The 57671-nt window shown below is 49.1% G+C and carries 40 protein-coding genes, 8 tRNA genes, 1 rRNA gene and 1 riboswitch (1 of these 50 running past the window's edge); of the genes, 43 read left to right on the plus strand and 6 right to left on the minus strand.

Features of this window, described 5'->3' with window-relative positions; translation table 11 throughout:
* The 8 genes from SOW26_RS00630 to SOW26_RS00665 form a co-directional block, all read left to right on the plus strand.
* Positions 1-140: ribosomal RNA gene (locus SOW26_RS00630) — 23S ribosomal RNA — on the plus strand; the annotation flags it as partial.
* 83 nt (positions 141-223) lie between these two features.
* Positions 224-297: transfer RNA gene (locus tag SOW26_RS00635), tRNA-Asp, on the plus strand.
* Positions 298-304: 7 nt separating this feature from the next.
* A tRNA-Val gene (locus SOW26_RS00640) sits at positions 305-377 on the plus strand.
* Positions 378-390: 13 nt separating this feature from the next.
* A tRNA-Tyr gene (locus SOW26_RS00645) sits at positions 391-472 on the plus strand.
* Between the two features lie 20 nt (positions 473-492).
* Positions 493-565: transfer RNA gene (locus tag SOW26_RS00650), tRNA-Thr, on the plus strand.
* Positions 566-596: 31 nt separating this feature from the next.
* A tRNA-Met gene (locus tag SOW26_RS00655) sits at positions 597-670 on the plus strand.
* Between the two features lie 18 nt (positions 671-688).
* Positions 689-761 (plus strand) — tRNA-Phe (locus SOW26_RS00660).
* 32 nt (positions 762-793) lie between these two features.
* Positions 794-866, plus strand: a tRNA-Lys gene (locus SOW26_RS00665).
* A gap of 123 nt (positions 867-989) precedes the next feature.
* Here the strand turns inward: SOW26_RS00665 and SOW26_RS00670 are convergent.
* Positions 990-1760 (minus strand): formate/nitrite transporter family protein, encoded by a 771-nt coding sequence (locus tag SOW26_RS00670; protein ID WP_320651702.1) that lies wholly within the window; start codon positions 1758-1760, stop codon positions 990-992.
* A 977-nt stretch (positions 1761-2737) separates the two neighbouring features.
* Between SOW26_RS00670 and ileS the strand changes: the two genes are divergently transcribed.
* From ileS to SOW26_RS00695, 5 genes are read left to right on the plus strand one after another with little or no spacing between them, the layout of a single operon-like run.
* Complete coding sequence (ileS, locus tag SOW26_RS00675) at positions 2738-5896, plus strand: isoleucine--tRNA ligase (RefSeq protein WP_276958856.1); 3159 nt, start codon at positions 2738-2740, stop codon at positions 5894-5896.
* A 4-nt stretch (positions 5897-5900) separates the two neighbouring features.
* Entirely contained in the window at positions 5901-8360 is a 2460-nt protein-coding gene (locus tag SOW26_RS00680; protein ID WP_276958859.1) for a glycogen/starch/alpha-glucan phosphorylase, read from the plus strand.
* Positions 8361-8363: 3 nt separating this feature from the next.
* Positions 8364-9194 (plus strand): hypothetical protein, encoded by an 831-nt coding sequence (locus SOW26_RS00685; protein WP_276958862.1) that lies wholly within the window; start codon positions 8364-8366, stop codon positions 9192-9194.
* 1 nt (position 9195) lies between these two features.
* On the plus strand, positions 9196-9450 hold the full coding sequence (locus SOW26_RS00690) for a GIY-YIG nuclease family protein (RefSeq protein WP_276958866.1): 255 nt from the start codon (positions 9196-9198) through the stop codon (positions 9448-9450).
* A 20-nt stretch (positions 9451-9470) separates the two neighbouring features.
* Positions 9471-9653, plus strand: coding sequence for a hypothetical protein (locus tag SOW26_RS00695; RefSeq protein WP_276958869.1), 183 nt, complete (start codon positions 9471-9473; stop codon positions 9651-9653).
* A 21-nt stretch (positions 9654-9674) separates the two neighbouring features.
* Here the strand turns inward: SOW26_RS00695 and rbr are convergent, their stop codons facing one another.
* From rbr to SOW26_RS00710, 3 genes are all read right to left on the minus strand, one after another.
* Positions 9675-10211, minus strand: coding sequence for a rubrerythrin (gene rbr / locus SOW26_RS00700; protein ID WP_154477082.1), 537 nt, complete (start codon positions 10209-10211; stop codon positions 9675-9677).
* Positions 10212-10346: 135 nt separating this feature from the next.
* Positions 10347-10889, minus strand: a complete 543-nt coding sequence (locus SOW26_RS00705) for an NADH peroxidase (RefSeq protein WP_154477080.1) — start codon at positions 10887-10889, stop codon at positions 10347-10349.
* A 163-nt stretch (positions 10890-11052) separates the two neighbouring features.
* Positions 11053-11448 carry a Fur family transcriptional regulator gene (locus SOW26_RS00710; protein WP_276958872.1) on the minus strand — a complete coding sequence of 132 codons (396 nt, stop codon included), beginning with the start codon at positions 11446-11448 and terminating at the stop codon, positions 11053-11055.
* 528 nt (positions 11449-11976) lie between these two features.
* Between SOW26_RS00710 and SOW26_RS00715 the strand changes: the two genes are divergently transcribed.
* The gene (locus SOW26_RS00715; RefSeq protein ID WP_154477077.1) at positions 11977-12177 is read left to right on the plus strand and encodes a DUF1858 domain-containing protein; all 201 of its coding nucleotides are present in this window, start codon (positions 11977-11979) and stop codon (positions 12175-12177) included.
* A 173-nt stretch (positions 12178-12350) separates the two neighbouring features.
* Here the strand turns inward: SOW26_RS00715 and SOW26_RS00720 are convergent, their stop codons facing one another.
* Positions 12351-13073 (minus strand): adaptor protein MecA, encoded by a 723-nt coding sequence (locus tag SOW26_RS00720; protein ID WP_154477075.1) that lies wholly within the window; start codon positions 13071-13073, stop codon positions 12351-12353.
* 187 nt (positions 13074-13260) lie between these two features.
* On the opposite strand from SOW26_RS00720, the gene metG reads away from it, so the two are divergent.
* The 27 genes from metG to SOW26_RS00855 all read left to right on the plus strand — a co-directional run bounded on the left by metG (position 13261) and on the right by SOW26_RS00855 (position 53200).
* Complete coding sequence (metG, locus tag SOW26_RS00725; RefSeq protein WP_154477073.1) at positions 13261-15171, plus strand: methionine--tRNA ligase; 1911 nt, start codon at positions 13261-13263, stop codon at positions 15169-15171.
* Between the two features lie 117 nt (positions 15172-15288).
* Entirely contained in the window at positions 15289-16068 is a 780-nt protein-coding gene (locus SOW26_RS00730; RefSeq protein ID WP_320651703.1) for a TatD family hydrolase, read from the plus strand.
* Positions 16069-16099: 31 nt separating this feature from the next.
* Positions 16100-16987, plus strand: coding sequence for a 16S rRNA (adenine(1518)-N(6)/adenine(1519)-N(6))-dimethyltransferase RsmA (gene rsmA, locus SOW26_RS00735; protein WP_154477070.1), 888 nt, complete (start codon positions 16100-16102; stop codon positions 16985-16987).
* A 59-nt stretch (positions 16988-17046) separates the two neighbouring features.
* The gene (locus SOW26_RS00740) at positions 17047-18420 is read left to right on the plus strand and encodes a citrate/2-methylcitrate synthase (RefSeq protein WP_276958879.1); all 1374 of its coding nucleotides are present in this window, start codon (positions 17047-17049) and stop codon (positions 18418-18420) included.
* A gap of 575 nt (positions 18421-18995) precedes the next feature.
* Complete coding sequence (locus SOW26_RS00745) at positions 18996-23342, plus strand: SpaA isopeptide-forming pilin-related protein (RefSeq protein WP_276958883.1); 4347 nt, start codon at positions 18996-18998, stop codon at positions 23340-23342.
* 52 nt (positions 23343-23394) lie between these two features.
* Positions 23395-24240, plus strand: coding sequence for a class C sortase (locus SOW26_RS00750; protein WP_320651704.1), 846 nt, complete (start codon positions 23395-23397; stop codon positions 24238-24240).
* Positions 24237-25121 carry a class C sortase gene (locus SOW26_RS00755; protein ID WP_276958888.1) on the plus strand — a complete coding sequence of 295 codons (885 nt, stop codon included), beginning with the start codon at positions 24237-24239 and terminating at the stop codon, positions 25119-25121. The genes SOW26_RS00750 and SOW26_RS00755 overlap by 4 nt, the downstream gene beginning before the upstream one ends.
* Positions 25118-25876, plus strand: a complete 759-nt coding sequence (locus SOW26_RS00760) for an isopeptide-forming domain-containing protein (protein WP_276958891.1) — start codon at positions 25118-25120, stop codon at positions 25874-25876. Before SOW26_RS00755 ends, SOW26_RS00760 begins: the two co-directional genes overlap by 4 nt.
* A 327-nt stretch (positions 25877-26203) precedes the next feature.
* A complete protein-coding gene (locus SOW26_RS00765; protein ID WP_320651705.1) occupies positions 26204-30586 on the plus strand; it encodes a Cna B-type domain-containing protein in 4383 nt (1460 codons plus the stop codon).
* Positions 30587-31059: 473 nt separating this feature from the next.
* Positions 31060-31132, plus strand: a tRNA-Lys gene (locus tag SOW26_RS00770).
* Between the two features lie 149 nt (positions 31133-31281).
* Complete coding sequence (locus tag SOW26_RS00775) at positions 31282-31896, plus strand: recombinase family protein (RefSeq protein ID WP_276959268.1); 615 nt, start codon at positions 31282-31284, stop codon at positions 31894-31896.
* A gap of 116 nt (positions 31897-32012) precedes the next feature.
* Positions 32013-32105: riboswitch (glycine riboswitch) on the plus strand.
* Between the two features lie 113 nt (positions 32106-32218).
* Complete coding sequence (gene gcvT / locus SOW26_RS00780) at positions 32219-33304, plus strand: glycine cleavage system aminomethyltransferase GcvT (RefSeq protein ID WP_276959266.1); 1086 nt, start codon at positions 32219-32221, stop codon at positions 33302-33304.
* Between the two features lie 100 nt (positions 33305-33404).
* Entirely contained in the window at positions 33405-33782 is a 378-nt protein-coding gene (gcvH, locus tag SOW26_RS00785) for a glycine cleavage system protein GcvH (protein ID WP_154477058.1), read from the plus strand.
* A gap of 55 nt (positions 33783-33837) precedes the next feature.
* Entirely contained in the window at positions 33838-35148 is a 1311-nt protein-coding gene (gene gcvPA / locus SOW26_RS00790) for an aminomethyl-transferring glycine dehydrogenase subunit GcvPA (protein ID WP_320651706.1), read from the plus strand.
* Between the two features lie 3 nt (positions 35149-35151).
* The gene (gene gcvPB, locus SOW26_RS00795) at positions 35152-36585 is read left to right on the plus strand and encodes an aminomethyl-transferring glycine dehydrogenase subunit GcvPB (protein ID WP_276959262.1); all 1434 of its coding nucleotides are present in this window, start codon (positions 35152-35154) and stop codon (positions 36583-36585) included.
* Between the two features lie 75 nt (positions 36586-36660).
* Positions 36661-38070, plus strand: a complete 1410-nt coding sequence (gene lpdA / locus SOW26_RS00800) for a dihydrolipoyl dehydrogenase (protein WP_276959260.1) — start codon at positions 36661-36663, stop codon at positions 38068-38070.
* Positions 38071-38127: 57 nt separating this feature from the next.
* Positions 38128-39807 (plus strand): formate--tetrahydrofolate ligase, encoded by a 1680-nt coding sequence (locus tag SOW26_RS00805; RefSeq protein ID WP_276959258.1) that lies wholly within the window; start codon positions 38128-38130, stop codon positions 39805-39807.
* Between the two features lie 16 nt (positions 39808-39823).
* Positions 39824-40447 (plus strand): cyclodeaminase/cyclohydrolase family protein, encoded by a 624-nt coding sequence (locus tag SOW26_RS00810; RefSeq protein WP_276959272.1) that lies wholly within the window; start codon positions 39824-39826, stop codon positions 40445-40447.
* Positions 40448-40456: 9 nt separating this feature from the next.
* Positions 40457-41314 (plus strand): bifunctional 5,10-methylenetetrahydrofolate dehydrogenase/5,10-methenyltetrahydrofolate cyclohydrolase, encoded by an 858-nt coding sequence (locus SOW26_RS00815; protein WP_276959256.1) that lies wholly within the window; start codon positions 40457-40459, stop codon positions 41312-41314.
* A gap of 108 nt (positions 41315-41422) precedes the next feature.
* Entirely contained in the window at positions 41423-43015 is a 1593-nt protein-coding gene (locus tag SOW26_RS00820) for a response regulator transcription factor (protein WP_235899274.1), read from the plus strand.
* Positions 43012-44781 carry a sensor histidine kinase gene (locus SOW26_RS00825; protein ID WP_276959254.1) on the plus strand — a complete coding sequence of 590 codons (1770 nt, stop codon included), beginning with the start codon at positions 43012-43014 and terminating at the stop codon, positions 44779-44781. The genes SOW26_RS00820 and SOW26_RS00825 overlap by 4 nt, the downstream gene beginning before the upstream one ends.
* A complete protein-coding gene (locus SOW26_RS00830) occupies positions 44717-46081 on the plus strand; it encodes an ABC transporter substrate-binding protein (protein ID WP_276959252.1) in 1365 nt (454 codons plus the stop codon). Before SOW26_RS00825 ends, SOW26_RS00830 begins: the two co-directional genes overlap by 65 nt.
* Before the next feature lie 169 nt (positions 46082-46250).
* Positions 46251-47588 (plus strand): ABC transporter substrate-binding protein, encoded by a 1338-nt coding sequence (locus SOW26_RS00835; protein WP_276959250.1) that lies wholly within the window; start codon positions 46251-46253, stop codon positions 47586-47588.
* Positions 47589-47685: 97 nt separating this feature from the next.
* The gene (locus SOW26_RS00840) at positions 47686-48528 is read left to right on the plus strand and encodes a carbohydrate ABC transporter permease (RefSeq protein WP_154477038.1); all 843 of its coding nucleotides are present in this window, start codon (positions 47686-47688) and stop codon (positions 48526-48528) included.
* Entirely contained in the window at positions 48528-49397 is an 870-nt protein-coding gene (locus tag SOW26_RS00845) for a carbohydrate ABC transporter permease (protein ID WP_320651707.1), read from the plus strand. The genes SOW26_RS00840 and SOW26_RS00845 overlap by 1 nt, the downstream gene beginning before the upstream one ends.
* Before the next feature lie 22 nt (positions 49398-49419).
* Positions 49420-50901 carry a 4-alpha-glucanotransferase gene (gene malQ / locus SOW26_RS00850; RefSeq protein WP_320651708.1) on the plus strand — a complete coding sequence of 494 codons (1482 nt, stop codon included), beginning with the start codon at positions 49420-49422 and terminating at the stop codon, positions 50899-50901.
* Between the two features lie 46 nt (positions 50902-50947).
* Positions 50948-53200 carry a glycogen/starch/alpha-glucan phosphorylase gene (locus SOW26_RS00855; protein ID WP_276960174.1) on the plus strand — a complete coding sequence of 751 codons (2253 nt, stop codon included), beginning with the start codon at positions 50948-50950 and terminating at the stop codon, positions 53198-53200.
* Positions 53201-53373: 173 nt separating this feature from the next.
* On the opposite strand, the gene SOW26_RS00860 is transcribed toward SOW26_RS00855, so the two are convergent.
* On the minus strand, positions 53374-54387 hold the full coding sequence (locus SOW26_RS00860; protein WP_276960173.1) for a helix-turn-helix domain-containing protein: 1014 nt from the start codon (positions 54385-54387) through the stop codon (positions 53374-53376).
* 215 nt (positions 54388-54602) lie between these two features.
* On the opposite strand from SOW26_RS00860, the gene SOW26_RS00865 reads away from it, so the two are divergent.
* On the plus strand, positions 54603-56360 hold the full coding sequence (locus SOW26_RS00865; protein ID WP_276960172.1) for an ABC transporter ATP-binding protein: 1758 nt from the start codon (positions 54603-54605) through the stop codon (positions 56358-56360).
* Positions 56344-57671, plus strand: the 5' portion of a protein-coding gene (locus tag SOW26_RS00870) for an ABC transporter ATP-binding protein (RefSeq protein WP_320651709.1). It continues 394 nt past the right edge of the window; the window shows 1328 of its 1722 coding nt (coding positions 1-1328); its start codon is at positions 56344-56346; the stop codon falls past the right edge of the window. Before SOW26_RS00865 ends, SOW26_RS00870 begins: the two co-directional genes overlap by 17 nt.

Here is a 57671-nt window from a genome sequence, read left to right on the forward strand (position 1 = left end):
AAGCGTGAAGCCCCCCTCAAGATGAGATATCCCTACGAAAGTAGTAAGACCCCTTGAAGACGACGAGGTAGATAGGGCAGAGGTGGAAGTGCAGTAATGTATGGAGCTGACTGCTACTAATCGGTCGAGGGCATGACCGAAGGGGAATCGGTAGGAGACGGATGCTTAACTTGTATGTGGTTTTGAAGGTACATGGAAGCTGTACTGATGAAATATCATATTTGGCCCAGTGGCTCAGTTGGTTAGAGCGCCGCCCTGTCACGGCGGAGGTCGAGAGTTCGAGTCTCTTCTGGGTCGTTTAAATGGGATCATAGCTCAGCTGGGAGAGCATCTGCCTTACAAGCAGAGGGTCATAGGTTCGAGCCCTATTGGTCCCACTTAAACTTATATGGATGGATTCCCGAGTGGCCAAAGGGGGCAGACTGTAAATCTGTTGGCAACGCCTTCGAAGGTTCGAATCCTTCTCCATCCATTAGCCATAAGAATGGCTGTGCCGATATGGCTCAATTGGCAGAGCAGCTGATTTGTAATCAGCAGGTTATCGGTTCGAGTCCGATTATCGGCTTTTGTTTCTTCGGAAACATTTAATTGAATAGCGCGGGGTGGAGCAGTCTGGAAGCTCGTCGGGCTCATAACCCGAAGGTCGTAGGTTCAAATCCTGCCCCCGCAATTTGCACAATGTGCATATGCCCAGATAGCTCAGTCGGTAGAGCAGAGGACTGAAAATCCTCGTGTCGCTGGTTCGATTCCGGCTCTGGGCATTTTATTTACTTCTATTAAATAAAACGAATAGGGGCGTGTAGCTCAGTCGGTAGAGCACTTGACTTTTAATCAAGTTGTCCGGGGTTCGAATCCCCGCACGCTCACGTCACAGAAAAAGACAGAATCCTACAATCGGGACTCTGTCTTTTTTTAGAGTTATAGGACAAAATGTGTTGGTCTAACCCGCCTCAACTCCTTTATTTTTTAAGGAATGGTATTAGAATCCCCTATTTCTCAGTCTTTAACGCAAAGGTGCTTAATCCTACCAGCACGATCCCGCCTACCATGTTTCCCAGCGTAGCAACCAGCAGGCTGATAAGGGCCGCGGGAAGGGAAACAGAGGTAATGGAAGGCTCCAGAATTACAATGGAAAATACGGTCATGTTTGCAATGCTGTGTTCAAATCCGGAGATGATAAAGGAAAAGAGACATAAGACGATAAGAAGAATTTTAGCAGCGTCATTTTTTGTGCGATTGCTTACCACGATGGCAAGGCAGACTAAAAAATTACAGAGGACAGCCCGGAAAAACAACTGTGGGAGGGGCATATAGGCTTTGACAGCTGCGATTTTTGAAAAAAATTCCATGGTGGATCCGGAGGAAACGGCGCCTGTCCCTACATAGAGAACGGATAGAAAAATGGCTCCCAGAAAATTTCCGATCCAGCTAAACAGCCAGACAGCAGCGGCGTCACGTCCCCTTGTGGCCTTATTGAGCCAGCCGATAGTCATGACATAGTTGTTGCCGGTAAACAGCTCGGTGCCGGTAAAAACCACCAGAGTCAATGCAATGCAAAAGGTAACGGCCATTATCAGACGTGTCCAGGCAGAGTCGGTAGCATCCAAAAGAGAGGCGGAAGTAAAAGAGGTAATTCCGCCGATACCAATGAAAGAACCGGCAAGCATGGAGGAGATCAGATAACTTTTTTTGTGATGCTTCCATAGATGGGCTTTGGCAGCTGCAGTGGATGAAATACTGTCAATGGTTTCCTGAAACATAAGACCTCCTTATTAAACACAGTGAAAAAACTTAGTGGAACTCCCGGCGACAAACTTCTCAATAGACAGTAGAAGGAAAGAAAATTTGATTTGCTTCTTAGAGTACGGAGTAAAGGAAAATTCCGGCCCTGTCTCTTGGAGCGTGGAGCAAAGGAAAATTCCGGCTCTGCCTCTTGGAGCGTGGAGCAAAGGAAAATTCCGGCTCTGCTTCTTGGAGCGTGGGGAAAAGGAAAATCCCGGCCCTGTCTCTTGGAGCGTGGAGCAAAGGAAAATCCCGGCTCTGCCTCTCAGAGCGTGGAGCAAAGAAAAATCCTGACCTTGCCTCTTGGAGCAGGGAGTAAAGGAAGAAGCTCTGACTTGATTTTTCGTACCTGATACGAAAAAAGAGAGTTTCGTCTGCCTGTTTAGAGGGATTATAACACAGTCTGAAAAAAAGAAGAATCTCTAATTTCTTTGGAAGAACAGAATTTTTAAAAGAGAAAGGATGGGAGAAGAACAAGAGAAAATCATATTTGTCGGGGAAAGAACCGGAAAAAGGCGGGGAAAATGGCACGAAAAATGGCAGGAAAGTGGAAAATCCCTTGACGTTTTGGAAAGTCTTTGAGATAATAACCCGAGATACAAAAGCGAAGACGAAGACAGTAGAGTGCAGAGGAACGCCACAGAGAGCCGGCGGGGCTGAGAGCCGGTGCAAGTAGGCTGCATTTGAACATCACTTCAGAGCTTCAGACGTCGAAAGGAGAATTCCCGGTAGAGTCTGACGGAGATTCCCACGTTATAGGGAAGACATATGCTGGTATGTTTAGGTGGTAGAAAGAAAGCGTAGCTTCTGTCCTATTCGGACAGGAGTTTTTTATTTCACAGGAACTGGCATCTTATGAAATAAAAAGCCTCCGGCAAGACGATGAAAGACGGCAGAAAAATAAAGCATACAACAGGCACAAAACCAAAAGGAAAGGATAGAAAGGAAGAGAAGCATGTACAAAAAAGTATCGACAGACCTGGATTTTGTTGCAAGAGAAAAGGCAACGGAGAAATTTTGGAAGGATCATCAGATTTTTGAAAAGAGCATGAAAGGAAGAGAAGGAAAAGACATGTATATGTTTTATGACGGACCTCCGACAGCCAACGGAAGACCGCATATCGGACATGTTCTCACAAGAGTGATCAAAGATATGATCCCCAGATACCGCACCATGAAAGGCTATGAGGTGCCCAGGAAGGCAGGATGGGATACCCACGGACTGCCGGTGGAGCTGGAGGTGGAAAAAGCTCTGGGACTGGACGGAAAAGATCAGATCGAAGAGTACGGATTAGAGCCGTTTATTCAGCAATGTAAGGAAAGCGTCTGGAAATATAAAGGAATGTGGGAGGACTTTTCCGGAACGGTAGGTTTCTGGGCAGATATGGACAATCCTTATGTCACCTACCACAATGATTTCATTGAATCAGAGTGGTGGGCCCTGAAAAAGATTTGGGACAAGGATCTTTTGTATAAAGGATTTAAGATCGTACCCTATTGCCCGCGCTGCGGGACGCCGCTTTCTGCGCAGGAAGTAGCGCAGGGATACAAGGATGTAAAAGAACGCTCCGCCATCGTACGGTTTAAAGTAAAGGAAGAAGATGCCTATTTTCTTGCATGGACGACGACGCCCTGGACGCTGCCGTCCAACGTGGCGCTCTGCGTAAATCCCACAGAAACCTATGCCAGGGTGAAGGCAGCGGACGGAAATGTCTATTACATGGCGGAGGCGCTTCTGGATACCGTGCTGGGAGGTCTGGGAACAGACGAGGAAGCGGCTTATGAGATCCTGGAAACCTACACAGGAAAGGATCTGGAATACAAAGAATATGAACCGCTGTATCAGTGTGCGGCTGATGTGGCAGACAAGCAGAAGAAAAAAGGATTCTATGTGGCCTGCGACAGCTACGTTACCCTGACAGACGGAACGGGAGTCGTACATAATGCGCCGGCGTTTGGTGAAGACGACGCAAAGGTGGGACGCAAATACGATATGCCATTTGTACAGCTGGTAGATGATAAGGGAGAAATGAGCCCCTCTACTCCGTTTGCAGGCCTGTTTGTAAAAAAAGCAGATCCAAAGGTTTTGGAGGATCTGGAAGAACGGGGTCTTTTGTTCACAGCGCCGGTATTTGAACATAGCTATCCACACTGCTGGAGATGTGATACGCCGCTGATCTACTACGCAAGAGAATCCTGGTTTATCAAGATGACGGCAGTCAAGGAAGACCTGATCGCCAACAACAATACCATTCACTGGATCCCGGAAAGCATCGGAAAGGGAAGATTCGGAGACTGGCTGGAAAATGTTCAGGACTGGGGGATCAGCCGTAACAGATACTGGGGTACTCCGCTGAATATCTGGGAGTGTGAATGCGGACACCAGCATTCGATCGGAAGCATTGAAGAATTGAAAAACATGTCCCCCAACTGTCCGGAGGAGATCGAGCTGCACCGCCCATATATCGATGAAGTCACCATTACGTGTCCGGAATGCGGGAAGCAGATGAAGCGGGTGCCGGAAGTGATCGACTGCTGGTTCGATTCCGGAGCAATGCCGTTTGCACAACACCATTACCCCTTTGAAAATCAGGAGCTGTTTGAAAAACAGTTCCCGGCAGACTTCATTTCGGAGGCGGTGGATCAGACCAGAGGATGGTTCTATTCCCTGCTGGCGATCTCTACTCTGATCTTTAATAAAGCGCCCTATAAAAATGTAATCGTGCTGGGGCATGTGCAGGATGAAAAAGGCCAGAAAATGAGCAAGTCCAAGGGAAATGCCGTAGATCCCTTTGATGCTCTGGAAACCTACGGAGCAGATGCGATCCGCTGGTATTTCTATGTTAACAGCGCCCCCTGGCTGCCAAACCGTTTCCACGGAGGAGCTGTGACGGAAGGACAAAGAAAGTTTATGGGAACGCTGTGGAATACCTATGCTTTCTTTGTACTCTATGCAAATATTGATGAATTTGACGCCACCAAATACTGTCTGGACTACGAAAAGCTGTCGGTTATGGACAAATGGCTGCTTTCCAAGCTGAATACCGTGATCAAAGAGGTGGACGACAACCTGGAGCATTACCGTATCCCGGAATCTGCACGGGCTTTACAGGAATTTGTAGAGGATATGAGTAATTGGTATGTCAGACGCAGCAGAGAGCGTTTCTGGGCAAAGGGCATGGAACAGGACAAGATCAATGCCTACATGACTCTTTACACGGCGCTTGTGGAGGTATGTAAGGCGGCAGCTCCGCTGGTTCCGTTTATGACGGAAGAGATCTACCAGAATCTGGTAAGGAGCATTGACCAGGAGGCGCCGGAGAGCATCCATCTGTGTGAGTTCCCAAAAGTGGACGAATCCAGGATCGATAAAGAGCTGGAGTCTCATATGGAGCAGGTGCTGAAGCTGGTGGTGATGGGACGTGCCTGCAGAAACAGCGCCAACATCAAAAACCGTCAGCCGGTGGGAACAATGTACGTAAAGGCAGAATTTGATCTTCCGGTATTCTACCAGGAGATCGTAAGAGAAGAGCTGAATGTAAAAGAGCTGAAATTTACAAAGGAAGTACGGGAATTTACTTCCTACCAGTTTAAACCGCAGCTGAAAACGGTAGGCCCCAAGTATGGGAAACTGCTGGGACAGATCAAAGAAGCGCTGAACAGCATAGACGGTAATGGAGCCATGGATGAACTGAATCAGACAGATGCGTTGAAGCTGGAGATTCAGGGGCAGACGGTGACGCTGTTCAGGGAAGACCTGTTGATCGAATCGGCTCAGATGGAAGGCTATGTGTCAGAAAATGATGGAGCAGTAACGGTGGTGCTGGATACGCACTTATCAGAAGAACTGCTGGAAGAAGGGTTCGTCAGAGAAATCATCAGCAAGATCCAGACGATGAGAAAAGAAGCGGACTTTGAAGTAACAGACAAGATCCGGATCTCCTATGAGGGAACGGAGAAGGCGAACCGGATCTTTGAGGCGAACGCCGGAGAGATCCAGGAGGAGACGCTGGGAGTTTCCATGGAAAAGAAAGAGCCGGAAGGCTTCTGTAAAACATGGAAGATCAACGGAGAAGAAGTACGGTTAGGCGTGGCGAAAAGAGAGGAAAAATAGATAGATGTACAACCCTAGATTTGAAAAGGAACGATTTAAAAAAGAGGTGGAAACAGAGGTAAAAACTCTGTTTCGCCGTTCCGTTCAGGAGGCGACGCCGCAGCAGCTTTTCCAGGCGGTGTCCTATGCGGTAAAAGAAGTCATGATCGACGACTGGATCGCGACCCAGAAAACATATGAGGAGCAGGATCCCAAGATCGTATATTACATGTCCATGGAATTTTTGATGGGAAGAGCCCTGGGAAACAACCTGATCAACATGACGGCGTACACGGAAGTAAAAGAAGCGCTGGAAGAAATGGGGATCGATCTGAACGCCATAGAAGACGAAGAGCCGGATCCCGCACTGGGAAACGGCGGACTGGGAAGGCTGGCAGCCTGCTTCCTGGACTCCCTGGCCACGCTAGGATATGCGGCGTATGGCTGCGGGATCCGTTATCGCTATGGAATGTTCAAACAGAAGATTAAAAATGGCTACCAAGTAGAAACGCCGGACAACTGGCTCAAGGACGGCAACCCCTTTGAGCTGAGACGGCCGGAATATGCCAAAGAGGTCCGCTTTGGAGGAAATATCCGAACGGAATATGATGCGGAGGGCAAAGTACACTTTGTACAGGAAAACTTTGAGTCTGTCAAAGCGATCCCTTATGATTATCCCATTGTGGGGTATGGAAACCATGTGGTCAATACCTTACGTATCTGGGACGCAGAGCCCATCGTGGACTTTCAACTGGACTCTTTTGACAGGGGCGATTACCGCAAGGCTGTGGAGCAGGAAAATCTGGCGAGAAATATCGTGGAGGTGCTATATCCCAACGACAATCACTATGCGGGGAAGGAGCTGCGCCTGAAGCAGCAGTATTTCTTTATCTCTGCCAGCATCCAGACGGCGATCGACCGATACAAGAAAAGCCATGAACAGATCGAGAGACTGCATGAAAAGGTAACCTTCCAGATGAACGATACCCATCCGACAGTAGCGGTAGCAGAGCTGATGCGGATCCTGCTGGACGAAGAGGGGCTTGGATGGAATGAGGCATGGGAGGTGACGACGAAAACCTGTGCCTATACCAATCACACGATCATGGCGGAGGCTCTGGAAAAATGGCCCATTGATCTGTTTTCGCGTCTGCTTCCCAGGGTATATCAGATCATCCAGGAGATTGACAGGAGATTTGTGGAGCAGATCCGAAGCCAATATCCGGGAGAAGAGGAGAAAGTAAGGAAGATGGCCATCCTTCGGGACGGACAGGTAAAAATGGCGCACCTTGCCATTGTGGCAGGATATTCCGTAAACGGAGTGGCAAGGCTGCATACGGAGATCCTGAAGCAGCAGGAGCTGAAAGAATTTTATCAGATGATGCCGGAAAAATTTAATAACAAAACCAATGGGATCACCCAGAGGCGATTCTTGATGCATGGCAATTACCGGCTGGCAGACTGGGTGACAGGAAAGCTGGGAACAAAGAAGTGGATCACAGACCTGTCCAAAATGGAGAAGCTGAAGGAGCTGACGGATGATCCGAAGGCGCTGGAAGAATTTATGGCGATCAAAAGACAGAACAAGGAACGCCTGGCCGCCTATATTCTGGAACACAACCAAATAGAAGTGGATCCCCGATCCATTTTTGATGTGCAGGTAAAGCGGCTTCATGAATATAAGCGTCAGCTTTTGAACATCTTGCATATTATGTACCTTTATAATAAAATAAAAGCACATCCGGAGCAGAGCTTTTATCCAAGAACCTTTATCTTTGGAGCGAAAGCCTCTGCCGGATATGTAAGAGCGAAGCAGATCATCAAGCTGATCAATTCCGTGGCAGAGGTGATCAACAATGACAGAAGCATCCATGGCAAGCTCAAGGTAGTGTTCATTGAGGATTACAAGGTGTCTAATGCAGAGTGGATCTTTGCGGCGGCAGATGTCAGTGAGCAAATCTCTACGGCATCCAAGGAAGCCAGCGGTACGGGAAATATGAAGTTTATGCTCAATGGAGCCGTGACGCTGGGAACCATGGACGGAGCCAATGTGGAGATCGTGGAGGAAGTGGGGCAGGAAAACGCTTTTATTTTCGGACTGACTTCGGACGAAGTGATTTCCTATGAAAACAACGGCGGCTATTGCCCGATGGATGTGTTAAAGGAAGATCCGGATCTGAAGCAGGTGGTGGATCAACTGATAGATGGAACCTATGCCAATGGAGACACACAGATGTACAGGGATCTGTACGACAGCCTGACACAGGAAAGTCAGGGTGGAAGGGCAGACATGTACTTTATTTTAAAAGACTTCGACTCTTACGCAAAGGCACAGGAAAAAGTGGAGGAGGCTTACAGAGACACCAGACGGTGGGCGAAGATGGCATTGCTGAATACGGCAAGCTGCGGTAAGTTTTCTTCAGACCGGACCATTCAGGAATATGTGGATGAAATCTGGCATCTGAACAGATTAGAAAGGAGTTAAGGTATGTACTATGGAGAGGAAATGATCTTAAGGCAGATCATTATGATTTATCTGATCGTGCTTGCAGTTGTGCTGCTGGTAGGGCTGACCAGTTATATCCTAAAGGGAATAGGACTGTACACGCTGGGCAAAAGGAGAGGATTGGCAAATGCATGGCTGGCATTTATTCCTTATGGAAGGATGTATTTTCAGGGGGAATTGTGCGGAGAACAGAAAATTGGAAAAGGAACGATTAAGAATGTCGGACTCTGGATCCTGCTGGGAAATATTGCACTGGGAGTGGTGTCGGGACTGGTTCTTTTCTTTTTCTATGCAGTCAGCTTTATGAAGCTTCTGGGATCACAGGAATATTATTATGAACTGGGAGATTCGCCGCTGGTGCTGTTCCGTTTTCTGGGAGCTGTTTTGGTAGGATATTTTCTGATCATTGTGATCAACCTGGTAGGAGGAGGGCTGATCAGCGGGCTGCGCAGCCTGATGAATATCAGGATCTATGAGAGATATACCGACAGGAATTTTGCAGTGATACATGCAGTGGCCGGTCTTTTCATTCCGCTTTACGAAGCGATCTATCTGTTTTTGATCCGCAATCGTGAAGACAGGATGGGAGGAAACTTCCGGCAGGCAGGACCGGCTCCGGGAATGCAGCAGGGATTTATGCAGGGACAGTCGGCCTCCAAAACGATGCCGCAGAGCGTTGTACAGACAGGTACGGCAGCAGGAGCACCTGTTCAGGAGGGCAGACAGGAAAATTCACCGGCAGAAAGCAAGGCGGTAGAAACGGCTCCGCAGGAAGTCGAAGGACAGGCGCCACAGGAAAACCGGGGAGAGTAGTGTGAATTATACATACATGGTAAGATGCGCAGACGATACGCTGTATATTGGATGGACCAACCGTCTGGAGCAGCGGATCCAGATGCATAATGCGGGAAAAGGCGCAAAGTACACAAAAGGACGTCGCCCGGTTACATTGGTATATTATGAGATGTTTTCTTCCAGGCAGGAAGCCATGCGAGCAGAAGCGGCATGGAAAAAGCTGTCACGCAGGGAAAAAGAAGACCTGATAGGCAACGGATCTTCCGGCAGATAAGCAGGCACGAAAGACTCTTTTTGTGTGAGCAGGACGGAAAATACGAAATGGCAGACGGCGGAGTCGGAATTACGGCAGCGACCGTTACGATAACAGGGGCAGATATGGCTGATAGAAGCCGTATCTGCCCCTGTTTGGAGAAGGAATCGGTGGAAATGTCCGGGTTGCCATTGAAAAGGACCCGCCCAAACGGCAGGTCCTAAAATACTGAAACTCGTTTCTGTTTAGTAGTTTTCTACTTTTCTTTCAAAATGTGCTCTGGGGTGGTCACAGACGGGGCAGACCTGAGGCGCTTCCTCTCCCACATGGATGTATCCGCAATTGTTGCATTTCCATCCAAGAGGAGCCTCTCCTTTGAAGGTGGCGCCGTTTTCATAGCTTTCCAGAAGCTTCAAATAACGTCTTTCGTGAGCAGCCTCTACCTCTGCAACTCCCTCAAATTTCTTTGCCAGCTCTTCGAAGCCTTCTTCACGGGCTTCCTCAGCCATTTTCTTGTACATATCTGTCCACTCATAATTTTCACCGGCAGCCGCATCCTTCAGATTTTCTGCAACATCTCCGATCCCGTGAAATTCCTTGAACCACATTTTTGCATGCTCTTTTTCCTGATTTGCAGTTTCCTCGAAGATGTTTGCCATCTGAACAAATCCAGCTTTTTTAGCAGCGGAAGCATAGTAGGTATACTTGTTGCGTGCCTGGGATTCTCCTGCAAAAGCAGTCATTAAGTTTTGTTCTGTTTTAGTTCCGGTATATTTAGACATAATTTTGTTTCCTCCTATAATTTAAATGTATGATTTAGACGCATGGAATGGTAAAAGCGAAAGAACGAGCCGGCAGGCAGGTTCCACGCTGGTAAGAAAAGGGTTGCAAATAGCATGCAACCCCTTTTGGTGATCTTATCCAAAGTATCTCTTCAGCAGTCCCTCAAATGCTTTTCCGTGACGTGCCTCATCTCTTGCCATTTCATGAACCGTGTCGTGGATCGCATCCAGATTCGCAGCTTTTGCACGCTTAGCGAGATCAAATTTACCTGCTGTTGCACCATTTTCAGCATCTACACGCATTTCCAGGTTCTTCTTGGTGCTGTCTGTGAGAACTTCGCCCAGAAGCTCCGCAAATTTTGCAGCATGCTCTGCTTCTTCCCAGGCAGCTTTTTCCCAGTACAGTCCGATTTCCGGATAGCCTTCTCTATGAGCTACACGAGACATTGCCAGGTACATACCAACCTCGGAACACTCTCCTTCAAAGTTTGCTCTCAGGTCAGCCAGAATATCTTCGCTTACACCTTTTGCCACGCCTACCACGTGCTCTGCCGCCCATTCTCTGTCGCCCGTCTGCTCTTTAAACTTCTCAGCAGGCACTCCACAGACTGGACATTTCTCCGGTGCAGAATCTCCGGTGTGTACAAATCCACATACAGTACAGACAAATTTTTTCATAGTAGTTCTCTCCTTTTCTATTTGATTTGTTTTATAGCAATATCAGTAACTATTACTGATATTATACTATCATAAGAGTATCTTCCTGTCAACCAGGAACTTTCAGATTTTGAATGTGTCGTGAGAACAGTCCATAAAAGGAAACGCTCCCCAAAGAGAAGCGCTATTTTCCTTTTTTACAGTGCTCACAGATCCCATAAAAGAGTGTGTCATGAGAAACGATGTCTCCATCGAAGCAGACGTCGGCTGATTCGTTGATATGACGGATGGACTCTTCCGGTAACATAATATCATAAACCTTGCCACAAGAGCTACATACTACGTGATAATGGGGAGTCAGATTGGCGTCAAACCGATCTCCTCCGTCGGGAGTAGAAAGCTTTCGGATCTCTCCCATATCAGCCAGCAGGTTCAGGTTTCTATAAACAGTCCCCAGACTGATGCTGGGAAATTGCTTTTTTACCTTCATATAGACCATATCGGCAGTAGGATGTTCTACGGTGCCGTCCAGATATTCTTTAATGGAAGCACGCTGTCTACTATATTTTAGAGTGGGCATAAGGACCTCCTTTCAATAATGAGAATAATTATTAAGTTTAGCCTATCTCTTTTTTCAGAAAAAGTCAATACAAATTTGAAAGAGAAAGGGCAGGAAGAAAAGAAATCCCGGAAGAAAATTTGCGAGAAAAACACCGCCTATACAAAGTGTACAAAATTGTAAAAAAAGAAAAGAAATTTCAAGAAAAGGCAGGTAAAGTTTTCCACAGATGAAAAATGGAAAAATGGCTAAAAACGGAAGTTTCCACAGACTTATCCACATTATCCACAGAAAATGAGGGGGATTTGGTGGATTACTCAAGGCAAATAAAAGAACAAGCGTTTTGTGAAGAAATAATGAAAATGATATTTTTAACAAGAAAACGGAAAAAAATATTGACAATCAAGAAATCAAATATTGGGAATAAAACAGGAGAAAATGTTTACACAATGAGAAAAAGCGATTATAATGAATACGCCCAACACATATTGTTGAAGGAAACAGGATACAGAAGAGATCCGAATCATATGAATAGAAGGAGGAATCGCTATGGCACAGGTATCAAAGGATATGACGATTGGAGAAATCCTCAGCGTAAATTACGACATCGCTCCCATCTTGATGGAGGTAGGAATGCACTGTCTGGGCTGTCCCGCATCACAGGCAGAGACGCTGGAAGAAGCAGCTATGGTGCACGGATTGGATGCAGATCTGCTGCTGGAAAAGATCAATGCGTTTTTAAATGCGTAATCGCAGATCAGCGGAAAGGAAGCTCCATACAACGGAATTTCAAAGACAGATGAAAAAAGAACCTTTTCTCCTGTGGGAGGGAAGGTTCTTTTTGTGGCGATGCCGGTATGATATTTGCAGAGATCCCGCAACAGGACCAGACGGTACAGAAAACGTTGAAGAATCGTACAAACTTACAGAGCAGACAAGGTTTTCAGTGCGTCCTTCTCCAGCATCGGTGAAAAATGTTCTGTCAAAAAAGCAAAGATAGCGCCGTTGGCACGTTCCTGGGAGCCGTATTCTGAAAGCATGTTGCAGATGCGGCTAAAATCCTGATCGGAATGGGGCGCTCTGGTAAGGGAGAGAAGGTAAACACCTTCTGCTTCGTCTTTGTATAAGGTACTACTGCCGCGGTGCATCTGTCCGATGACCTTGGAGGCTGCAACCAGTGTCTCCATGTTGCCAAAAGAAAACAGGCGGGCGGGAAAAGAGGAAAGATCTGTTTTTTCCTCTGCTGTTACAGGCGCTTCCCCCGGATGCTTTGCAGGCGTTTCCTCTTTTTCCAGAAAACTGCTTCCATTTAGCTTGGAAAGGAAAGGAGCAGGAACTCCGTCGCCCTCCCCTCCGGGGGAAGGAGCAAATTTGGAAAACCGGGTATCCAGTTCCTCCGGATCATCCACTTTTGTAATGATCAGCACAATGGAATCTGAATTGATGGGAACTGCTTCTATCATCAAAGGGGTGTTATCGGCCTCAAAGCCAAACTCTGCGGCTGCCCGCTGCATCATGTCATGGAAAAGAGAACGTGCCTTCTCGCTTCCGTAAGCCAGTTCGCTTAAATGTAGCTGCCGGTCTGCAAGATCTGCACGGGTCAGGGTGCAGCGTATCTGATTTTCACTTAATTTTTCTATCTTCATATTCATCACTTCCTTTCGGCAAGTATAGCATAAGAAAGAAGCGGGATTCAATAAAATAAGTATAAAAAATTCGGCGGGCATTGGACTTCTGGGGTGTTTCTTGCTATAATAGGAAAAATCAGGACTCCTGTAAGCGGTGGGAAACACCGGAAAACAGGGAAAAGGAAAGTGGGAGAAGGAGAGGACTATGGCAGAGAAGTATTATATGACGACAGCGATCGCTTATACATCCGGAAAACCGCATATCGGAAATACTTACGAGATCGTGCTGGCCGATGCCATCGCGCGATATAAAAGAAGCCAGGGGTATGAGGTGTTTTTCCAGACGGGAACAGATGAGCACGGACAGAAGATAGAGCTGAAGGCGCAGGAGGCAGGGGTTACGCCCAAGGCCTACGTGGATAAAGTGGCGGAAGAAGTAAGAGCAGTGTGGGATATGATGAACACGTCCTACGACAAATTTATCCGGACAACAGACGAAGAGCATGAAAAACAGGTGCAGAAGATCTTCAAAAAACTGTACGAGCAGGGAGATATCTACAAGGGCCATTATGAGGGCATGTACTGTACGCCCTGTGAGTCCTTTTTTACGGAAGCCCAGCTGAAGGACGGAAAATGTCCGGATTGTGGCGGAGAGGTGCATCCGGCAAAGGAGGAAGCGTACTTCTTCCGTATGAGTAAGTATGCGGACCGGCTGATCCACCACATAGAGACACACCCGGAATTTATCCAGCCGGTGTCCCGCAAAAATGAGATGATGAATAATTTTCTGCTGCCGGGCCTGCAGGATCTTTGTGTTTCCAGAACTTCCTTCCAGTGGGGGATCCCGGTGGACTTTGCGCCGGGGCACGTGGTGTATGTATGGCTGGATGCCCTGACCAACTATATTACCGGGATCGGCTATGATGCAGACGGAGATCATACCCAACAGTTCCGGAGGGACTGGCCGGCAGACCTGCATCTGATCGGAAAGGATATCATTCGTTTCCATACTATTTACTGGCCGATCTTCCTCATGGCGCTGGATCTGCCGCTGCCAAAGCAGGTATTCGGACATCCCTGGCTGCTGCAGGGAGACGGGAAGATGAGTAAATCCAAGGGAAATGTATTATATGCGGACCAGCTGGTAGAAGCCTTTGGCGTAGACGCTGTCCGGTATTTTGTTCTGCATGAGATGCCGTTTGATAACGATGGAGTGATCTCCTGGGAGCTGATGATCGAAAGAATCAATGCAGACCTTGCAAATACGCTGGGAAATCTGGTGAACCGAACGATCTCCATGACAAACAAGTATTTTGACGGAGTCGTGAAGGATAAACAGGCGACCGATCCGGTGGATGAAGAACTGAAGGCTGTGATTTCGGAGGCAAAGAAGAAGGTGGGAGAAAAAATGGAGGAGCTGCGGGTGGCAGACGCCATCACGGAAATTTTCCAGATTTTCAAACGCTGTAATAAATATATTGATGAGACGATGCCCTGGGTTTTGGCCAAAGAAGAGGCAAGCAGGGACAGGCTGGAAACCGTTTTGTATCGTCTGGCAGAAGGGATCAAGGAAGGAGCCGCTCTTTTGGAGCCGTTTATGCCGGAGACTTCCGAAAAGATCCGGAAGCAGATGGGGACAGACAAGGTTACAGAGCAGCCGGAGATCCTTTTTGCCAGGATCGATGCGGAAGCTTTTCTAAAGGAGCTGGAAGAAAAAGAAGCACAGCTTGCAAAAGAAAAGAAGGAGAGTGACCGGGCAGAGGAGGATGTGATCCATCAGGAGATGAAAGAAGAGATCACCTACGATCTGTTTGAGAAGCTGCAATTTCAGGTGGGAGAAGTGGTTGCCTGCGAGGAAGTGAAAAAGTCCAGAAAGCTGCTCTGTCTTCAGGTGAAAACGGGAGACCGGATCAGGCAGATCGTTTCCGGAATCAAATCTTGCTATCAACCGGAAGAGATGGTAGGAAAAAAAGTAATGGTGCTGGTCAATCTGAAACCGGCGAAGCTGGCAGGGCTTTTGTCAGAAGGGATGATCCTGTCGGCAGAAGACGCTAATGGAAGACTGGCCGTGATGGTTCCGGACGAAGAGATGCCGGCAGGAGCTTCCATCTGCTAGATGCATTTGTGACAAAATAGAAAGAAGGGCGAGCCGGGTACGACTCGTCCTTTTTGGACAGAAAAGCGACTGAAACCAGGACGGCAGGATCCGGCATGTTTCAGGGAGGGAGAAACGATGATCATAGATACACATGCACATTATGATGACGAGCAATTTGACCCGGACAGGAAAGAATTGCTCTTGTCCATGGAAGCACAGGGAGTGGAAGCAATCATTAATATCGGATCGGATTATCGCTCACTGGAGCGGATCCTGAGATTAACGGAGGAATTTCCCTTTCTTTATGGAGCCATGGGAGTGCATCCGGATGCGGTAGGAGAGCTGACAGAGGAGAGATTTGCAAGGCTGGAGGCTTATGTACAGCATCCCAAGGTAGTGGCTGTGGGAGAGATCGGTCTGGATTATCACTGGAATGTAGAAGGGAAGGAAACGCAGAAGCATTGGATGATCCGGCAGTTGGAACTGGCAAGGCGACAGCAGCTTCCGGTGGTGATTCACAGCAGGGATGCGGCAGCCGATACCATGGAGATCATGAAGCGGCATGGGCAGGGAATGAAAGCAGTCATCCATTGCTATTCCTACGGAAGAGAGCAGGCCGAAGAGTATGTCAGGATGGGATATCAGATCGGTATAGGAGGCGTCCTGACCTTTAAGAATGCCAGGAAACTAAAGGAAACGGCAGCAGTGATCCCTTTGGAGAGGATCTTGCTGGAAACAGATGCGCCTTACCTGGCGCCAGAGCCGTTTCGAGGAAAAAGAAACAATTCTCTTTATATTTATTATGTGGCAGAGGCGCTTGCACAGATAAAGGGGATCTCAGCAGAAGCGGTGTTGAGGCAGACCAGGGAAAATGCCAGACAATTTTATGGAAAAATTCCCGGAAATCAGATATAATAAGTGGAAATAACAGGACAGGAGCGAAGGGATGGCAGAGCCAAGTTTAGGGAATCCGCAGAACACAATTGAAATACTGAAGAAGCACAGACTGTCGTTTAAAAAACGATACGGACAGAATTTTCTCATCGATCCACACGTACTGGATAAGATCGTAGCGGCGGCAGAGATTACGAAAGAAGATATGGTTTTGGAGATCGGTCCCGGCATCGGGACACTGACACAGTACCTGGCAAAGGCGGCCCGCAAGGTGGTGGCGGTGGAGATCGACGCCAGCCTGATCCCGGTGCTGGCAGATACCTTGCAGGAATATCCAAATGTAAAGGTGATCCATCAGGACGTGCTGAAGCTGGATCTGAAAGAACTGGTGGAGAAAGAAAATGAAGGAAGACCGGTAAAGGTAGTGGCAAATCTTCCTTATTATATTACGACTCCTATCATTATGGGTCTGTTTGAAAAAGAAGTGCCGATGGAAAGCATGACTGTGATGGTGCAAAAAGAGGTGGCAGACCGGATGAAGACGGGACCGGGAAGCAAGGAGTATGGAGCACTTTCTCTGGCAGTACAATATTATGCAAAACCGTACCTGGCAGCCAATGTACCGCCCAACTGCTTCATGCCCCGGCCAAATGTGGGATCTGCAGTAATACGGCTGACCAGACATACAGAGCCGCCGGTGGAGGTAGAGGATGAAACTCTTTTGTTTCAGATCATCCGGGCATCCTTCCATCAAAGAAGAAAGACGCTGGCAAACGGATTGAAGACGCTGAGAGAATCGGGATTTACCAAAGAGGAAATAGAAGAAGCCATTGAGAAGCTGGGAAGAGGCAGCAGCGTCAGAGGAGAAGCGCTGACACTGGAAGAATTTGCGGTTCTGGCCAATGAATTGAGCAGAAAGCAGGAAACAAGGAGGATGTAGGATAGAGACAGGCAAGCAGAAAATGCAGACGGAGCAGTACACAGACAAGGAGGTGCCCTATGGGAAATCGAGAGAATTACGCAGTATTTGAAGTGACACCGGAAATCGAAGCATATGCAAAGCTTTGTGAGGAAAACAATGCCATCGATAAAGAACTTTACACCCGCTATGAGGTAAAGAGAGGACTGCGAGACCTGAACGGGAAGGGAGTCCTGGCAGGACTGACCAATATTTCCGACGTCTGTGCCAAAAAGATCATTGACGGAGAGGAAGTTCCCTGCGAGGGAAATCTGTATTACCGGGGATATAACATCAAGGATCTGGTAAAAGGATTTCTGGAGGCAGATCATTTTGGGTTTGAAGAAACGGCATACTTGCTTTTGTTTGGGGAGCTGCCCGGTAGCAGTCAGTTAAAAGCCTTTGAAGAGGTACTGGCAGAGCGCAGGACGCTGCCGCCCACCTTTGTACGGGATGTGATCATGAAGGCGCCCAGCAGAGATATGATGAACAGTCTGTCCCGGTCCATTTTGAATTTATACAGCTACGATTCCAAGGCGGACGATACCTCGATCCCTAATGTGCTGCGGCAGTGTCTGAATCTGATCAGTCAATTTCCCATGCTGATGCTGTACGGATATCATGCCTATAATTACAGAAGAGGGGAAGACCTTTTTATCTATGCACCTTCAAAAGAGCTTTCCACAGCGGAGAATATCCTGATGATGCTTCGGGAAAACCGGACCTATTCCAAGCTGGAGGCAAGGATCCTGGATATGGCACTGGTCCTGCATATGGATCACGGCGGCGGAAACAACTCCACCTTCACGACTCATGTGGTTACTTCTTCGGGGACAGATACCTATTCCACCATGGCGGCAGCCATGGCATCGTTAAAAGGTCCCAAGCATGGCGGCGCCAATATTAAGGTGACCCAGATGTTTGAGGATATGAAAAACAGCCTGAAGGACTGGACGGACAAAGAGGCAGTGGAAAACTATCTGGAGAATCTGTTGGACAAAAAAGCATTTGATCAGAAAGGGCTGATCTATGGAATGGGGCACGCCGTTTATTCTGTGTCCGACCCAAGAGCGGAGATCTTTAAGCAGTTTGTCAAGCAGCTGGCAACAGAAAAGGGATATGAGAAGGAATATGCACTCTATGAGATGGTGGAACACATGGCGCCGGAGGTGATCGCAAGAAAGAGAAAGATCTATAAAGGCGTAAATGCCAATGTGGACTTTTACAGCGGGCTGGTGTATGGCATGTTGGATCTTCCGGCATCCCTTTACACACCGATTTTTGCGACGGCAAGGATCGTAGGCTGGAGCGCCCACAGGCTGGAAGAGCTGAAAAATGTGGATAAGATCATACGTCCGGCATATAAGCCTCTGACGCCGTATAAGGCATATATCCCCATGGGAGACAGAGGATAGAAAACAGAAAAGCCCACAGGTATTTGGAAGCTGTGAGGACTGACGGCAGACAGAAGGGCTTGCTAAAAAATAGAACAGAGAGAAAAGCAACGACACTGCTTCTTTTCACGACAGGATTGTCCAAAGTGAAAAGAAGCAGTGTTTTGCTGTCTTACAGGAACAGGAGGCGGGTAGATAGTGGAAACAGTGGAACTTTTGTGGGGAAAATCCTGCAAAACGATACGAAATGCAAGACGCAAACGAAGATATTCCTATCTTTGAGATAGGAAATTGCACAAAAGTAGAAAAAATTTATATGATCGAGGAAAATCCCCGGAAATTGCAAGAAGGAATGAAATTATTCTTGCAATTTCCGGGGGGGGGGGGGGGGGGTATAATTGGAGCACGAAAGAGGGAGAGTAGAACAAACAGACAGATATAAAAAGAAGTTTATTCTGAAAATAGAAAAAAGGGGGGTGAGAAAAAGGATGAAAAAAATCAGGCGGATAGGAACACTAGCGCTGGTTTTGCTGATTTGTTTGCTGCAGGTATTCCTGTCATTTGCGGAAGAATCGCCACAAACAGCGGAAAAGCAAATGGAAACGACTGAGGATGGAGGAATATCGCGAGAGGACGAAGAAGCGGGGAAGATAGAGGAGAATTTGGATATAGAATGGAACGCCCGGGCATTTTCCATAGAAGAGGAAGGTGTGGCAGTTATGCTCCGAGCAGGGGCAGGCAGTCAGGTCACCCCTCCGACCACTGTGGCGGCGTCTGATATCGCACCGGCCAATTATTTGCAGATCATCGAAAACATGCCGGGCGCCAGGGCACAGATCATTGGAACAGGAAGCTCTGTTTCCGATCGGGCCTCGCTGGCCGCCTCTGCAGCAAGTGACGGAGGAGCCTTGTGGAACGGAGACTGGAGCGTTGCCTCCCGAAACAGATTTTCCAATATGGCGGCGGGAGGAAGAGTGGAAGCAGTCCGGTTTCAGGGTTCTCATACAGTATACACCTACAATCATAGTACAGATTCACAGGCCGGATGGAACTCGGCAGATAAGTCCTTAAGCACCACGCAGATGTGGGTGGATGTGAAGTATACAAACGCGGCCTACTATAACGGAGAAGTGGTAGATGCTGTTGCCAGGATCAAGGTGACACCTATGAAAAACAGGACGCCGGGAGCCAGCTGGAATATGCGTGATTATGGCAACAATACCTACTACCCTATTCTTCAGATCAGCCATAGCCTATATCATGGCTGGTGCTGGCAGAATGTGCTGGAGATCAATGTAGACCTGAAGTTTTACAGTAAATCGGGAAGCCAGATCCAGTTTCCCAGCGGAGTATTCGGAGATGAGACAGCAGCCTATTACACCATCAATTCTCTGAATGAAGCGAGGATACAAGACGATGAGCAGCCTTATCCTGCGGCATATGGACCGGAGTATGTATTTCCACAGCCGGGAACAGTGTCGGGCGTTTACAAGGTCCCAAACAGCCATATAGAAACGTATTATGACGGCGATACCTCGACTGGCAGACAATATGCGTATAACGGAGGCTCTGTTTACTGGGACGGGGACAATCCGACACATCCGAACTGGTCGCTGAATTCTGTGATGTTTACGACTGCGCAGACAGATCATCTAAACTTTACCATGGGAAATCTCTCCAGAAACCCGGCGGGATCTTCTGCGGTAAAACGAACCAATTTTGTATGGACCTCTATCAGCACACAGTCGTTTAGCAACTATTCGGTCATGTACAAGGATTTTCAGGTAAACAAAACCTGGAGTGATCCTTCGGAGGAGCATGAGGAGCTCATCGTCGATTTGTATCGGAGGTATAAAGTAAACGGTGCGCAGAAAGAAGAGCTGGTAAGAACCATCCACATCGATGGAGAAAGCGGATGGAGCGGTGGATTTTACAGAGTTCCTGATGAACTGTCCATGCGAAAACTTTTGGCGAAACGTCTGGGGGTTTCAGAATCCTCCATTACGGGAGTGGAATACCGGATCAAGGAAAGGGAAGTGCCGGGCTATGAGGCTTCTGTCAGCAAGCAGGGAACCACCTTTTCTATCCACAACAGAAAAGTCAAAACGGGGCTTCGGATCGTAAAGAAATGGTACCGGGCGGATCAGACGGTTTTTCAGCCCACATTCCAGCAGCCGGTCAAAGTGACGCTAAAACGAAAGCGATCTGATCAGACAGTCGATATCGGCTTTTCCCGGGAAATATTCCTCAGAGCGGGAGAGGGGTGGCAGAAGGATGTGTCAGACCTAGAGATCCGGGATTCAAACGGAGGAGCATATACCTACCTGATAGAGGAGGATGTGGGCAGCCTGTTGCAGGGATATGTGCTGAAGGAATATGAAAAAAATAATATTCAGCTTGCCGATGACCCGGAGCAAAATCAGTTGGTGGTTGCAAATAAGGAAGTTCGGATGGATCTTCCGGTAACGAAAATCTGGCAGGACGGCGCAGAGAATCATACCGCAGACCAGGTCACGATAAAACTGAAGAAAAATGGAACGCTTACCGGTCAGACCGTTCTGCTCCACGCGGGAAACAACTGGAGCAGCCGATTTACAGGGCTTCCGAGAACGGACGACACCGGCACTCCGATTTCCTACACGGTGGAAGAGGTACAGATCGCAGGATATATTTCCAAGGTCGAGCAGCTCCAGCAGGGAGGGCAGACTGCCTTTCGGATTACCAACACGCCCAAGACCTATCCCCTGGTGCTGAAGAAGACGGATCAGACAGATCCGGGGAAAAAGCTGCAGGGTGCCGTGTTTTCCCTGTACCAGAACGGACAGATCATTCCGGTGTATAAGGAACCGGACCTGTCGGGGAACCCGCAGGAGACCGTTACGACAGGAGAAAACGGAAGCGTCACGGCCTATGGAATCCGCCCGGGGCGCTATACCCTAAAGGAAGTAACGGCCCCTTCCGGTTATTATCTGTTGACAGATGTGTTTCAGATAGAAGTCACAGAGGAAGGAAAGATAGGACTTGTGGGCCAGACAGCAACCCATCCGTTCATTGAACTCATTACAGATACGCCGGGAGCTGGAGTGGGAGTAGCCGTAAAAAACAGTCCGCTGTATGAGTTGCCCAGCTCGGGGGGAATCGGGACGATGTACTTTACGGGAGCAGGAGGTCTGCTGATGGGGATGGCAGCCCTATGGATGTGGATCCGAAAGAAAAAAGAAAAAGAAGATAAAACAGAGAGGTACAAAGAAAGGAGAGAAAAGATGAAGGTGGTTAAAAAAGTCATTTCCATGATGATGGCCATTGTACTGGTGGGAGGAATGCTGTTTTCAGGCAAAGCCCAGGCAGCAGAGCCGACAGACAAGGCGAACCTGGAGGTACAGGGATTGACGGGCAATCCAAAGGTTACGTTTTATCAGATCGCAAGCGGAGTATACAGCGGAGGCTCCTTTGTAAAATGGGAGTTTGCGGACAATGCCACGATTGCAGATCTGACGAAACCCAAATCTCAGGAAATCGTAAACATTGCCCAGAAGATCGGGGACGGAACCATCACGCCGAAGGCAACCAAGGTAGTGCAGGCAACGTCTGCTACCGTAACGCAGGAGGTGGAAGGCGCCGGGATCTGGATCGCGCTGATTACAGGAGCGGAAGACGGAACGGTATACAATCCTATCCTTCTGGCAGCCTCCTATAACGGAGAAGGCGTTTTACAAAACGGAAGCTATGACGCTACCCAGAATTATCTGTATGGACAGACGGGAGTAGCAAAGTCATCGAAACCTACAATTGACAAAAAGGCTTCCGGCGGAGTCGAAGATGATGGAAAGCAGACCGGATCCATCGGAAAAGAGCTGACATACACGTTGACGCCTACTCTGCCCAGCTATCCGGAGAACGCAAAAAACAAGACCTTTTTTGTGGCGGACCGCTTGAGTAAAGGCCTGACCTTTGACTATGAAAGTCTGACGATTACCTGGAAGGGAGAAACGATCACCAACCAGAACGGTACTTTTACCAACCAGGCGGGCGTTGTGATCGCGAAAGCAGCGCAAAAGACAGAGACAGACGGAAGAACAGGATTCAACCTGAACTTTGATTATGACAAGCTGATGGGAGCGGCGCCGGTGATCACCTACAAGGCAGTGATCAATAAGGATGCTGTGGTGGGATCTACAGGAAATACCAACACGGTGGAGCTGATCTACGCAAATGATCCCACAAAGGGACAGACTCACGATACGCCGGAGGATAAACCCGGCACAGATGAGGCCAGTGGAAACACGAAAAAAGACAAGGAAGAAAAAGTTTACACCTATCAGCTGGCATTTAAAAAGACAGACGACAGCACACAGGCAAAGCCTCTGAAGGATGCAGTCTTTGGTATTTATCTGGATAACAAGGCAACCAAGCTGGTAGATATCGTGAAAACGAACGAAAAGGGAATTGCCCTTTCTACCCATGTAGGAAAGGGAACCTACTACATCAAGGAGATCACGGCACCTACGGGATATTCTCTGAATGAGACGATTTATGAAGTAGAAGCAAGCTGGGCAACGGCAACGACTACCAGCTCCGTTCAATCCACCAAGGTGGATTACACCACCAATTCCGGCGAAGCAATGGATAAGACACAGGTCGGCTGGATCAAGGCAGGCGTCTTTTATGAGATAAGTCAGTTTACAGAGGAGACGGCAGCGACAGCAGGAGCCAAGGCGGCGTATGTAAAAGCCTCTACTACCACAGAAAACAGTGTAGCTCTGACAGAGAGCAATCCGGCAGGATCCGGAACAGTGCTTTTGGCAGAAACCATTAAAAACACCAAGCTGAATGCGCTCCCGTCTACCGGAGGGATGGGAACCTATCTCTTTACCGCGCTGGGCGTGATCGTAATGACTCTGGCAGCCATCCTGTTTTTCAAAAGACAGAAAAAGAATGGATAGAGTATGTATGGAACCGGCTTTTGCCGGTTTCCTGCAATAGTGGGAGTGTCCTATGAGGAAGAAGACAAATCTACCATTGCTGCTGATATTCCTGATAGGATTGGGAATTCTTCTGTATCCGACAGTCAGTGACCGGTGGAACAGCTATCGTGCAAAAAAACTGGAGCAGACATATCGGAAGGCGGTCCAAAAGGAAGCAAAAGAAGATACTGCCCGTATGCTGCAGGCAGCAGAGGCCTATAACGGGCAGCTTCAAAAAGAAAAAGTTCCGGATGCCTTTTCTGTCAGGGAGGGGATCCGGGATGAAGCGTATGAAGCCCTGCTGAACCTTACGGGAGACGGGATCATGGGATTTGTGGAGATCCCGGATATTTCCATCAGCATCCCTATTTATCATTACACCACCAAAGAGGTTTTGGAAAAAGGCGCCGGTCATCTGTTTGGGAGCTCGCTTCCCGTGGGAGGCAGCAGCACTCATACTGTGATCTCGGCGCACCGGGGACTGCCCAGTGCCAAATTGTTTACGGATCTGCCCTTACTGAAAACAGGGGATGTGTTTTACTTTCATATATTGGACAGAACACTGGCTTACAAAATCGACCAGATCCAAACGGTGGCTCCGGAACAGGTAAGTTCTCTGAGAATACAGGAAGGGGAAGATCTGGCAACTCTGGTGACCTGTACGCCTTACGGAGTGAACACCCGGCGATTGTTGGTGAGAGGACACCGGGTTCCGTTCCGGGAAAAGGAATACGAGAGCGATCGGGCAAAAGAAGGCCGGAAAGATCCGAATCTGCTGTTGGGTCAGATTCTTAGTGCTCTGGGAGGACTACTTTTGGCCGGCATCCTGGTGGGAGGCTGGAATTATAGAAAACAGCGGAAGCAGAAAAAGAAATGATGAAAAAAAGAAAAGATGATCCGGGAGGGAAAAGAAAACGGTTTGGTGTGGTGGAAGCGGGAATCCTGCTGCTATTTCTCGTCGGACTGGGAATCCTTACCTATCCGGTCATCAGCGACCAGTGGAACCGCTACAGAAATAGCAGACTGATCGATACCTATTCCCGGAAAATAGAGGCGCAGCCAAGGCGGGTCTTGGAAGACAGCTGGCAGGAGGCGGTGGAATACAATCGACAGCACAAGCAGAATGTAGTCTACGATGTCTTTGAAAAAGACACGGAAGAATACATTAAAAGCCACCCTTACGATGAACTTCTGAATCCTCTGAAAAACGGGGTGATGGGATATCTGGTCATCCCTAAAATCAACCTGCGTCTGGCCATCTATCATGGCACAGGAAAGGAGGCGCTGGATCAGGGCTGCGGGCATATCCGCGGAACCAGTCTTCCGGTGGGAGGAAAGGGAAGTCATACGGTATTATCGGCGCACCGGGGACTGCCCAGCGCCAAGCTGTTTACCGATCTGGATCAGATGAAAAAGAAGGATGTTTTTTATATCCATACCCTGGATCGGGTGCTGGCTTATCAGGTGGATCAGATTCAGGTAGTCCTGCCGGAAGAAACCGAGGCCTTAAAATTACAGGAAAAGGAAGATCGGGCAACGCTTCTTACCTGTACACCTTATAGTATCAATACACACCGATTACTGGTACAGGGACATCGGATTCCCTATAAAGAACCAGAAAAAGAAGAAGCCCTGTCGATTTTACATGATAGAAAGCTGTTCCTGCTGGCCGGAGGGTTGGGAGTGTTTCTGCTTCTGGCGGCGGGACTGGGGAAAAGGAAAAAACACCGTGACAGCAGAAAGGAAACGGGATCATGAGGAAAGAAAGAACCTGCTGGAGAAAACGAATCCGGTATGCAATGCTGGCGGCCTGTATAGGAGCCGCCCTGTTCCAGATACAAGGAACGGCGGAAGAGGGAAGAGAAAAGGACAGGGTGCCACCACTGGAACAAGGGGCAGAGTGTTCCCTTCGGATCCAGTTGCATTATCAGGACAGGACGGGGCAAACGCTGCCGATCCCGGGAGCCAGGATCCATCTGTATCAGGTGGCTGATCTGACAGTGGAAGGAGGAAGTGCGGTGTACTCCCTGACGCCTTCTTTTCAAGACAGTCAGGTAGTATTTGCCGGTATGACAACGGAAGAATCCATAGAATCGGCAAAGCGTTTGGAACGGAGCGCACAGAAAAATCAGGCAGGGTTGCAGGCAGGGATTAGCGATGAAGCCGGACAGGTTTTGTTCCGACAGCTAAAGCCGGGCATGTATCTGGCGGTGCAGGAGCAGACGGTAGACGTGGGAGAAGACCGTGTTCGGATGGGCGCCAGCCTGTGGTCGGTTCCGCTGGCGGAGTATCAGGAGGAAGCAGGAAAGAATCAGTGGAAGATGGATGTGGTAACGCAGCCCAAGGTCACAGAGACAACTCCGGCGCCTAAGCCGGAGAAGCCCAAAGGAAAGAGGCAGCCAAAAACAGGAGACAAAGCTGACGGTTGGATCTGGGTCGGAACAGGAAGCCTGGCGGCGGGGGTATGGTGCCTAAGGAAACGCATGGAAAAGAGACGGAGGCTGCAAGGCTAAGAAGGAACCGAACGAGGGAAGAAAAAACAAAATATAAGAAAAAAGAGACGGATATTTTTCCCGGCAGACCAGAAGCTTTCGGAAAATCGTCCGTCTCTTTTTGCGCTGCTTTCTTCGTAAGCCCTTTGTGAGTTTTTTGTGACGGAGTTTCTCTGCTTTTTTTTGGCTTTTTTGCACAGAATAAAAAATATCCAGAAAAAATAGTTTGAGAGAAAAACTAATTAAAATACATCAAAAACAAACCCATTTATTAGATAGCCTTTTGGAGAAGTATAAGATATAATAGAATCGGAGAATTATCACAATAAAAAAAGGAGAATTTAGGGGATGAAAAAAGGTTTTCAACTAGGGTTGATGCTGCTTCTGCTCCTGCTTCCCGCACAGGCGGTGCAGGCAGGGAATGTAAGCAGTGAAAGTGAACTGCGGGCAGAATTGGGGAACAATCCCGTGGTTACAACAAACATCACTATTACGCAGCCTCTCATTTTCGAGAGCGGGAGTACGGTGATCGATTTGAAGGGGCACACCCTGACGCTGGGAAACAACATAGAAGAGATGTTCCAGATACGGGGAGAGAATGTGTCGGTGATTATCCGGAACGGCACGCTGGACGGAGCGGAAAAAGGACGGCTACTTAAGATCCTGGGAGCAGAGGTGAGTCTGGAGCAGGTGACCGTCAAAAACGGTTCGACGGACACTTTCCAGAAAAAACTGGATGAATCGGGAGTCAACAGGCAAAGCTATCAGGGCGGGGCTATCTATCTGGAGCAGGAAGGAAAGCTGTCCCTGCTGGACACGGTTTTCCGTGACAATTATGCGAAAAAAGCGACGCCTGTAGTGGAGCATCCCAACGATCCGGCGCTCGCCGCCCACGGCGGAGCTATCTACTGCGGAGGCAAATCGATCATTTCGATGAGAGGCGGAGCATTTTACGACAATTACAGTGGGACAACGGAGACAAAGAGAGGGACTACGGGAGAGGGCGGTGCCATCAAGTTGGAAGGAGGTTCTCTGCTGTACATCAACTCCGACGGGGCAGAAGACCGGACCATCTTTGATGGCAATCACAATTATGTTACAGCCTCCAACGTAGGCGGATACCAGGGCGGCGCCATCGAGGCAACGGACAGTATCATAAGAGCTTACAATGTGGACTTTGTAGTAAAGGGCGGCTTTGATACCGGCGGCGCTATCAAATTTGAAAAGTCCGGACAGAAACTGGATCATAACGTCATAAAAGATTCTACCTTCAAGCTGGTGGGAGGACAGCTTCCTACGAAGCCGGAAGCGTCAACATACTTCGGAACGTCGGGCGGCGCCATCATGTCGGAGAACTCCTACCTGACGGTGACAAATACAACGTTTACCATGGAGAAAACGGCAGGGGGATCGTATCCCACAGTTGCCTTTGCAGGCGGATTTATCGATGTGGTAGGCGGCGGAGAACTGAATCTGTATGATTCCAGCCTGACAGGAAACGGAGCATCCTGGAATGCAGCCGGTACATATAAATCAGCCAAGTACGGCGGAGCGATCGCATTTGAAAACGGGGCTTCGGCAAAGGCACATATCAAAGGGACGACTCTGAAAAATTTCATGGTGGATCACACGGGAGGAATCATCTCCGTAGGACACAGAAACGGAGCGACCAAGGAATATGGAAACACGACGGTAGATCTTCGGATAGAGAAATCTACCCTGCAGAATGCCCATGCATATACATGGAACGCAGAATCGGCAGGCGCCGGGCTCTATATCGCTCCGGGTTCTAACGTGGTAGTGGCAGACGGGACGATCGAGTACATGACTGCCAACTATGGAGCGGCCGTTTACAATAAGGGAAATCTTACGTTCGAGGATCATGCGCAGGTAAAAAACAACACCACCACCCAGATGGGGGCAGGAGTGATGAACGACGGATACCTGAACGTTCACAGCGCTGTGTTTGAGAACAACGTAAAGAACAAATACTTTAATAGCGGCAACCATCAATTTAAGGCAGAACACAGCGGAGACAATATCTACGCCAAGCAGGATGTGATCGTGGGAACGGATGCTTCCTTTGATGGCAACGACGTGAGGGTGTTTGACAAGACATCCGCCATCCTATTAAGCGGACCCAGAAATTCCGTGATCAATGTTTCCATCAGCGAAGCGCCAAATGCAGCGAATGATCAGGTGTTTCAGGAGGACTTTGCGGAAACCGCCAACCGATATGTAGGCTATCTGGTAGGAAAAGGGGTGACGGACGCAGACCTGAAGGCAGCCTATAAGCCGGCGGGAACCGCAGCGGGCTACACGCCGACACCGGAGGACGCCAAAAAGCTTCATTATGTATCCCGGACGGTAGAGGCAAGTAAGATCGCAACGGTAGAGGACCATACAAGCCCGGCGCTGTGGGACTATGTGTATGATCCGGAGGCTTCCACCATCGTGCTGGGGCAGAGGGCCAAAATGATCTACCACAGCAACCATTCCTCGGCGACGATGGAAGGGGGAATGGCAGATACAGAACCGGCAGGACAGAAGCTGGAGCAGCTGTACACCTTTTACAGATCCGGCGACGGAGCGCCGAAGGTATCCATGAATCACGCAGCGGCGACAGAGCTGACTGCAACGGAGGTGATCCCGTCCCTTACTGTGGCAAATGAAAGCTATGGATTCCGTGGATGGTACAAAGGGGCATGGAAAGAGAAGCCGATTTACAATGAGGAACAAAAGACACCGCAGGACAGTGAGAAGTACGACTTTGCAAAGGCTACCTTTACCGGTACCTGGCACAAGGATACAAATACACAGATCACAGATATCCTGAGCGTGGAAGAAAAGAATACCCTTCATACCTACGCTGTCTATCAGCAGGGGCGGATCGCCGTGCGGGTAAAAAAGGTATGGAACGCTTCTGATAAAGAGGATGTGACCTTTGTTCTGAAAGGTGGAGAAAAAGAAATAGAGAAGACCCTTCCAAAAGATTCAGCCGTAGATTACGTGGAATTCCAGGATCTGAAAATGGTAGATCAGGAAGGGAATCCACTGTTTGACAAATATACTGTTGAAGAAAAGGGAACGAAAGACGGAAAAGTAACACTGGGAAATCATACTTATGCAGTCGCAGTGGCTTACGAAAATGATACGATGGCGGAGGCAGAGAAAGAGCCTCAGACGAAGTATTATACGGTTACCAACACACAGCTGACAGATGTGCAGGTAACAAAAGAATGGCAAGGCGGTGTGACCCAGCCAACAGAAAAAGTGGAGGCGGAGCTGTACAAGAGCGTGGGAGGCGGACAGCCGACGCTGGTAAAAACAGAAGAGCTGACGGCCGCCGGAGGCTGGAAAAAGGTGTTTGCAGACCTGCCGGTAACAGAAGAAGTTGGCGGACAAACCAAGCCCATCGCCTACTCGGTGAAAGAAAAAGGAATGACGGACAATGGGACGGTCCAGTTGGAAGGAAAGAAGTATCAGGTAACCATCAGCGGAAGCCAGGAGAACGGATTTACCATTGCCAATCGACAGTATACGGATATGGGAATGCTGACACCGGGGACGACGCAGTTGAAGGTGTCCAAGACCTGGGTCGGAGAAGTGGCAGAGGCAGAGATACAGGTACAGCTGTATAAAAACGGGGAGCCGGAAGGAAGCACCGTTGCCTTGCATGAGGGAAATGGCTGGACCCATACCTTTGAACAGCTTCCGGTGGTAGACACCATCCAGCAGGCACAGGGAAATGTGTATGAGATAAAAGAAGTAGGGGAAGCAGACGGTGTTATTACCCTGAATGGACACAGCTATTCGGTAAAGATGACACAGCCTTCCGCTAAAGAAGTAGTCATTACCAATACCTATATGCCTAAAAAGCAGATAAAAGTCACAAAAGAGTGGGCAGGAGAAAAGACCATACCGGCGGCTGCCGTCTATGTGCAGCTTTACCGGACGGTGGATGGCACAGAAAGCCAGGTAGAAAATGGAATGAAAGAACTGACGGCGGCAGATGGCTGGACCTATACCTTTGAGAATCTTCCGGGGGTACAGAAAGAGGGAGATACCTTAAAGCCCATCACCTATTCCGTGCGGGAAGTGCAGGAAAAAGACGGAAGGATCCAGCTGGACGGCAGAAAGTATGAGGTTCGTGTAACCGGCGACGAAGCCAATGGCTTTGTGATAACCAATAAACAGTACACCGATATGGGCACATTGACTCCGGGAATCACCACCATGAAGGTTTCCAAGATCTGGAAAGGAACTGCCGGGGCAAAAGAGATTACTGTGCAGCTTCTGAAAAATGGAGAGGCATTTGGGAAGGCCGTGGCCCTAAACGAAACAGGAAACTGGAGTCACACCTTTACGGATCTTCCGGTGGTAGACAAGATCGACCAAAAGGAGCCAAATCGATATACCGTGCAGGAAGTGGGAGAGAAGGACGGTATGCTGGTGATAAATGACCGCAAGTATACCGTAAGCTATGACGCAAAAGAGACGGAAACGGTGATCACGAACACGGAGATCCGGGAAGAACCACCGAAGCCGGATCATGTAACGCCTGGAGATAACGGAACACCTGAAAGCAAAAAGGGGCAGACCGTACAGGAAAGCAGGAAGAAAGCACCAAAAACCGCAGACGCAGGATCGCTGGCGGGATATACGTTGGCACTGCTCCTGTCAGCAGGCGGAATTCTGCAGGTGACAAAAAAGAGAACGGAAAAGAGATAAACCAGAAAGAGCTCTCTCGGAAGCATCTGTGAGAGCTCGAAAAAGAATAGAAGCAGACAGCGAAAACCCGTTAACCTTTCGGCTAACGGGTTTCGTTGTCGTTATAGTTATCTAAAGGAATGAGAGTAAATTGTTCCACTGGGTGTGTTGTCCAATGGACAATTTGTGTGAGGGGGAGATAGTTGATGTCGTATCAACTATCTGAATTCATTATAGGAAACAAATGTGTCCAAACTATGTTTCTTTTCTAAAAGAAAAGGAAAGTTTCTTAAGAGAAGTTAAGAAAACAAAAAAGGAGCGACATATGCGAAAATAGGGGTGTAGATGGAAGGGTCATGCAGGTATGTGGGAAAGGCGGTGCAAAGAGAAGAAAAATATGTGGCGGATAGGCTAACAAAGCGTTAAAAAAGTATTGCAATTTCAATATGAGTATTGTATAATAGCACTTGCGTTGAAGAAATCTATAAAGATATGCGCGATTAGCTCAGTTGGTAGAGCACCTGACTCTTAATCAGGGTGTCCAGGGTTCGAGCCCCTGATCGCGCAGTATAAATCGCTGTTTTTGCAGAACTTGAAGGCTGTGGGGACGGTGATTTTTTTGTGCCGAAAATGGCGGATTTGCATGGTTTTCCCTATAAAATAGTCGTATGCAACTTTTAAACAGTACAGACTTTATTTTATGGGAGTGAATGAGCATGAAGTACGGATACGCAAGAGTTTCCACCAGGGAACAAAACATTGACAGGCAGCTGAGCGCCATATTAAAGGAAGGAATTGCACAGGACAGGATCTACGTTGATAAGGCCAGCGGGAAAGATTTTAATCGCAGGAAGTACAAAAGAATGATCAGAAAACTAAAAGAAGGCGACGAACTGTATATTAAGTCCATCGACAGGCTGGGGAGAAATTATGATGAGATCATAAAAGAATGGAATCGGATCACAAAAGAAAAAAAGACGGAGATCATTGTACTGGATTTTCCGCTTCTGGATACAAGGAGCAAAGCAAAGGATCTGACGGGAAAGTTTATGGCAGATATCGTGCTTCAGATTCTGTCTTATGTGGCGCAGATAGAAAGAGAAAACATCCGCCAAAGACAGAGAGAGGGGATCGTGGAGGCGAAGAAGCGGGGAATCAAATTCGGACGGCCCAGAAGGCAGATGCCCGACAATTTTCAAGAGGTACTGGCTTTATGGAAAGAAGGGAGGATCAGTCTCAGAAAGGGAGCCGATTTGCTGAATGTCAGCCATACTATGTTCTCAAAATGGATTAAGGCCTATCAAGGAGGAGAAAAACACAGAGAATTGTGAAAACAGCAACGAAATAATGAAAAATATAACAAAGTTTTTGTGAAAAACAGACAAATACAATATTGACAAGAAGAAGTGTTGTCAGTATAATGTAGTCAAATTCAAGAAAGAATTGGTTGAAGGATCAGAGAGAGATTCCGATAGAGTGCGGGACGCCGAAGGGGCAAGAGGATATTTGAAACTCTCAGGCAAAAGCTCTGATCCGGACAATGCTCTGAAGAGTACACGACAGGGGAGGTTTGTCATTCGATATTCCGAATGCGAAGCTCCCTTTTTGATACGGCTTGACAGAGTTTTCACCAGGATGAAAGGAGGAGTTACAATGGAACGGAAAACACCGTTATATGAAGCGCATGTAGAAGCAGGAGGGAAGATGGTGCCGTTTGCAGGATACCTGCTGCCGGTTCAGTATGAATCCGGAGTGATCAAGGAGCACATGGCGGTACGTACCCAGGCGGGACTGTTTGACGTCTCTCACATGGGGGAGATCCTCTGCGAGGGGAAGGACGCTCTGGCAAATCTGCAGATGCTTCTGACCAACAGCTTTGAAAATATGGTGGACGGACAGGCCAGATACAGTCCTATGTGCAACGAACAGGGAGGGACGATAGACGACCTTATTGTATACAAGAAAAATGAGGGGCAGTACTTCATTGTAGTAAATGCAGCCAACCGGGAGAAGGATTATCGCTGGATGAAAGAGCACCAGTTCGGCGACGCGGTATTTACAGACGTGTCGGATGCGTATGCACAGCTGGCGCTGCAGGGACCGGAAGCTATGAAGATCCTGAAAAAGCTGACCGAGGAGGAATCTGTTCCAAAGAAATATTATCACGCAGTCTTTGATGGGAACGTAGCGGGAATCCCTTGTATCGTATCCAAGACAGGCTACACAGGCGAAGACGGTGTAGAGCTCTATGTGGACAGCAAGGAAGCGAAACGGCTGTGGGATATTTTGCTGGAAGCGGGAAAAGAGGAAGGCCTGATTCCCTGTGGTCTGGGAGCCAGGGATACGCTCCGGATGGAAGCGGCAATGCCTCTTTACGGACATGAAATGGACGACGGAGTATCTCCGCTGGAGACCGGCCTCGGATTTGCGGTAAAAATGTCCAAGGAAGCATTTATCGGGAAGGAAGCCCTGTCAGCCAATCCGCCGGCGAGAAAAAGGATCGGACTGAAAGTGACGGGACGAGGGATCATCCGCGAGCACCAGGAGGTTTCCAAGGATGGAAAACAGATCGGGCAGACGACGTCGGGCACCCATTGCCCCTTCCTGGGATACGCGATTGCCATGGCGCTGGTAGAAGAGGGAAGCGTGGATCTGGGGGATGCTGTCCAGGTAGAAGTGCGAGGACGAAAAGTGGAAGCAGAAGTAACGGCGCTTCCGTTTTACAAAAAACAGAAATAGGACGGCGGATAAGAATAGACAGAGGAAGCAATATCCATTAAAATGAACCTGTTGGGAGAAAGAAAACAAAGCACAATGGACAGAAGAAGGGAGAAGGGTTATGGAATTCAGAGAAGATGTACGGTATTCAAAATCACATGAATGGGTAAAAGAAGAGGAGGGAGTCTTCACCATCGGCCTGACGGATTTTGCACAGGCAGAGCTGGGAGATCTGGTGTTTGTAAACCTTCCGGAGGAAGGAGATGAACTGACGATAGGAGAGTCTTTTGCAGATGTAGAGTCCGTAAAGGCGGTGTCGGATGTATATGCTCCGGTTTCCGGAGTGGTGTGTGAGATCAATGAAGAGCTTCTGGATGCTCCGGAGAAGATCAATGAGGAGCCGTATGGAGCATGGTTTGTGAAGGTAAAAGAAGTGGGAGAAAAAGAAGAGCTGTTGACGGCGGAAGAATACAAAGCGTTTGTGGAGGGAGAAGCCTAACAGCATACAGACGGATACAGCAGGCAGAAGAAGCAGAGAGAGGCGGTGAATGCTTATGGGAATTTATATTCCGGGTACGGAAAAGGAACAGAAGCAGATGCTGGAGGAGATAGGGTTCCAGACGATGGAAGAACTATATGCACATGTTCCGGATGAAGTGAAGCTACAAAGGGAGCTGGAGATCCCGGAAGGGATGCCAGAGCTTTCCGTTCGCAGGAAAATGACGGAGATGGCAAGGAAAAATCATGTGTTTCCCACTGTTTTCCGAGGAGCGGGAGCATACAGGCACTATATTCCGGCCACGGTCAAAAGCGTTCTTTCAAAGGAAAATATGATGACGGCGTACACGCCGTACCAGGCAGAGATCAGTCAGGGACTCTTGCAGGCCACCTTTGAGTTTCAGACGATGATCTGCGAGCTGACAGGAATGGATGTAGCCAATGCATCTGTCTATGACGTAGGGTGCGCAGCGGCGGAGGCAGTGGCGATGTGCCGGGAGAGAAAGCGGAAAACGGCTCTGATTTCGGCAACGGTAGATCCATTCGTCGTAGAGGCGGTTCGGACCTACTGTTTCGGCAACGGGATAGAATTGACACAGATTCCCGCAAAAGACGGAAGGACAGACAGGGAGGCCCTGCAGGCGCTGCTGGCAGAGGATGTGGCATGCGTGCTGATACAGCATCCCAACTTCTACGGCAACCTGGAGGAAGCAAAAGAGATCGGGGAAGCAGTACATGAGGCGGGAGCCAAATATATCATGAGTGTGAATCCCATTTCTCTGGGGATTCTGAAAACGCCAAGGGAATACGGTGCGGACATTGCCGTCGGTGAAGGGCAGTCTTTGGGGCTACCGCTGGGATTTGGCGGGCCTTACTGCGGCTTTATGGCATGCGTATCTGCTCTGACCAGAAGGCTTCCGGGAAGGATCGTGGGACAGACCACGGACCATAATGGAAAGATCGGCTATGTGCTGACGCTGCAGGCAAGAGAGCAGCACATCCGAAGAGAGAAGGCGTCCAGCAACATCTGTTCCAACCATGCGCTTTGTGCGCTAGGAGTGGGAGTGTACCTGGCTTCGGTGGGAAGCAAAGGACTGGAGAAGGTGGCGTCTCTTTGTACCTCCAAGGCGCATTATATGGCAGAGGAACTGGAAAAAGCAGGCCTTACCATAGAGAATGGAGGAGCGTTTTTCCATGAATTTGTCACAACTTCAGAAAAATCTTCGGAGGATATCCTGCAGGCGTTGGAAGAACAGGATATTCTGGGAGGATATCCCCTTGACGAACACAGGATTTTGTGGTGCTGCACAGAGGTCAATACGAAAGAAGAGATAGACCGGGCGGCAGCCATCGTAAAGGAGGTGTAGCGGATGCTGATATTTGAAAAGGGAAAAGAAGGAAGAGGCCTGGATCTGTTTCCGGAATGCGATGTAAAACCCTGCTTGCCAGGGGAGTCGGACAGGAGAGAGCAGCCGCCTCGTCTGCCCCATCTGTCGGAAACCGAGATCAGCAGACATTATACGGAGCTGGCGAAAAAATGCCATGGAGTCAATGACGGCTTTTATCCATTGGGATCCTGTACCATGAAGTACAATCCCAAGATCAATGAAGATATGGCGGCGCTTCCGGAATTTACAGAGATCCATCCGCTGCAGCCGGAGCATACGATACAGGGGTGTCTGGATGTTTTTAAGACGCTGGAAGAATACCTGTGCGAGATTACAGGAATGGATCGCATGTCTTTTCAGCCGGCAGCCGGGGCCCATGGAGAATTTGCCGGACTTCTTCTCATCAAGGCATACCATAAAAGCCGGGGAGAAGAGAGGCGGACCAAGATTCTGGTGCCGGACTCTGCGCACGGAACCAACCCGGCAAGTGCTGTGATGGCGGGCTATTCGGTAGTCAGCATCCCTTCCGGAGCAGACGGATGTGTGGATATGGACAAGTTAAAGGCGGCTTTGGGAGACGATGTGGCAGGACTGATGCTGACCAATCCCAATACCGTAGGACTGTTTGATAAAAATATTCTGGAGATCACCAGACTGGTACATGAGTGCGGCGGACAGTGCTACTACGACGGAGCCAACCTCAATGCCATTATGGGAACAGTCAGGCCGGGAGACATGGGATTTGACGTGATCCATCTGAACCTGCACAAGACGTTTTCCACGCCACACGGAGGAGGCGGGCCGGGAAGCGGGCCGGTAGGCTGCAAGGAGCATCTGGCGTCCTTCCTGCCATCCTTCCTGATCGAAAGAGAGGAAAGCCTGGTACGGAAGAAAGCAAAGGACAGCATCGGGGAGCTTCGGACCTTCTACGGCAACTTCCTGGTGGATGTCAGGGCATTGACGTATGTGATGACCCTGGGAAAAGAAGGGATTCTGGCGTCCAGCCAGAATGCGGTGCTGAACGCCAACTATATGAAAAACAAGCTGAAAGATATCTATACTATGGCATACGACGAAACCTGTATGCACGAGTTTGTCATGAGCCTTTCCGATCTGAAGAAATCTGTTGGAGCGACAGCGATGGATATTGCAAAAGGCTTGCTGGATAACGGGATCCATCCGCCCACCATGTATTTTCCTTTGATTGTAGAGGAAGCTCTGATGATCGAGCCTACGGAAACCGAATCCAGAGAAACGCTGGATGAGGCGGTGGCGGTACTGAGAAAACTGCACGAGACGGCTCTGAAAGATGCCGAACAGCTGCACCAGGCTCCGATGGAAACGCCGGTTACCAGACTGGACGAGGTGGGAGCCGCAAGAAATCCGGTGCTACGATATGAGTTCCCAAAAGAGTAGAGACGGAATGGCAGCAGGCGCCTTCTTGCAAAAATGGTTTTCGGAAAGGCGTCTGCTGTATGAGGGAGAGGAAAGATGGAAAAATATGATGTAATTATCGTGGGAGCAGGACCGGGAGGCTACGTCTGCGGAATCCAGGCCGCCAAAGCGGGGCTTCGCACCGCCGTCGTGGAGGACAGAGAAGTAGGAGGCACCTGTCTGAACCGGGGATGTATTCCGGCGAAGGCAATGGTACACGCTTCTTCCGTCTATCGGGAGATGAAAGAAAGTGAGCAGTTTGGCGTTTTTGCATCGGAGGTCCGGTATGATTATGGAAAGATCCTGGCGTACAAGGAGGGTGTGACAGAGCAGCTTTGCCAGGGGGTAGAAGCCCTTTTAAAGGGAAACGGAGTTACCCTTCTCAAAGGGAAAGGGAGACTGGAAAAGGGCAAAGTGGTTCGGGTAGTCTCTGAAGCGGGAGAGACCTGCTATGAAGGAGAGAGGATCGTTTTGGCTACCGGCTCCAAACCGTTTCTGCTGCCGATCCCGGGAATGGAGCTTCCGGGGGTTTTGACCAGCGACGAACTGTTCCGGCTCCGGGAGGTTCCGGATAGTCTCGTGATCATAGGCGGTGGCGTGATCAGCGTGGAATTTGCCAGTGTTTACGCCAATCTGGGATGTAAGGTGACGATCGTGGAAGCCATGGCAAGACTGCTTCCCAACATGGAGGACAGGGAAATCTCCCAGAACCTGCGGATGATCCTGAAAAAACGGGGCGTGGAGGTATTTACTTCCGCAGCGGTACAGAGAGTGGAGCAGGAGGAAGACGGGTACGCCTGTGTATTCCTGGAGAAAGAAAAAGAAGTCAGGGTTTCGGCACAGTATGTACTGTGTGCAGTGGGAAGGATTCCCAATACGGACGGACTGCTGGGAGAAGGGGTAGACCTTGTTCTGGAAAAAGGCAGAGTGGTGGTAGATGAGAACTTTGCATCCAGTGTGGAAGGTGTGTATGCCATCGGAGACCTGATCAAAGGAATGCAACTGGCACACCTGTCCAGCGCCCAGGGAATCTATGTGGCGGAGCATCTGGCAGGAAAAGCGGTTACGGTAGATACCGGCCTGGTTCCGGGCTGCGTATATACCGATCCGGAGATCGCGGCGGTGGGAATCACGGAAGAGGTGGCAAAGGAAAAGGGGATTCCGGTAAAAACCGGAAAATTTGTCATGAGCGCCAACGGAAAATCTCTGATCACCAAAGAAGAACGAGGATTTATCAAGGTTGTGACAGAGGAAGGAACACAGAAGGTTCTGGGAGCGCAGATGATGTGCGCCAGGGCAACGGATATGATCGGAGAGTTTGTGACGGCCATTGCCAATCAGATGACGGCGGACCAGATGCTGAAGGGAATGCGTGTGCACCCCACCTACAATGAGGGCGTGGGAGAAGCGCTGGAGGACGCTGTGGGAGAGGCGGTACACATCATGCCAAAGAAGAAACCACAATAGTTTAGGGATTGCAGCAGTTTCAAAAGAAGCATACAAGACAGAAAGGTGGCAGACGATATGGGATTTAAAAGTGATATTGAAATCGCACAGGAAGCGGAGATGCAGGTTATTAATCAGATAGCAGATTCCATAGGGATTCCGGATCGGTATGTGGAGAACTATGGAAAATATAAGGCAAAGATCGATTATTGCTACTACCAGGAAGAACTGATCCATCGAAAAGACGCAAAAGTGGTGCTGGTAACGGCGATCAACCCGACTCCGGCCGGGGAAGGAAAAACTACCACGACCATCGGACTGGCAGACGCCATGAACCGTTTGGGCCATAAGACAATGGTGGCTCTTCGCGAGCCTTCTCTTGGGCCGGTGTTCGGAGTAAAAGGAGGCGCTGCCGGAGGCGGCTATGCGCAGGTGGTTCCCATGGAGGATATCAATCTCCACTTCACCGGAGACCTGCACGCCATCGGAGCAGCCAACAACCTGATCGCGGCCATGCTGGACAACCACATTCATCAGGGAAATGCTCTGGATATTGATACCAATCGAGTGGCGTGGAGAAGGTGCGTGGACATGAATGACCGGCAGCTTCGCTGCGTTGTGGACGGACTGGGGGGAAAAGCAGACGGAGTGACCAGACAGGATGGGTTTGATATTACCGTGGCTTCCGAGATCATGGCCATCTTCTGCCTGTCCAACGATATCTTGGATCTGAAGGAACGGGTGTCCAGGATCATCGTGGCGTATTCCAGAAGCGGAAAGCCGGTAACGGCGGGAGATCTGCACGCAGAAGGAGCGGTGGCAGCCCTGTTAAAGGATGCGCTGAAACCGAATCTGGTACAGACGCTGGAAGGTACGCCTGCCTTTATCCATGGCGGTCCCTTTGCCAATATCGCCCATGGCTGTAACAGTGTGATCGCCACAAAAATGGGGATCAAGCTAGCGGACTATATGATCACGGAGGCCGGCTTTGGGGCAGATTTGGGGGCAGAGAAATTCCTGGACATCAAGTGCCGCATGTCCGGTATCAGACCCAATGCCGTGGTGCTGGTGGCAACGATCAAAGCGCTGAAATATAACGGCGGGGTTCCGAAGGCAGATCTGGCGCAGGAGAACCTGGAAGCTCTGGAAAAGGGACTTCCCAACCTGCTGAAGCATATTGAGAATATTACGAATGTATATAAACTGCCGGTGGTGGTAGCCATCAATGCCTTTCCTACAGATACCAGGGCAGAACTGGAGCTGGTAAGAGAATCCTGCAAAAAACTGGGAGCCAATGTAGCGCTGTCCGAAGTGTGGGCAAAAGGTGGAGAAGGCGGGGAGGAACTGGCAAAAGAAGTGGTTCGTCTCTGTGAAGGAGAAAGCACCATGGAGTATGTCTATGATGTGAACGGATCGATCCGGGAAAAGATCGAGGCCATTGCAACCAGGGTATACGGGGCTTCCGGAGTGGAATTTTCACCGAAGGCGGCAAAGGAGCTGAAGAACTTTGAAGAAATAGGCCTGGCAGGGCTGCCCATCTGCATGGCGAAAAACCAATATTCCCTGACAGATGATGCAAAGAAGCTGGGGCGTCCGGAAAACTTTAAGATCACCATCCGGGATATCACAGCGTCGGCGGGAGCGGGCTTTTTGGTGGCGTTGACCGGCGACATCATGAAGATGCCGGGACTTCCCAAAGTACCGGCAGCGGAGAAGATCGACGTCGATGCAGACGGAGTGATCTCAGGACTGTTTTAAGGAGAATAGACATATGATGCTGGAACAAAAAACAACAGACTTTCTGGAAGCCTTATCTTCGAAGGAGCCGGTGCCGGGAGGCGGAGGCGCCTCGGCGGCGGTGGGGGCGTTTGCTTCTGCGCTGGGAATGATGGTAGCCAACCTGACGGCAGGGAAGAAAACCTATGCGGCGGTGGAGGAAGAAATCTTAGAAACAAAAGAGCGGCTTCTGACGCTCCAAAAGGAACTGATACGCCTGACAGATGAGGATGCAAAAGCATTTGAACCTCTTTCCAGAGCGTATGGACTTCCCAGAGAGACGGAGGAAGAGAAGGCAGAGCGGGCAAGAATCATGGAGGCAGCCTTGTATGAAGCCAGCCGGGTTCCCCTGCAGATCATGCAGACGGTCCGGCAGGTGATGGAGCTTTTACGGATTTTGGGAGAAAAGGGCAGCAGGATCGCCATCAGTGATGTGGGAGTCGGGATTCTGTTTGCGCAGGCGGCGCTGGAAGGCGCCTCTCTCAACATATACATCAATACCAGACTGATGCAGGAAAAGGAGCAGGTGGCAAAGCTGAACGCAGAGGCGGATGCCTTGATCAGGGAAGCGAGGACGCTGAAAGAGGAGATCTATCTTGCCGTATTAGAAAAGATTCGCTAGGAGGAAGCTATGGGCATAGTAATGAAAGGCGCGGATGTGGCAAATGCCATGAAAGAAGAGCTGCTTCAAAGAGTGGCAGGTCTGAAGGAAAAGGGAGTGAGCCCCTGTCTTGCCATTCTGCGGGTGGGAGCCAGACCGGATGACCTTGCCTATGAACGGGGGGCAAAAAAGCGGATGGAGCTTCTGGGAATCGACTGCCGTACAGTAGAGCTTCCCCGGGACATCCGGCAGGAAACCTTTGAAGAGAGGCTGAAAGAATTGAACGAAGACGGCCGGGTGCATGGCATCCTGCTGTTTCGTCCTCTGCCCGGACATCTGAACGAAGAGGCCGCTAAGAGGATCGTGGATCCCGGGAAGGATATGGACGGGATGTGCCCGGCCAATGTGGCCAAGGTATTTGCGGGAGACGATACCGGCTATGCGCCCTGTACGGCGGAGGCGGTGATCGAACTTCTGGATCACTATAAGATCCCCCTTTCCGGTAAACGGGTGGTGGTAGTAGGACGGAGTATGGTGGTAGGAAGACCTCTTTCCATGCTGCTTTTGAAGCGACATGCCACTGTGACGATCTGTCACACCAGGACCAGAGATCTTCCTGGGGTGTGCCGGGAGGCGGAGATTTTGGTGGCGGCAGCCGGAAAGGCCAGAATGATCACGCAGGACATGGTGGGAGAGCAAGCCGTGGTAGCAGATGTAGGGATTAACGTAGATGAAGAAGGCAACATGTGGGGAGATGTGGATTTTGAGACGGTGCAGGAGCAGGCCTCTCATATCAGCCCGGTGCCAAGGGGAGTGGGGAGTATCACCACTTCCGTTCTGGCAAAGCATGTGGTGCAGGCCGCCGAAAGACAGACGGACAACGAATGACTTCTTATCTTACCTTTGCAGCCTCATTGCATCAAAGCGAAAGCCGGATGCAGTGAGGCTGTTTTTGTGGTACACTGTTCTACAGAGAAGGGAACGGGAGGGATGAAGATGAAAAAGCTGCTGAAACTGGTGGTGGTAGACGATGAACCGATCCTGCTTCAGGGACTTTTGACCACCTATGACTGGGAAGGAATGGGATTTGAAGTGGCGGGATCCGCACAAAGCGGGGAACAGGCGCTGGAGGTGATCCGCAGCATCAGACCGCAGGTGGTACTGACAGACATCCGCATGAAACAGATGACAGGACTTATGGTCATGGAAGAGGCAAAAAAAGAAGGGATCGACAGCCTGTTCATTGTCCTGAGTGCGTACCGGGACTTTGAATATGCACAGCAGGCCTGCGACCTGGGAGCCTATGCATATCTGCTGAAGCCCATTGAAGAAAAGAAGCTGGAGGAGACCATGACCGGAGCCTATCAGGTATGCCTGCGTCAGATCGAAACGGAGCAAAAATATGAATCGTATGAAAAGATCCTGAGAAAAGACGAAACCAGCTTTTTACAGGTACTGGTAGAGAAGTACATCTATGACCTGATCTCAGAGGAAAAGCTGGAGGAAGTATTTGAAACCATCGGAGGGGTATTGGAAGAAAAAGACGGATTTCTTGCCCTTTGCACGGATATTGATATTGCAGATAAGATCATTAACGCCGGAGAATATGAAAAAAGACGGCGGAGCTTTTTGGAAAAGCTGGAGGAAGAGCTGAACGGTGACGTGTTTTTAAGACCCTTTGAGGGGGCAGAGGGAGGGATGGTCTTTCTGGTCAAGACACAGGACAACACCATGGCTCATCGACTGAAATCCTTGACAGACAGGCTGCGACAGGAAGAAGGAAGTCGCGTGGTAGCCGCCATTTCCAAGCCGTATAAAGGGATTCGGGGATTAAAGAAAAGCACAGAAGAAGCAACGAAACTATTTCTAAAAGCGGGGACGGCAGGTGGAAATGATCTGAGATTCCTGAAGGCCAAAGAACGGGAAGAGGGATCTTATCTGGCGGACGCAGAGACCCGGGTGGTCTATTCGATCCGGAAAAACAGCCAGGAGGATCTGAAGGAGGCCTTTGTGCAATTTCTCTATCTGCTGCCAAGAGAAGAACACCTGCAGGAGCAGCATCTTCATAAGGTTATGCTGAAAACGGAGCTGATGATCCAGGGATCCTATGGGATGACGGAGGAAGTCAAGGAAAAATTTCAAAGCTATTATGTGAATATGAAGAGCCTGAACGCGGCGAAGGCGGTAGACGTGTGCTATCGGATCCTGTGTGAATCCATAGAGGCCAGAAAGGGAATGACGCAGGCGGAGGAGCCTGTTCAGGGGAAAGAATATCTGGCGGACGCCCTGGCCTATATTGAAGCAAACCTGAAAGAAGAGGAACTGTCCATTGTTTCGGTGGCGTCCCACGTGTATCTGAACCCGGTTTACTTTGGGCGGGTCTTTAAAAATACGTTCCATATGACCTTCAAGAAATATCTGCTGCAGCAGAGGATGGAAAAGGCGAAGCAGCTTTTGGAGGAGGGAGGCTACAGCATCGGAGCCATCTGCGAGCAGGTAGGGATCAGTAACCCCTCCTATTTTTCCCATTTGTTCAAGCAATACACGGGAAGCCTTCCCAGTGAATACAAAAAGGAAATGAAGGTATGATAAGAAAAATGATCACCAAAGGGATCCAAACCAAATATCTGCTGCATACTCTCGCACTTTTGGGGGTGGCGCTTCTGCTTTCCGGCGCAGGCGTCTGGACCTATGTGCGGAAAGAGCTGACAGAGAGCATCACCAACAAGTATGTCTTTATGAATGAAAAGCTTGGGATCGCGCTGGATGAGCTCTATCGGAAAAGCGACAATGTGATGGCAGACTGTATCCTGTATGAAGAGGTCCAAAAAAGTCTTCAGGTGCGGGAACTGGAAGATGTGGAAAAGCACGCTCTCAGCAAATATTTTGCCTATGTGGATCTGGAGTATGTGGAAGAATACTGCTATGTGGACAACAAACAGAATGTGTACCACCACTCCTACTCCAATCTGACGTATGAAGAGGTAAAAAACAGTGGATTGGAGGCAGAGCTTGGAGACGCCTATTCCCGGACGGTCTGGTTCTGGAAGGAGGATACCTTGTTTGGCGGAACGGAGCCGGCGCTGTTTGTAGGCAGGTACGTCAGGAGCATGAATTATGCCCACTCGCCGGGCATGCTGTTTTTTAAGATGCGTACTCCCTTTTTAGACCAGATCATAAAGGGAGATCAAGAAGTTACAAGCCAGGCGGTAACAGGGATCCTGGATGCGGACGGGCGCGCCTGTACCCTGTGGACCCGACGGGAAGACGGAGAAGCCATCGGGAAAATGGTATGGCAAGAGATCAAAAAGACCGGCGGAAGCCGGATGATCCTGGAAGGGAAACGGGTAAAAGGCGGGGTACTTTGCGCCTATCGGCAAAAAGAAAGCCAGATGACGGTGTTTACGTTTGTGCCGGACAGTACCCTGACGGGAGGGCTGACGCAGGTGTTACAGGTGATGGGGATCATCTACCTGCTGGTTCTGGCGGCGGCGGTGGTTTTAAGTCTGTATTTCTCCAAACGCTTTACCCGACCGATCCAGGAGATCAGCGATGCGATGACCGGGTTTGACGGACAGGATTTTACGAGGACGGTCCATGTGCAGACGAACACGGAACTGGACAAGATCGGGGATTCCTATAATGAAATGCTGGGAAAGATCCAGACGCTGCTGGAAGAGATCAAGGATCAGGAAAAAGAGCTTCGGATCAGTGAAATGAATACGCTGATGAGCCAGATCAATCCGCATTTTCTGTACAATACGCTGGATACCATCTATATGCTGGCGCGGATGAACGGAGAGGAGACGACCATGCGGATGATAGAGGCGCTTTCCAGGTACCTTCGTCTGTCCCTCAGCAAGGGAGAAAATCTGGTAACGCTGGAGGCGGAACTGGAGAATGTAAGAAGCTACATGGAGATCCATCAGATCCGCAACGAAAATCTTTTTCATTATGAAATCGACTGCCAGGTAGATCCCGAAAAAGTCTGGGTAGTGAAGCTGATCCTGCAGCCGCTGGTGGAAAATGCGCTGAAGCACGGATTTGCAGATCGATTTGAAGGAGGACTGATCCGGATTCGGGTAACGGAGGAAGCGGAGGGGATCCTGATCTGCGTGTTTAACAACGGCAGCGCCATGCCGGAGGCTGTAATGGAAAAGCTAAACGGATTGATGAAGCTTCCCTTTGGAGAGATCAAAAAGGCATTCCCGGAAAAGAAACGGGGGTACGGCATGATAAATGTGGTCACCAGACTGCGGCTGAAATATGGAGAGGAGGTGAAGATGTGGTATGAAACGCAGGAAACCGGAACAAACTGCTACGTCCTTCTTCCGAAGGAATCTGCGGAATCGTAAAACAGGAGCGCAGAGGATATTTTGTAGAAAGACGGCGGCATTTCTGACAGGAGGGCTGCTAGTGTGTCTGTGCCTGTCGGCGTGCGGCCCTGTAAAGGAAAAGACACAGAAAACGGAAAAAAAGGAAGTGGAAATCCCCATCACGTTTACGGTAAACCCTACGACAGGCAAGAAGAACCAACAGGAGCTGGTGGAAGCCTTTAACCAGAAATACAAAGGGAGCTATCAGGTAAAGGTGGACTGGATCATGGAAACAGAGGACGAATACCGTCAGAACCTGAAGCGGATGAACGTGACAGACCAGCTGCCGGCCGTTATCACGGATCTGCGGATGCTTCCTTCTTTTTACCACATGATGGTCACAGAGGGCAGGATCGAGGATCTGTCGGATGAGATCCGGGCAGATGAGGAATGGAGTTCTTCCATAGAAGAGGTTGTCCTTCAGGGCTGTACAGAACCGGATGGGGGGATCTATCTCTCGCCCATCAGCACGGCGGCTTTTTCCTGCTCCGGGATCTTTTGGAACCAGGAGCTGTTTGCACAGGCGGGGATCGACCACTTTCCGACTACCTGGGAAGAGTTCTGGGAATGCTGCGACAAGCTGCAGGCACACGGAATCACACCGCTGGCGCTCCATACGGAGGGAACCGGCTGGTCTCCCATGCTGTTTGCCACGGCGCAGCTTGCTTCTACGCCGGAGGGACTGGCTTTTATGGAAACGCTTTATCCGGAATCCTATAACAATGCCCAGGGGCAACAACTGGCAGAGACGCTGCAAAAGCTGTTTTCCTATGCCGGCAAGGAGGCGCTGCATTCGGATTTTGATGTGGCCTATAATGATTTCTTTTCCGGAAAGGCCGCGATGGTGGCCAACGGCTACTGGATGATCGACCAGATTCCGGCAGAATGGAAGGACAAGGTGCGTTTTTCTGCCTTTCCGGGCAATACGCTGGTCTCCTCCCCGGAGACCTTCGGATGGTCGGTGGTGTCGGGGTACTCCGAGGAGATCAAAAAGGGAGCGGTGGAGTTTTTGAAGTTCCGCACCCTCCGGAACAAACAGGAAAAGGAGAGACTGTTTTCTTCACAGGGAAGTACCGGGAAGGCGGCGCAGCAGGATTATATCCAGGCCTACCAGAACGTTTCGGGACTGGTTCCCAATTATCAGGTCAAGTGGAATTCCATCCTGCAGGAAGAAACCATCGGGAAGTATCTGCCCAAGCTGGCGGAAGGGGAGATCACGTCACAGGACTTTGTGGAGGCTTCGGATGAGAGCATAGACAGGTTCCGACAGGAGTGGTAGCTTCGGGGAGATTTTGAGAGGGGAAAAGAAAGAGAGTAAAAAGCAGGGAGACTGAAAAGTATATTTTTTTGCATTGGAAGTTGTTAATTTGTTAAAAGAATCCGGAATTCTCTGCTAAGATAGGCGTAGATTTAAGTAACCGAAAAGATTCAGAAAAGAGGGAAGGATTATGAAAAACAAAAAACGATGGCTTGCCCTGGGATTGGCAGCAGTGACGGCACTTTCCGTATTCGCAGGATGTGGAAAGAAGGAAGCAAAAGACGACAAAGGTTCTGTATATTATCTGAACTTTAAGCCGGAAGCAGCAAAGACCTGGGAAAAAATTGCAAAGAAGTACACGGAAGAGACTGGTGTGGAAGTGAAAGTGGTAACCGCAGCGGCGGGAACCTATGAGCAGACACTGAAATCCGAGGTGGCAAAGAAGAATCCGCCGACACTGTTCCAGATCAACGGACCGGTGGGATATCAGAACTGGAAGGCATATACAGCAGATCTGAAGGACACCAAGCTTTACAGCTGGCTGTTGGATCAGGATATGGCAGTGAAGGACGGCGAGGGCGTATACGGAATCCCGTTTGCAGAAGAAGGATACGGAATCATCTACAATGATGAGATCATGCAGAAATATTTTGCACTTTCTGATAAAGCGGTAGACATTTCTTCTACAGAAGAGATCAACAGCTTTGACAAGCTGAAAGCTGTTGTAGAAGACATGACGGCAAAGAAGGATCAGCTGGGAATCGAAGGCGTGTTTGCCTCTACTTCTCTGAAACCGGGAGAGGACTGGAGATGGCAGACACACTTGATGAACCTGCCTCTGAATGCAGAATACAAGGATAAAGACGAAACAAATCCGGACAAGATCGACTTTACATACAACAAAGAGTACAAGCAGATCTTTGACCTGTACCTGAACAACTCTGTTACAGAGGCGAAGCTTCTGAGCTCCAAATCTGTAGATGACTCCATGTCAGAGTTTGCACTTGGAAAAGTAGCAATGGTTCAGAACGGAAACTGGGGATGGGGACAGATCAGCGGCGTAGACGGAAACACTGTAAAAGAAGAAAGTGTGAAATTCCTTCCAATCTATATTGGCCTGGAGGGAGAAGAAAACCAGGGACTTTGCATCGGAACAGAGAACTATATGTGTGTGAATGCAAAAGTCAGCGAAGCAGATCAGAAGGCAACCATCGCATTTATGGAATGGCTGTTCAACTCTGATGAAGGAAAGGCATTTGTAACCAAGGATCTGGGATTCATCGCACCGTTCAACACCTTCTCTGATGAAGAGAAGCCGACGGATCCGCTGGCAAAAGAGATCCTGAAGTACATGGCAGACGAGAACAAAGCAAACGTTCCATGGAACTTTACAACAATGCCGAGCCAGACGTGGAAGGACGATTTCGGCGCATCTCTTCTTGAGTATGCACAGGGATCCAAAGAGTGGGACAAGGTCGTTAGCGACATGACAGAAGAATGGGCAACAGAAAAAGCTAACGCTCAATAGACTGAAATAGTATGACAACAAGACGAAACGGGTGGGGCAGAAAACAGGTCCGCCCGTTTCGTTCGCACAAAAGGATTGGAAGCAGAGGAGAGACAATATGCAAAAATCATACAAAAAATATTTTGCATTGTTCGCACTTCCCACAATTATCGCATTTATCATTGCTTTTCTTGCACCGTTCATCATCGGGATTTTTCTGTCGTTCTGTGAGTTTACGACGATCATGGATGCAGAGTTTGTGGGGGTTAGCAACTACATCAAAATATTCCAGACAAAAGAGTTTTTAGACGCATTCTGGTTTACTACAAAATTTACGGTGGTGTCTGTGATTTCCATCAATGTGCTGGCATTCACCCTGGCCTATGTTCTTACCAGAGGGATCAAGGGAACCAACCTGTTCCGGACGGTATACTTTATGCCCAACCTGATCGGGGGGATCGTACTGGGTTATATCTGGCAGATCCTGATCAACGGGGTACTGGCAAAATTTGGCGTGACCATTACGGCAGAAGCAAAATACGGATTCTGGGGACTGGTGATCCTGATGAACTGGCAGATGATCGGATATATGATGATCATTTATATTGCGGGGATCCAGAATATTTCTACAGACGTGATCGAGGCGGCAAAGATTGACGGAGCCAACAAGTGGCAGGCTCTGACGAAGATCACCATTCCTATGGTGATGCCATCCGTTACCATTTGTCTGTTTTTGACGTTGACCAACTCGTTTAAGCTATTTGACCAGAACCTGGCGCTGACAGCCGGAGCTCCCGGAAAATCGACGGAGATGCTGGGGCTTAATATTTACAGCACCTTCTACGGAAGAGTAGGATGGGAAGGAGCCGGACAGGCGAAAGCGGTGATCTTCTTCCTGATCGTGGCGCTGATCGCTTTGACGCAGCTGTTTATTACCAGAAAGAGGGAGGTGGAGAACTAATGGCAGGAAAGAAAAGAAAAGAGATGGCGCCGGAAATGGAAGTTTCCAAAAGCGTGGGAAATCTGCTTACCGTCATTTTGGTAGTGCTCTCCGTCACCTTCCTGGTTCCCATATTTTTGGTGGCGATGAATTCGGTGAAAGGAAAGCTGTACATCAGTGACGCTCCCTTCCAGCTGCCAAAGGCAGATACCTTTGTGGGGCTGAGCAACTATATCGAGGGAGTTTCCAAGACAGAATTTTTGAAAGCGGCAGGCTATTCCCTGTTTATCACCGTTTGCTCGGTGGCGGTCATTGTGCTGTTTACGTCTATGACGGCATGGTGGATCACCCGGGTAAAAAACAAGTTTACCAGTATCGTGTATTACCTGTTTGTGTTTGCCATGATCGTTCCCTTCCAGATGGTGATGTTCCCCATGGTAAAGATAGCGAACATGCTGTATCTGGATAATCCGGTGGGGATCATCCTGATTTACCTGGGATTTGGGTCCGGCCTTTCCGTATTTATGTTCAGCGGATTTGTAAAGGCTATCCCGGTTTCGCTGGAAGAAGCGGCTATGATCGATGGATGCAGCCCTATACAGATCTATTTTAAGATCGTGTGGCCGATCCTGAAGCCTACGGCTATCACGGTGGCTATTTTGAATACCATGTGGGTATGGAATGACTACCTGCTTCCGTATCTGGTGCTTGGAACCGACTACAAAACCATTCCCATCGCGGTGCAGTACCTCCAGGGAGGCTACGGCTCCATCGACATGGGAGCCATGATGGCGGTTCTGGTATTGGCGATCGTTCCCATCATTGTATTCTACGTTTCCTGTCAGAAATACATCATTAAGGGTGTGGCAGCAGGAGCAGTAAAAGGCTAGGGAAGTTGGAGGAAAAGCGAGCATGAGAACCAGTGGAGTATTGATGCCTGTTTCATCCCTTCCATCCAGGTATGGGATCGGATGTTTTTCAAAAGAGGCATATGAATTTGTGGATTTCTTAAAGGAATCCGGACAGTCCAGGTGGCAGATACTGCCACTTGGACCAACTGGTTACGGAGATTCTCCGTACCAGTCTTTTTCTACGTTTGCGGGGAATCCGTATTTTATCGATCTGGAGCAGTTGATCCAGGAAGGACTTCTTGACAGAAAGGACTGCCAGGAGCATGACTGGGGAACGCAGGAGGAGCAGATCGACTACGAAAAAATCTATCAGGGAAGATTCCCGCTGCTGAAAAAAGCCCATGCGGCCTGGCGGCAGAACAAACCCAGGGAATGGGCTGCGTTTTTGGAAACGGAGGGGTACTGGGTAAAAGACTATGCCCTGTATATGGCAGTCAAGGAAGCTTTTGCGGGGAAAAGCTGGAGCGAGTGGGAGGAAGGCATCCGCGTCCGCAGACCGGAAGCGGTGAAAGCCTATGAAGAAAAGCTGGCAGACCAGGTGGAGTTCTGGGGATTTACACAATTTTATTTTCAGAAACAATGGAAAAAGCTAAAGGCCTATGCCAACCAAAACGGAGTTTCCGTGATCGGGGATATTCCTATCTATGTGGCGCTGGATAGTGCAGATACCTGGGCGAATCCAAAGCTGTTCCAGCTGGATGAGAAGAATATACCGGTCAAGGTGGCGGGATGCCCGCCGGATGGATTTTCTGCTACGGGGCAGCTTTGGGGGAACCCGCTGTATACCTGGGAGTATCATAAAAAGACCGGCTATGCCTGGTGGCTTCAGAGGGTGCGGCACTGTTTCCAGCTGTATGATATTATGCGGATTGACCATTTTCGGGGATTTGACGAGTATTACGCGATTCCCTACGGAGAAAAAACGGCAGAAAACGGCGCATGGGAAGCGGGGCCGGGAATGGAGCTGTTTGCTGCGATCCGGGAAAGACTGGGAGAACTCCCCATCATTGCGGAGGATCTGGGATTTTTGACGGACAGTGTGCGAAAGCTTCTTGCAGACAGCGGATATCCGGGGATGAAGGTGCTGCAGTTTGCCTTTGATTCCCGTGAGGAAAGCGACTATCTTCCTCACAATTACGAGAGGAATGCGGTGGTATACACCGGCACCCATGACAATGATACGCTGCAGGGCTGGTACCGGGCGTTGGAAAAAGAAGACAAGGAAATGGCGCTGTCTTATCTGAACAATCAGGCGACGGCAGACGAAGAGATCCATTGGGACTACATCTGCCTGGCTATGAGAAGTGTGGCAGATACCTGTATCATTCCCATGCAGGATTACCTGGGACTGGGAGGAAGCGCCCGTATCAATACACCCTCTACCCTGGGGGGAAACTGGTGCTGGCGGATGAAGCAAGGGGCCCTGAGCGGGCAGCTGGCAAAAAGGATCGGCCGTATTACAAGCGTCTGCGGGAGAGTATAGCAGAAGAAAAGACATCAGAGTCTGAAAGATAGCAGGAGGAAAACGAATGAACATCAAACAGAAACTTGAGGAAAGATTGGGAAGCACCATCGGTCAGGCGGACGACAAGGCAATTTATTACAGTCTGCTGGGACTGACGAAGGAGTTGACAAAAGAAAAGAAAGAAAATCCGGGAACAAAAAAAGTGTACTACATTTCGGCAGAGTTCCTGATTGGAAAGCTTCTGTCCAACAACCTGATCAATCTGGGCGTGTATGATGAAGTAAAGGAACTGTTAGAGCAAGAAGGAAAGCTGCTTTCTCAGATCGAGGAGGTGGAACCGGAGCCGTCTCTTGGAAACGGAGGACTGGGAAGGCTTGCTGCCTGCTTCATGGATTCGATGTCAACGCTGGGACTTTGCGCAGCGGGGATCGGTCTGAACTATCACTATGGATTGTTCCGCCAGGTACTGGAAAACAGGAAACAAAAAGAAGTGAAAAACCCCTGGATCGAGCAGGAAAACTGGCTGGTGGACACAGGGATCCACTTTACGGTGCCGTTCCGTGACTTTCAGCTACGGTCCACACTGTACGATATAGATGTGCCGGGCTATGAAAGTGGAGTAAACCGCCTGCACCTGTTTGATGTGGATACCCTGGATGAAAGCCTGGTGGAAGAAGGGATCAGCTTTGACAAAACGGCGGTAGCAAAGAACCTGACCCTGTTCCTTTACCCGGATGACAGCGACAAGGCGGGACATCTGCTTCGGATCTACCAGCAGTACTTTATGGTAAGCAACGGTGCGCAGCTGATTCTGAAGGAAATGGATGAGAAGGGCTATGATGTAAGACAGATGCATGAGCATGTGGTCATTCAGATCAACGATACCCATCCTTCCATGGTGATTCCGGAAATGATCCGCCTTCTGGAAGAGAGAGGTCTGTCCTTTGAGGAAGCGGCAGATGTGGTAAGCAGGACCTGTGCGTATACCAATCACACGATTCTGGCGGAGGCGTTGGAAAAATGGCCGTCCTCTTATCTGGAAGAGGTGGTTCCGCATCTGATGCCGGTGATCCGGAAGCTGGACGAGAAGGCGAAAAAGGCACATCCCGACGAGGCGGTTGCCATTATTGACGGGGATGGAAGAGTTCACATGGCGCATATGGATATCCACTATGGATTCAGCGTAAACGGTGTTGCCGCTCTGCATACAGATATCCTGAAGGAATCTGAGCTGAAAGCTTTTTATGACATTTATCCGGAGAAATTTAATAATAAAACCAACGGGATCACCTTCCGCCGCTGGCTGATGCACTGCAATCCCAGCCTGGCAGAATACCTGACAGAACTGATCGGCAGCGGCTGGAAAAAAGACGCACAGGAACTGGAGAAGCTTCTGTCCTATGAAGCGGAGGAAGCGGTGCGAAACAGACTGCTGGAGATCAAAGCGGACAACAAAAAGAAACTGAAAAATTACTTAAAAGAAACACAAAATGTAGAAATCTGTGAGAACTCTGTATTTGATATCCAGATCAAACGGCTCCACGAGTACAAGAGACAACAGATGAACGCCCTTTACATCATCCACAAGTACCTGGAGATCAAGGCAGGAAACCTGCCGAAAACACCTGTTACTATGATCTTTGGCGCAAAGGCGGCTCCTGCATATACGCTGGCAAAGGATATTATCCATCTGATTTTGTGCCTGCGTGATCTCATTGAGGCAGATGAGACAGTAAGACCGTATCTGCGGGTGGTGATGGTAGAAAATTACAACGTGACCAAGGCGGAATACCTGATTCCTGCCTGCGACATTTCAGAACAGATCTCTCTGGCATCCAAGGAAGCCAGCGGAACAGGAAACATGAAGTTTATGCTCAACGGAGCCGTGACACTGGGAACCATGGACGGAGCCAATGTGGAGATCTGCGATCTGGTAGGCGAGGACAGTATCTACATCTTCGGAGCAAAAAGCCAGGAAGTGATCCGACTTTATGAAACAGGCTCTTACTGTGCAAAAGATCTCTATGCGTCCAGGGAAGGAATCAAGAAGCTGGTGGATTTCATTGTAGGAGAGGAATTGCTGGCGCTGGGAGATCCGGAAAGTCTGAACCGGCTGTATCAGGATCTCATCCACAAAGACTGGTTTATGGCGCTGCTGGACATTGAATGTTATATTGCAACGAAGGAAAGAATGCTGTCCGATTATGAGGACAGAGAAAAATGGAGCCGCATGATGCTGAAGAACACGGCAAAGGCAGGATTTTTCTCTTCAGACCGAACCATCGCGGAGTATAACAGAGATATCTGGAAGCTGTAGAAGGACGGAAGAACGAAAAAGGAACAGACAGGAAAAGAAAAGTAAAAAGATAGAATCATCTTTCGCAGGGGAGAAGGAAAGACTCCGGCCAGGAGACCGTGGAAGCAATGTGCTTCCGGGTATCATAGGTCCGGAGTCTTTTGCGTGTGGAAATACAAAAAGGCTGCCTGTGGTCAAAGGGGGAGGGAGTCTGACGGATCGGGGAAGGTCCTGCGGCAGGAATGTTTGTGGCAATCAGCGGCGGGATGGCTGGCAAAGGACTGCTTTTTAACCTCCCGGGGATAAATCCCCTTGTACTTTTTGAACAGCGTGGTAAAACGGCTGTGGGAAGCGTATCCCACCGATTTGGCAATATCCTTTATCTCCAGATCGGTGGTGGACAGCAGCGTCTCTGCGATGTTCATCCGTTTTCTCTGAGAGTATTCGGTAATACTCATCTGATTTTTCAAAGAAAAGAGCGTTTTTAGTTTCGTCCCGCTCATCATGGCAATTTTTTCCAAAAGCTCCTGGGGAATGTCCAGTGCATAATGGTCGTTGATATAGTTTTCCACATTTTCCAGTCCGCGTTTGTCGGCGGCAGAAATCTGGCGGAGCCGGGATTTGTTCAGGTAGGCGTCCAAAGTGATACTGAGCCATTCTTTGGCCTTGGCCTCAAAAAAAAGCTGAGCGGCAGGAACTGTCATCTGACAGGTTAAAATGGCGTTTGCCAGAAGCTCCAGAGGCTTGGTGACCAGCTCTCGGGTATCGAAAAAGACGTCAGACGCGGGGATATCCGAAGAAGCAAGATATTCCTGGATCATATTTTCCTTGAAGCTGATCCCCACGCTGAGAAAGGGGGAGTTGCCATGGAGAAGAAAACGGGCGGAGGTTTCTTCTGTACTGGAGACCAAAAGCGTATTGGAGGTCAGTGTCTGATAAGGAGTAAAACACTCTCCGTTAGCGGATTTGATGTAGGTGGAATTAAAGGAAAACAGGTGGGAGAGTCCGGAAAAGGATCCGACGATCTTTTCCTTTGTTATGAAAAAATCATGGATATCTACAATAAACTGATCGGTTTCATAGTACCAGTAACAGCCGTCAAAATCTTCGCCCTGCATATGAAATGTCTGACCGGCAGAGCAGAATCCGGCAGAGTTCGGACAGATCTGACAGTCGAGGGTTTTTAGAAACTCTGAAAAAGAAGACATAGGCACCTCCTGCGATTGCAATCAGACTATTGCAATTAGACAAAACAATAATACGATTAGACATTAAAAGCTAGATTGATTGTATCATTTTTTAAAAGCAGATACAATAATAAAGTGAAAATGCTTATGCATAAAGGGGTTCTGTGCAAATGCATATTGAGGGGTGTTATCAAAAACAAAATCACTGTCTAAACGTGACAGAAAAGGAGGGTTTTATGTTTCGGGTTTATAAAAAACTAATCAGCTATGCGCCGGAAAAAAAGTACCTGTTGTTTCTGACGGTTCTTTTTTCGGCGGGAGCAGCTCTGCTTCAGATCTATGCCTTTTATAATCTGTATGGATTTTTAAATCGGCTGATCCTGGAAGGGAATCAGGAAGGGGCGACACAATCTGCCCTTTGGATCGCAGGCTTGATGTTTGGCGGAGGAATTTTGTATTTTCTTTCCCTTTCGGCGGCGCATCTGTTTGCTTTCCGTCTGGAGACAAATCTGAGAAAATTTGGGATCGATGGGCTGACAAATGCCAGTTTCCGGTTTTTTGACAAAACTTCTTCAGGGAAAACAAGGAAACTTCTGGATGACAACGCGGCTCAGACACATATGGCGGTGGCCCATCTGATCCCGGATAATACGGGAGCCATGCTGATGCCGGTTCTGCTGCTGGTTCTTGGCTTTGCAGTCAGCATCCGTGTAGGAGGGACTCTTTTGGCGCTGACAGCACTCAGCCTGCTACTGATGAGCCGAATGATGGGAGAGAAGAAATTTATGAAGATCTATCAGGAGTCTCTGGAAAAGCTAAGCAGTGAAACGGTGGAGTACATCAGAGGAATGCAGGTGGTAAAGATCTTCGGGGTGGATGTAAAAAGCTTTAAAGCGCTGCATGGAGCGATCAGGGAATACGCCAGATATGCATTGAATTATTCCATGAGCTGTAAAATCCCGTATGTTTTGTTTCAGGAATTGTTTTTCGGCCTGGTGGCGCTTTTGATCCCCCTACTGCTGTGGCTTACGGATATAGGAGGGAATCCAAAAGGAACGGTGACAGAACTGATCATGGTCTTCTTCCTAAGCGGAGTGCTGTTTACTTTCATCATGAAAGTTATGTATCTGTCCATGTATATGTTTCAGGCGCAGGACGCTGTAGGTAAGCTGGAAACGCTGTATGAACAGATGCAGGAAGACTGTCTGGAGTTTGGGAAGGAAACCCGGTTTCCGAATTTTGATATTGAATTTGAGCATGTGTCCTTTGGATATGGAGACAAGCTGGTGCTGGAGGATGTAAGTTTCCGGTTGGAAGAAGGAAAGTCCTATGCGCTTCTGGGAGCAAGCGGGAGCGGGAAATCTACGATTGCCAAGCTGATCTCAGGATTTTATAAGATTCAGTCTGGTGCGGTAAAAATTGGGGGCATCCCTTTGACGGAATACGCGAAAGAAGCAGTCATTCAAAATATTGCGTTTGTATTTCAGGATGTAAAGCTGTTTCAGACGACACTTTTTGAAAATGTGGCGCTCGCCAATAAAAAGGCCACAAAAAAAGAGGTGCTGGAGGCCATGCATCTTGCAGGCTGCGACAGCATTTTGGAAAAATTTAAAGACCGGGAGAAAACAGTGATCGGATCGAAGGGAGTCTATCTGTCCGGCGGAGAGAAACAGCGGATCGCAATCGCCAGAGCGATCCTAAAGGACGCAAAGATCGTGATCTTTGACGAGGCAAGCGCGGGGATCGATCCGGACAATGAGCATGAATTGCAGAAGGCGTTCGCCAATTTGATGAAAGGCAAGACCGTGATCATGATCGCGCATCGGCTGACCAGCATCCGGAATGTGGATGAGATTCTGGTGATGCAGGACGGGAAGATCATCGAGAGGGGAACGGACGAGGAGCTGATGAAAGAAGATACGGTATACAGACATTTTCAGAAAATTTATGCAGAGGCAAACGATTGGAGGGTTACAGATGAAAAAGTTGTTTAGAAACCGACTGGCGTTGACGGAGCAGGGAGCGAAAGATCTGGTGCGTTCCAGTATCGCAACCTTTTTTTGCTACACGATGAATATGGTACCCGCTATGCTGCTGCTGTTGTTTTTTGATCAGCTGGTGCTGGGGCATACCAGAAGCAACGGGGTGTACTTTGTCGTTTCGGCGGTCATACTGGTGGGGCTGTATGTCCTGCTGAGTATCGAATATAACTCTTTATACAATGCTACCTACAGGGAAAGCGAGCATCTGCGGATCGATATTGCAAGCACGCTGAGTAAGCTTCCTCTGTCATATTTTTCAAAACATGATCTTTCCGATCTGGCACAAACCATCATGGGAGACGTGGCGGCCATAGAGCATGCGCTCTCTCATGCCATTGCCAAGCTGATAGGGTTTCTTGCGTTTTTCGCAGTGGTTTCCGTACTGCTTCTGACAGGGAATGTGAAGCTTGGGGCGATAGTGATCCTGCCGATTTTGCTGAACTTTTTACTGATTCTTCTTTCCAAGCGGATGCAGATCAAAAATCAGGGGAAATACTATACAAAGCTGCGGAAAAATGCGGAAAGCTTTCAAGAAGCAATCGAATTGCAGCAGGAAATACAAAGCTTCGGAATGGCAAAAGAAATAAAAAGAAAGCTTTACAGAGAGATGGAGGAGAGTGAAACCATTCATATCCGGGCAGAAATACTGGTGGGTCTCACAATGAACCTGGCCAGCATTGTTTTGTACCTTTCTTTGGTAGGTGTGATCGTTTTAGGATCAGTCATGCTGTTTGCAGGAGAAATGAATCTTCTTTATTTCATCGGATATCTTCTGGCTGCCATGAAGCTGAAAGACGGGGCGGAGGCCATAGGCCAGAATATGGCGGAGCTGTTTTACATTGATTCCATGATCCGGAGGGTGAAGGAGATCCGTCAGACGCCGCTGCAGACGGGAGAGGAGGCTTCGTTAGAGCGATTTGATATTGAGCTGCAGGACGTTAGATTTTCCTATGATGCCGACACGCCGATCCTAAAGGGTGTCAGCTTTACTGCAAAGCAGAATGAGGTGACGGCTTTGGTAGGAAAATCCGGCTGCGGAAAGACCAGTATCCTGCGGCTGATGTCAAGACTGTATGACTATGAGGAGGGAAGCATCCGGATTTCAGGGAAGGACATCAAAGCGATTTCAACAAAGGCGCTGTTTGACAAAGTGTCTATTGTTTTTCAGGATGTGACGCTTTTTAATACGTCTGTTCTGGAAAATATCCGGATCGGAAAGACGGGAGCAAGTGACGAAGAGGTAAAACGTGCGGCTCGCCTGGC

This window comes from Suipraeoptans intestinalis (assembly GCF_034091795.1).
In the GTDB taxonomy this organism is placed as follows: Bacteria; Bacillota; Clostridia; order Lachnospirales; family Lachnospiraceae; genus Suipraeoptans; species Suipraeoptans intestinalis.

What these genes read in the sequence shown, in the direction of transcription:
- SOW26_RS00670 (WP_320651702.1), bottom strand. Translation starts at nt 1,760, where the DNA reads ATGTTTCAGGAAACCATTGACAGTATTTCATCCACTGCAGCTGCCAAA.
- ileS (WP_276958856.1), top strand. Translation starts at nt 2,738, where the DNA reads ATGTACAAAAAAGTATCGACAGACCTGGATTTTGTTGCAAGAGAAAAG.
- SOW26_RS00680 (WP_276958859.1), top strand. Translation starts at nt 5,901, where the DNA reads ATGTACAACCCTAGATTTGAAAAGGAACGATTTAAAAAAGAGGTGGAA.
- SOW26_RS00685 (WP_276958862.1), top strand. Translation starts at nt 8,364, where the DNA reads ATGTACTATGGAGAGGAAATGATCTTAAGGCAGATCATTATGATTTAT.
- rbr (WP_154477082.1), bottom strand. Translation starts at nt 10,211, where the DNA reads ATGTCTAAATATACCGGAACTAAAACAGAACAAAACTTAATGACTGCT.
- SOW26_RS00705 (WP_154477080.1), bottom strand. Translation starts at nt 10,889, where the DNA reads ATGAAAAAATTTGTCTGTACTGTATGTGGATTTGTACACACCGGAGAT.
- SOW26_RS00710 (WP_276958872.1), bottom strand. Translation starts at nt 11,448, where the DNA reads ATGCCCACTCTAAAATATAGTAGACAGCGTGCTTCCATTAAAGAATAT.
- SOW26_RS00715 (WP_154477077.1), top strand. Translation starts at nt 11,977, where the DNA reads ATGGCACAGGTATCAAAGGATATGACGATTGGAGAAATCCTCAGCGTA.
- SOW26_RS00720 (WP_154477075.1), bottom strand. Translation starts at nt 13,073, where the DNA reads ATGAAGATAGAAAAATTAAGTGAAAATCAGATACGCTGCACCCTGACC.
- metG (WP_154477073.1), top strand. Translation starts at nt 13,261, where the DNA reads ATGGCAGAGAAGTATTATATGACGACAGCGATCGCTTATACATCCGGA.
- SOW26_RS00730 (WP_320651703.1), top strand. Translation starts at nt 15,289, where the DNA reads ATGATCATAGATACACATGCACATTATGATGACGAGCAATTTGACCCG.
- rsmA (WP_154477070.1), top strand. Translation starts at nt 16,100, where the DNA reads ATGGCAGAGCCAAGTTTAGGGAATCCGCAGAACACAATTGAAATACTG.
- SOW26_RS00740 (WP_276958879.1), top strand. Translation starts at nt 17,047, where the DNA reads ATGGGAAATCGAGAGAATTACGCAGTATTTGAAGTGACACCGGAAATC.
- SOW26_RS00745 (WP_276958883.1), top strand. Translation starts at nt 18,996, where the DNA reads ATGGAAACGACTGAGGATGGAGGAATATCGCGAGAGGACGAAGAAGCG.
- SOW26_RS00750 (WP_320651704.1), top strand. Translation starts at nt 23,395, where the DNA reads ATGAGGAAGAAGACAAATCTACCATTGCTGCTGATATTCCTGATAGGA.
- SOW26_RS00755 (WP_276958888.1), top strand. Translation starts at nt 24,237, where the DNA reads ATGATGAAAAAAAGAAAAGATGATCCGGGAGGGAAAAGAAAACGGTTT.
- SOW26_RS00760 (WP_276958891.1), top strand. Translation starts at nt 25,118, where the DNA reads ATGAGGAAAGAAAGAACCTGCTGGAGAAAACGAATCCGGTATGCAATG.
- SOW26_RS00765 (WP_320651705.1), top strand. Translation starts at nt 26,204, where the DNA reads ATGAAAAAAGGTTTTCAACTAGGGTTGATGCTGCTTCTGCTCCTGCTT.
- SOW26_RS00775 (WP_276959268.1), top strand. Translation starts at nt 31,282, where the DNA reads ATGAAGTACGGATACGCAAGAGTTTCCACCAGGGAACAAAACATTGAC.
- gcvT (WP_276959266.1), top strand. Translation starts at nt 32,219, where the DNA reads ATGGAACGGAAAACACCGTTATATGAAGCGCATGTAGAAGCAGGAGGG.
- gcvH (WP_154477058.1), top strand. Translation starts at nt 33,405, where the DNA reads ATGGAATTCAGAGAAGATGTACGGTATTCAAAATCACATGAATGGGTA.
- gcvPA (WP_320651706.1), top strand. Translation starts at nt 33,838, where the DNA reads ATGGGAATTTATATTCCGGGTACGGAAAAGGAACAGAAGCAGATGCTG.
- gcvPB (WP_276959262.1), top strand. Translation starts at nt 35,152, where the DNA reads ATGCTGATATTTGAAAAGGGAAAAGAAGGAAGAGGCCTGGATCTGTTT.
- lpdA (WP_276959260.1), top strand. Translation starts at nt 36,661, where the DNA reads ATGGAAAAATATGATGTAATTATCGTGGGAGCAGGACCGGGAGGCTAC.
- SOW26_RS00805 (WP_276959258.1), top strand. Translation starts at nt 38,128, where the DNA reads ATGGGATTTAAAAGTGATATTGAAATCGCACAGGAAGCGGAGATGCAG.
- SOW26_RS00810 (WP_276959272.1), top strand. Translation starts at nt 39,824, where the DNA reads ATGCTGGAACAAAAAACAACAGACTTTCTGGAAGCCTTATCTTCGAAG.
- SOW26_RS00815 (WP_276959256.1), top strand. Translation starts at nt 40,457, where the DNA reads ATGGGCATAGTAATGAAAGGCGCGGATGTGGCAAATGCCATGAAAGAA.
- SOW26_RS00820 (WP_235899274.1), top strand. Translation starts at nt 41,423, where the DNA reads ATGAAAAAGCTGCTGAAACTGGTGGTGGTAGACGATGAACCGATCCTG.
- SOW26_RS00825 (WP_276959254.1), top strand. Translation starts at nt 43,012, where the DNA reads ATGATAAGAAAAATGATCACCAAAGGGATCCAAACCAAATATCTGCTG.
- SOW26_RS00830 (WP_276959252.1), top strand. Translation starts at nt 44,717, where the DNA reads ATGAAACGCAGGAAACCGGAACAAACTGCTACGTCCTTCTTCCGAAGG.
- SOW26_RS00835 (WP_276959250.1), top strand. Translation starts at nt 46,251, where the DNA reads ATGAAAAACAAAAAACGATGGCTTGCCCTGGGATTGGCAGCAGTGACG.
- SOW26_RS00840 (WP_154477038.1), top strand. Translation starts at nt 47,686, where the DNA reads ATGCAAAAATCATACAAAAAATATTTTGCATTGTTCGCACTTCCCACA.
- SOW26_RS00845 (WP_320651707.1), top strand. Translation starts at nt 48,528, where the DNA reads ATGGCAGGAAAGAAAAGAAAAGAGATGGCGCCGGAAATGGAAGTTTCC.
- malQ (WP_320651708.1), top strand. Translation starts at nt 49,420, where the DNA reads ATGAGAACCAGTGGAGTATTGATGCCTGTTTCATCCCTTCCATCCAGG.
- SOW26_RS00855 (WP_276960174.1), top strand. Translation starts at nt 50,948, where the DNA reads ATGAACATCAAACAGAAACTTGAGGAAAGATTGGGAAGCACCATCGGT.
- SOW26_RS00860 (WP_276960173.1), bottom strand. Translation starts at nt 54,387, where the DNA reads ATGTCTTCTTTTTCAGAGTTTCTAAAAACCCTCGACTGTCAGATCTGT.
- SOW26_RS00865 (WP_276960172.1), top strand. Translation starts at nt 54,603, where the DNA reads ATGTTTCGGGTTTATAAAAAACTAATCAGCTATGCGCCGGAAAAAAAG.